The following is a 57,671-nucleotide window of genomic DNA, read 5'->3' on the forward strand; positions in this document are numbered from 1 at the left end:
CATTAAATCTGATTTTTACAAAGTTAATACATAAATAAAAAAACTACGAGAAAAATCCCGTAGTTTTCTATTTACACAATCAGATGGATAGTCCCTTATTTTTTATCCTAGCAATTTTTTTGATACTCTTTAGGGGTTACACCAAATTCTTCTTTAAAACAGGTCGCAAAATACTTAGGATTAGAAAATCCACACTCATAAGCCACCTCTGCTACTGAGATCGATCTATCTTTCAATAATTGACTACCATGTTTTAACCTTATATTTCGAATAAACTCAATTGGTGACAGGCCTGTTGCTATTTTCATTTTCCTATAAAGAGAAGACTTAGACACGGCTAAAGCATCTGCTAACTGAACAACATCAAAGTCCCCTTCTGACATATTAGATTTTATAACAGAAATTACTTTATCCAAAAATTCTTTATCGATAGAAGAAGTCTCCAGAGAATCTATATTAACTTCTACGTTGGTACGAAATTCTTCTTGCTTGTTTTTCTTATGCATTATAAAATTATTAATACGGGCCTCCAATATTTTTAATTCAAATGGTTTGGATATATATCCGTCTGCTCCCGCATTGTAGCACTCGATGCGATCTTCTGCCGTATTTTTAGCTGTCAGTAGAATTATAGGAATATGACTAGTCTCCAAATTAGATTTCAAAGTTCGACATAATTCCAAACCGTCCATCTCAGGCATCATCACATCGCTTATAATAATATCTATTTCATTATCTTTTATAATATCTAAAGCTTCCAATCCATCTTTTGCAATGAGCACATGATAATGTCTGGATAAAATTCTTTCCATCAAATACAACAGTTCCTCATTATCTTCCACCAACAGTAAATGATTATCCGCTGTTCGCAAATTTTCTACAGTCTCCGAATCTGTTAATTCTTCATTCTCCAAAATGACATCCGCCTTTACATTATTTGCCGAAAGTTCTCCTTCCATCAGTTCATACTCTTCATAACTATCTTTATCAATAGGTAAATCAACAGTAAAAGTACTCCCTTTACCCAATTCACTTTCAACTCCAATAGTACCATGATGCAACTCCACTAAATCTTTTGTTAATGATAATCCAATCCCATTAGATTCACTTTCATCCCTGTTATTCGCCGTATAAAACCTTTTGAAAATATTCTCTAAATCAGCAGGAGCAATACCTTCTCCGGTATCAATTACCTGTATCCGTAACTGACGATGCCCAAATTCGAAAAGGAGTTCCATAAGCAATTTTATATCTCCGCCATCTTTCGTATATTTACAGGCGTTGGATAATAGATTAGACACTATCTTATCTAACTTGTCTCTATCAAAATAGCCTGTCAGATGCTTATCTTTAGCCATAAATGTAAAAGTCTGATTTTTCTTCCTCATTAACGGAGCAAAATTAACTCTACATACATCATCCACAAATGATATAACATCACCTTTTGATACAGCTAATTTCATATTTCCACTTTCCACTTTACGGAAATCAAGAATCTGCTGTAATAAGCGCCGCAACTTATTTACGTTAGAACGAATCATACTTAATTGTGAGATCCGGTTATTACTCGTCATTTCCGCATCATCAATCAAGCAAGTTATAATCGTAAGTGGGGTCAATAAATCGTGTGAGATATTTGTGAAATAACGCAATTTGGTTTGAACCAGCTCTTCAGATTTCTCTTTATCAATCTGTGCTATTCTTAGTTCATGACGTAATTGCATACGTCTCTTCATTCTTCGATAAAAGAGATACAGACATAAAAGTACAAATATAACATAAGATACATAAGCCCACAAGGTCTCATAAAATGCCGGTTGCTTAAAAACCTGTACCTCTGCCACATAATTACTCCACAGCCCATTTACATCGGTCGTCTTTAAATAAAAGGTACGTTTACCCTTAGGCAATTGATTATAAAAAGCAAATTGACGATCTCCCCTGACGTATACCCAATCGTCATCAACTCCATCCATTTTATATGCATATTTAATCTTATCTGGAAATGCATAATTCAAAGAGGAAAAGTCTATCTCAATATTCTTATCTCCTGCCTCTAATGATATCGTTTGACTTCTCAAGTTGAAACGCTGATTATTTTTCTCCAAAAGACTAGAAGTACCATCTATTTTCACATCAGCCACCATCGTTTTTATTCTGCGTGGTTCGTCAGATAAATGCTCATATGGAGTAAATACCGAAATGCCTCTATTACCTCCATATAGTATTTTCCCAGAACTACTTTTAAAATAAGAATTAGGCATAAAAGAATTTACCGTTACATCACCCATGGTTGAATAGTCCATAATGCCACCATTTTTAGGATCGTATTCAACTACCCGTTTATTGGTAGAAATCCAAATATGTCCTAATTGGTCCATTATAATATTATAAATGCCTTCTTCAAGCATATCAAACATATTGGATAAATTTTCCACCTTTTTCGTTTGAGGATCATAAGTAAAAACATCTCCCTCTTGACTTCCCATCCATACCAAACCACTATCATCTACACAAATAGCTCCTATATTATCATTGATTAATCCATCTGTCTGAGCTGTCAAGTTTCTTATTTTCTTCTCTTCAAAGGTTAAACCTGGAGAAACAATAACATTATATACCCCTTGTTTTCTTGTACTAATCCATAAGGTGCCATCTTTACCTTCCTTAATGCCCGTTATATCCATAAGTGGGAAATTAGTATCCTGAAGTTGTTTTTCATCTGCCGGTTTAACCAGTATTTTTTTAGTGGTTACTACCCAAAGATTATGCTTACTATCCTCATAAAAGAAACGTGGAAATCCGGGATTTTCTACAAAATCACTTAACTTCAAGGTTCCTAAGAATTCTATCCTATCTTTATTTTTCTTCAATCTACATATTTCCGAATAATATTCAGAACCTAACCATATTTCATCAATCGATGAAACAGAAGTGATGCAACTTATATTTTTCAAGTTGTTTATATTCTTCAGAGAAGGAATATCTGTACAGAATAAAAGCTTGTTTGATTTCGGAGTAAAGATTCCTACGCCCCATCGATTCTGATCGATCCATAAATCACCATCTTTATCTTCATAGATATTTTTTATATTCGTCACAAAACCTGTTTTCTCACGAATAGAAGGAAAGGAATAATTTTGTATTAAAGGTCTATTTAAATCAATCATAGATAGCCCTTCGTTAAAAGCTGCAATCCATAAATTGCCAGACTTATCCTTCACTATCTCACTAAAAATATTATTCAATTTAGAAGATATATGAGATATATCGACACTATTTATCACACTACCCGGACGCTTTTGAAGTGCATAAAGACCTTGAGTCGATACAATCCATATATAACCATACTTATCATCCTGAGCGATACTAAAACAGCCACTTTCATCCCAATGCTCATCACTCTCTATGTTCACATGGCTATACATCAATTCTTGCTTTTCTTCCGGATAAAATAAAAAAATCCCACTGTCCCAAGTTAATATCCAATGCTGTTTTTTATCATCTTGAAAAACCTTGAAGGGGTTATTCAAAGTTCCTATCTGAGGCATTGCCATAAATATATCTTTCTTCGAATCATATCGATGCAATCCCCTTTCCCATAAAGTCACCCAAATATTCTTATCAGCATCTTCATATATAGAATTCACACTAGTCACAGGCAGAGAAGAATCATACCTTTTACAAGAAGAAAAGTCTGCAGAACAACGAAATACAGATGTTAAGGTTCCGACCCAAACCCATCCCTCACTGTCTACAATCATCGTTCTAATTTCTTGATCCTTTAAATCGCTGTGTTCAACCGGAGTTATCTGGTAAGTCCTCTTATTCAGAATATTGATTCCCTTTTTAGTACCTATAAATAGATAACCATTCCGGTTCTCTGTGATACAGGTTATTTCATTATTTGTTAAAAGGTCCGGAGTCTTTAATCCTGAACGAAAAACAAGTATCCGATAGCCATCATAACGACACAACCCGTCTTTTGTTCCTAACCACAAAAAACCTTCACGATCGCAATGTACCCGCAAAATAGTACTAGAAGGCAGATAATTATTTAAAGGAAGAGTGGTTACCGACATTTGTTGTGCAAAAGCACAGGAAAGTGTCTGAATAAAAAAAAGTATTATATAAAGTTTTATTTTATGTTTCATAGCAGCTTTGAATATATAGATGTATTTTATATGCAATATTAGAATAAACTAACAATTGCATAGGCATAAAACTCTTAAAATATACTAAATACAACTTAGAAAAAATACATATGGTCGATTTTTGAACCTTTCTGAATGATTTTTATTCTTCCACGAATAGATAATTCAATTTTAAACGCATTTGAATCATTATAGTACTCCTATTTAAATATGTTTCCGCAAATTTGCAATCAAATGATAATCGACATATATTTTGAACAAGATTTAGTCATTAAAATATTTAAAAATAGAAGTTGATTATTAACTCGACTATTAAACAATTAATTTATATAACATTTCTGTAGTATGAAAAAGAAATATGTAAAAATCATGTTCATGTCAGCAGTATTGCTAGCCGGCAATGTAGCAGATGCTAATGCAACTCTTCCCAAAGATGACCCAAAAGAGGCCGTACAAGCACCAACAGACGATCATCTTCCATTACTAATGATTAATGGAACTAATAAATCTGTATCGTTCATTGTCAGTTCTGAAGCTCTACCTGGAAAAGATATTAAAATCACTGCTCCGCATGGATTTACGGTATCACCAGTTATGATACCGGCCAATACAGGAAAACATAAAGTTACAGTGACTTTAAATAGTACCAAGACACTAACAGAAGGGAAAATCGTATTAAGAAGTGGAGATATCCGTTCTTATGTAAAAGTAAAAGGGTATGGAACAGCGCTTCCGGTGAAAGATATTGCATCTTCTCCTGTATACAAAGGAGGAAATGACATGGAATACACAAAGGCTTTTACTCCCGGAACTAAAGGATTCACGATTGAGTTCAGAGTAAAGACAGACGATTCAGAAAAATGTTTTTATCCTTATTTCGTAACAGAAAAAGGCCACGGTTTCAAAGCATATATCACTGCCAACGCTATTGGATTATATAATACCTATCAAAAAGAAATTTCTAATCCAGCCACTAGTAGTAAAGAAGGAGGAAAAGGTAAATTCTACAACAATGATGGACAAGCACATACATATCGCTTTGCTATAACGCCTGATAACCGGGCCTTTATATATAGAGATGGGATTCCCGTAGATTCCGTACGTATCATCGATTATGCACCTCAAACAAATTTCGCAAAGGGAGTGGGCGAACCAGTAGAGAATCTTTTAAAGAATCCTGATTTCGAAGGAGAATTTGATGTAAATCCTGATACAAAATTGGCGACTCGTATCGAAGGATGGGATATCGTTATCAGCGATCGATGGAACTCGGAGCAACAAATTATCCCGGAAGAAATAGATAATAATCAAGATATAAACAACCATGTTTTTGAAATCAGACCTTACAAATGGGCCACAGGCTGGAGCGACGGAATTCTAAGCCAGGTTATAGACGTTGCTCCCAACGAAACTTATACACTATCAGCCCTTCTGAAAGGTGGTATTGCAGAAAAAGAAGGCAAACTTACCGGAAAAATGATAATTGAAGAAATCCAAGATCCGGAGAAGAAAGCCATTACTGAAATAGCCAGTAAGGATTGGGAAACCTATTCAATGGATTATACCACCTCTGCCAACTGTAAGCAAATACGCGTATCTTTCACTGTAGGACGTGGAGGATGGGGAAACGATATAGGTGCCATCCGTGTAGATAATGCCAAACTAACGGGTGTATCATGTACTTATTCACCTAAATTCGGTTTTGTAGAAAATACCGCTGATGTAGAATACTTCACAATTGACGAATCTGGTGCTTATGCCCCTGCACAACCCGAAATCTTTATTAACATAAAGGACTAATAATGAAAAATATGAAGATTATTCTATATATCTGCCTTATATTCTCATTCACTCCAGCTTTTTCACAAAACACTCAAATTAATCCGGGTGTTTTGTGGAATGACATAGATGGAAATCCCATTAATGCACATGGAGGATGCGTTATTTTTGAAAATGGGACTTATTATTGGTTTGGAGAAGATCGTACCGGATTCGTTTCAAACGGAGTCAGTTGTTATCAATCCACAGACTTATATAACTGGAAACGGCTCGGCCTTTCTCTAAAAACCAGTGGAGAACCCCAAGAAGACTTGAATGACATTTCACACGGACGTCTATTCGAACGCCCCAAAGTAATCTATAACCCCAAAACCAAGAAATGGATAATGTGGAGTCACTGGGAAATTAATAATGGTGACTATAGCGCAGCACGAGTTTGTGTAGCAACCAGCGACAAGATAGAAGGTCCTTACAGATTATACAAAACTTTCCGTCCTAATAAAAACGAATCACGAGATCAAACCTTGTTCGTTGATACGGATGGCAAAGCATATCATTTCTGCTCAACGGATATGAATACTAATATGAACATATCTTTGCTCAGAGAGGATTTTCTGGAACCGACTTCTACTGAAACTAAAATACTAAAAGAGTTAAAATATGAAGCACCAGCCATTTTTAAAACAGGAGACATTTACTATGGATTATTTTCCGGCTGTACAGGATGGGACCCGAACCCAGGAAGAACAGCCTATACTACTAATATACTAGGCGAATGGACCACAGGAGCGAATTTTGCAGTTGACAAACTAAAACAGGTAACTTATAATTCACAAAGTTGCTATGTTTTTCAGGTAGAAGGCAAAGAAAAAGCATACATCTACATGGGAGATCGCTGGAACAAGAACGATCCCGGAAGTTCACACCACATTTGGTTACCTATAAGTATGCGTTCCGGCTATCCTGTTGTGAAATGGTACGATAGCTGGGATTTGAGTGTCTTTGACAATATGTACCGCTATAAAAGAGCTGAGAAGATCACTGCCGGTAACATTTATTCGTTACTGGAAAAAGTATCTGACCGTATCGTGTCTAAACCTATCAATGGTTTCAGCATAGCTGACGATAATGACGAGATTAATCTGAGCATAGAGTTTATCAGCACCGACACTCCCAATGTATACAGACTGAAAGATATTAAAACCGGAAAGTTTATAGAATCAATGTTCGGCACATTACGCCTGAACCCTGAAAAAAAGGAGGACACACAATGTTGGACATTTAATTTGCAGGAAGACGGCTATTACCAGATTCAAAATGTGAAAGACAAAAAATATATATCCGTTTCAGGATCAAATACCTTCAATGGAACAAACTTATACCTCGCAGAGAAATCAAAGAAATTAATGCAGGATTTCGCTGTATATTTTGATTCCAGTAAATATAAATATAAAGAAGCCGATATTTTTTCTGCTACTTACAGAAAGAACAACATAAAACTCATTGAGAACAAATAACTTTTCGTGATAACAAGTTCAAATGTTTGTTGTATTTGCAAAGGGAGATGTCAAAGTCTCCCTTTATTTTTTTCCCGTATTATTCGCTAGAATCAAAGAAAGTATCTATCTTTACCCAAATATTTTTTATTATTCACCATCAAATGTAAATATTATGGCAAGTAGAAGAGAACTCAAAAAGAATGTAAACTATATCGCAGGAGAATTGTTCACCGAGTGTTTAATCAACAGTATGTTTATCCCCGGCACTGACAAAGCCAAAGCCGACGAGCTGATGGCAGAAGTGCTGAAGATGCAGGATGAATTTCTAAGCCGCATCAGCCATACAGAACCGGGAAATGTGAAAGGTTTTTATAAGAAATTCCGAGCTGATTTTAATGCAAAGATTAACGAGATAATTGACGGTATCGGAAAATTGAACTAAAAGACAGAATGAAGAAAGCAATTTATGGCTTTATCTATTACCGCCTGTTAGGGTGGAAGACAAACGTTACGGTACCCAATTATGATAAATGCGTGATATGTGCCGCGCCACACACAACGAACTTTGACTTATTTATTGGAAAACTGTTTTATGGAGCATTAGGTCGTAAAACAAGTTTCATGATGAAAAAAGACTGGTTCTTTTTTCCACTTGGAATTCTCTTTAAAGCAGTAGGCGGAATTCCGGTAGACCGCAGTCGGAAAACTTCATTAGTCGACCAGATGGTCCAGCATTTCGCTAAATGCAAAAAGTTTCATCTGGCAATTACACCCGAAGGAACCCGTAAAGCGAATCCGAACTGGAAAAAAGGATTTTATTATATCGCCCTTAAAGCTCAGGTCCCTATTGTTCTGATCGGCATTGATTACAGCAAGAAGACCATAACGTCAACAAAAGCAGTTATGCCGTCGGGAGATATAAAAGAAGATATGCGCGAGATCAAACTGTATTTTAAAGATTTCAAGGGAAAACATCCTGAGAACTTTGCTCTTGGAGAACTTTAACAATAGGAATTAAGTGTTAAGTATTAAGTATTAACCGTAGTTACCGATATGGTACTTCGCATGGTATAATATTTAATATCTAACACTTAAGACCTAATACTTAATACCTCTTTTTTATGGATTCGATTCGGATTTCTATCATACAAACCGATATCGTTTGGGAAAATAAACAAGAAAATCTCCGTCTGCTCCACGAAAAGCTGCAAAGCCTCCGTGGAACAACGGAGATTGTTGTTTTACCGGAGATGTTTTCTACAGGGTTCAGCATGCAAAGCCAACTACTGGCAGAACCAAATTCCGGTGAAACCATAACCATTTTGAAACAATGGGCTTCTCGATACGGAATAGCCATCTGCGGAAGCTATATTGCAATAGATAACGGACAGTTTTACAATCGTGCCTTCTTTCTCGCACCGGAAGGGACGGAATTTTATTATGATAAACGCCATCTATTTCGCATGGGACGCGAAGCCGAGCATTTTTCTGCCGGTGACAAACGCCTCGTTATCTCCTATCATGGATGGAATATCTGCTTACTAGTCTGCTATGACCTTCGTTTTCCGGTATGGAGCCGTAATGTAAACAACGAATATGACCTATTAATATATGTAGCAAACTGGCCCATCCCCCGCCGTCTGGTTTGGGACACTCTGCTTCGTGCACGCGCGTTAGAAAATCAGTGCTATGTATGTGGTGTCAACAGAGTAGGTATTGACGGATATCAGCAGAAATACAATGGAGGCAGTGTCATCTATTCGGCTTTCGGAGAAGAAAAGGCCTCCTTACCCGATGATACAGAAGGAATAACGACTGCTACACTTACTCTGAGCAGCCTTCGGCAATTCAGAGAGAAGTTCCCGGTATGGAAAGATGCAGACGAATTTCATCTATAGCATTTGCTATCAAACAAATGTTAAAAACGATTTGAAGCTGCAACAATACCTAGAAGTTAGTAGTTAATTATATAGACTTCTTTTGTATCTTTGTCGTGAAAATACAGTCGTAAGGACTCTAATCTTACATAACTTAATTAACAACTTTATGAAAACAAATCTTAGTTCTCAAATCACTCTCCACAGGGTCTCCCCCAGATACTACAGACCGGAGAATGCATTTGAAAAGTCGGTCTTGACAAGACTCGAAAAAATTCCTACAGACATCTACGAGTCTGTAGAAGAAGGGGCTAACTACATTGCTTGCGAAATAGCACAAACCATCCGCGAAAAACAAAAAGCAGGACGTTTCTGCGTATTGGCACTACCCGGAGGAAACTCACCCAGTCATGTATATTCGGAGTTGATCCGTATGCACAAGGAAGAAGGACTCAGCTTCCGCAACGTGATCGTATTTAATATGTATGAATACTATCCGTTGTCTTCTGATGCTATCAACAGCAACTTCAACGCTTTGAAGGAAATGTTGCTGGATCATGTCGATATTGACAAACAGAATATCTTCACACCGGACGGTTCCATCGCCAAAGATACAATCTTTGAGTACTGCCGTCTGTATGAGCAACGTATCGAAAGTTTCGGGGGCATTGATATTGCGTTGCTGGGGATTGGTCGTGTAGGTAATATCGCATTCAACGAACCGGGTTCTCGTCTGAACTCTACCACTCGTCTGATTTTGCTGGATAATGCATCACGTAACGAAGCATCCAAGATTTTCGGAACGATAGAAAATACTCCGATCAGTTCTATTACAATGGGAGTATCTACTATTCTTAGCGCTAAGAAAGTATATCTGTTGGCATGGGGTGAAAACAAGGCAGCAATGATTAAAGAATGTGTGGAAGGTCCGATAACTGACACGATTCCTGCATCTTACCTGCAGACTCACAACAATGCTCATGTAGCAATCGACCTTTCGGCTTCGATGAACTTAACACGTATCCAGCGTCCATGGTTGGTAACTTCCTGCGAATGGAATGACAAACTGATCCGTAGCGCTATCGTATGGCTGTGTCAGTTGACAGGCAAACCAATTCTGAAGTTGACTAACAAGGATTATAACGAAAACGGTTTGAGCGAACTTTTGGCATTATTCGGTTCTGCATATAATGTAAATATTAAGATTTTCAATGATTTGCAGCATACGATCACCGGATGGCCGGGTGGCAAGCCAAACGCTGACGACACTTATCGTCCGGAGCGTGCCAAACCATATCCGAAACGTGTCGTAATCTTCTCCCCACACCCGGATGATGACGTAATCTCTATGGGTGGAACTCTCCGCCGTCTGGTAGAGCAGAAACATGAGGTACACGTAGCTTACGAAACTTCCGGAAATATCGCCGTGGGTGACGAAGAAGTAGTTCGTTTCATGCACTTTATCAACGGATTCAACCAAATTTTCAATAACAGTGAAGATTTGGTAATCAGCGAAAAGTATGCAGAAATACGCAAATTCCTGAAAGAAAAGAAGGACGGTGACATGGACAGCCGCGACATCCTGACCATCAAAGGGCTGATTCGTCGTGGTGAGGCTCGTACAGCTTCTTCTTACAACAATATTCCATTAGATCGGGTACACTTCCTTGACTTGCCATTCTACGAAACCGGTAAGATTCAGAAAAACCCAATCAGCGAGGCAGATGTAGAAATCGTGCGCAACTTACTCCGTGAGGTGAAACCTCATCAGATTTTCGTAGCCGGAGACTTAGCTGACCCACACGGTACACACCGTGTATGTACGGATGCTGTATTTGCCGCTGTCGATCTTGAAAAAGAAGAAGGTGCTAAATGGTTGAAAGACTGTCGTATCTGGATGTACCGTGGTGCATGGGCAGAATGGGAAATTGAAAACATCGAAATGGCCGTTCCTATCAGCCCGGAAGAGCTTCGCGCAAAACGTAACTCTATCCTGAAACACCAGTCACAGATGGAAAGTGCTCCGTTCCTGGGCAATGACGAACGTTTGTTCTGGCAACGTAGTGAAGACCGCAACCGTGGCACTGCAACGCTGTACGACCAGTTAGGACTGGCTTCGTATGAAGCAATGGAGGCCTTTGTAGAATACATACCTCTATAAGAAAGAAGATTCTTAATTAATAGAATATAAAACAATCAAAGAAGAGTGGGCAGTTCGATACTTCCCACTCTTTTTTTGTTTATTTTTGCAGGAGATTTTGCCACAATATATCATGAACTTAGAAGTATTATCAAAGGGGGAAAGTGGCAGATAAATAAAAAGCACCTTATTCATAGGATAAAAACCTAAAGAGTGGAACGATGAAAAAAATAATAGTCTTTCTTCTGTGCCTGACAATGGGCATCAACCTTCTCTTCGCTCAGGATATTGAGAGAAATATAAAAGAGCGTTTAACGGATTACTTTGCCAAATATACAGCAACAGCCAAAATCAGTACACCTAAACTGAACAGTTTCGATATTGATTATGACCGCAGGACAATTCAGATTTATGCTTCAGAAAGTTTCGCTTACCAGCCATTTCTGCCAGAAACAGTAGAAACGATCTACAATCAGATGAAGGAACTCCTCCCCGGTCCGGTGAATTATTTTCAGATCACCATTTATGCAGATGGAAAGCCTATCGAAGACTTAGTTCCCAACTTGTACAGGAGCAAGAAAAAAGATAAGGAACGTATGTCTTTGAACATAGAATACAAAGGTGCTCCATGGGTGAAAAAGATTTCCCGTCCTAACGAAATATCCCGTGGATTGCAAGACCGACACATCGCTCTTTGGCAAAGTCATGGGATTTATTACAAGAATGATAAAGGCGAATGGGGATGGCAACGCCCCCGATTGTTCTGTACAACAGAAGACATGTTCACTCAATCTTTTATTCTTCCATACGTCATTCCAATGTTGGAAAATGCAGGCGCCATTGTTTATACTCCTCGCGAACGGGATACACAAAAAAATGAAATCATCGTTGACAACGATACTCCGAATGCCTCCCTCTATCTGGAAGTAAACAGTAAAAAGGCACGTTGGGCAACTACTTCCGTGAAGGGATTCACTCAGAAAAAAGCAATTTACAAGGATGGGGAAAATCCTTTCATAGACGGTACCAGCCGATATATTCAGACAGAAAAGAAAAAAAAGAAAAACAAAGATCAGGCATTTGCCGAATGGGTACCTACCCTGCCGGCAACCGGAAAATATGCGGTTTATGTATCTTACCAGACATTACCCAATAGTGTGAGTGATGCCAAATACCTTGTTTTTCATAATGGAGGCGTCACTGAGTTTAAAGTCAACCAGCAAATAGGCGGAGGCACTTGGGTATATCTCGGAACTTTTGAGTTTGACAAAGGAAATAATGACTACGGCATGGTCGTACTCAGCAATGAAAGTAGCGAACATGGCGTAGTATGTGCAGACGCTGTACGTTTCGGAGGCGGAATGGGCAATATTTCACGCGGAGGAAAAATAAGCGGACTACCTCGTTATCTGGAAGGAGCACGGTATTCATCCCAATGGAACGGAATGCCTTATGATGTATATGCCGGACGTAAAGGAGAAAATGACTATACAGACGATATCAATACACGCTCCAATACAATCAACTATTTGTCCGGAAGCTCTGTCTATAACCCCAATCAACCGGGGCTGGGTGTACCTTTGGAAATGACTATGGCACTTCACAGTGACGCAGGATGCAGTAAGAATGATGAAATCATCGGTTCGCTCGGCATTTATACTACCGATTTTAATAATGGCAAACTAAATTCGGGAATAGACAGATATGCTTCACGCGACCTTGCAGATATCCTGCTGACCCAAATTCAGAAAGACATTCGTTTAAACTACCAATCACCATGGACACGCCGTAGTATGTGGAACCGGAACTACAGTGAAACACGACTTCCCGCTATCCCTTCCACTATTATCGAATTGCTCTCTCATCAGAACTTTGCGGATATGCAGCTCGGACATGATCCGAATTTCAAATTTACCGTAGGACGTGCCATCTACAAAGGTATCCTACAGTTTATGAATAGCCAGCATGGTAAAGATTATATAGTACAGCCCCTGCCGGTCAGCAACTTCGCTATCCATTTCGGGAAAAAGAAAAATACACTGGAGCTTACCTGGAAAGGAGAAGATGATCCTTTGGAACCGACAGCCCGTCCACGGGAATATATTGTATATACACGTATCGGTTACGGAGGCTTTGACAACGGGACTCTGGTCAGTAAGCCCTATTATAGTGTAAAAGTAGAACCAGGATTAGTCTATTCATTCAAAGTAACAGCCGTAAACCGGGGAGGAGAAAGCTTCCCTTCTGAAATTCTTTCGGCTTATAAGGCAAAACGTGAGCGTGAAAGAATATTGATTGTCAATGGATTCGACAGAATCAGTGGCCCGGCTGTCATTAATACCCCGGACAGAGCCGGATTTGATCTGGAACAAGATCCGGGAGTACCGTATTTATCAAATATCTCTTTTTGTGGGGTACAAAGCGGATTCAACCGTACACAAGCCGGCAAAGAAGGAGAAGGCAGTCTGGGACACAGTGGCAATGAACTGGAAGGAATGGAGATAGCAGGGAATACGTTTGACTATTCTTTCATTCATGGAAAAGCGATTCAGGCTGCAGGAAAATACAGTTTTGTTTCGTGCAGTGACGAAGCGGTGGAGAATGGAATCGTCACTTTGGAAGACTACCCGATTGTAGACTATATACTGGGACTTGAGAAGGAAGATCCTGCAACCAAAGCTTATTACAAAACCTTCTCTTCACCGATGCAAAGACTGATTACAAGTTACTGCCAATCAGGCGGTAATCTGTTTGTCAGCGGTGCATATGTGGGAAGTGACATGAGCGGAACACAAGGGAACCGGGAGTTTACAGAGAAAGTTCTGAAATACGGTTATCAGAATAGCCTGACAGACAAGACTTCCGGTCAGATCAACGGATTAGGCCGCAGTATTGCGATTCCCCGCCTGCCCAATGAGAACAGTTATGCTGTAACAGCACCGGATTGTATTGTTCCGGTAGCTCCCGCATTTCCTGTATTCACTTATGCACGCGGTAATCAGCCGGCAGGCATTGCATACAAAGGAGCGGACTATCGTACTTTCGTACTTGGCTTTCCTTTCGAAAGCATCCAATCGGAAACAGACCGTGCCAGCATTATGGCAGGCATACTAGGTTTCTTTACTCAGAAATAATATCCATTTCGCAAGACTGAATATATGAAATTATAATTAAAGCGAATCAGTAGTTGATTTTTGTTCATTTCCGAAAGGAAATAGAATTGGCTCCATAGTAATTGGATAGCTGTTTTGCTCTCATGCTCTAACTATTCTTCTGCATCTCTTTATTCATCGCTGTTTAAGGTGTGGTAGCAAGTGTGATGGCAAGTATGAGAGCAAGTGGTTGCTCTCACTTTATCACATAGAACAATCGATTATTTTAGAATATCATTATCTGATTTACAGGATGTTAACATCTGATGCGACAATTATTAAGGGCTGACACTTCAGCTATTAATAATTGAAAAATCAGGTAGTAATGCCTAATAATTCATGCATTATTGATTCATAAATGATTCAATGCTTTTCAAAAGACAGGTTGATTGAAACAACTGATACGGTCAAGCCAATCAAATCGTATAGTCAAGTCAATCAAACCTACCGTATCCTCAAGGAGTTTCAACCGCTTGAAACTTTTAGTTTCATACTTTGGAACAAATGGTTTCAAGCAATGAAACTTCTAGTTTCAAGGCATGAAACAAATGGTTTCAACGGTTGAAACAGCTATTGGAACTAGGGTTTATTGTATAAAATATTAAATATGAGATTTGGTTTACAAATAAGCAGTTCCTCTTCAGTCTTTTATTAAAAATAAAAATAGTTTCTAAAAAACATTGTTTCTGCTTAGTAGATATTGCTCTTAAACTGTATTATTATAAAATAAGATACAGTTCTTATTAAATTAACATCATTGCACATGAACAATATTTAACGCACAATTAAGCTATGAAACACGCTATTCCTTATTTGATATTCCTGTTCATTTTTTTGCAATCCAGCTGCAAAGAAGACAATACTTCTTCAATAGAAGAAATATATGTGGAAACCACTTTCCAATTAAAGGGAGAACTACCCGATATTCTTTTATCTTCATCAGCACCAAATAACGAAAAACGAGATTTATATGGCATAGATGTTCTTTATGCAGATATGGATGAAACACCATATGCTTATGGACTATTTGATGACTTAAGTCTGGCTAAAGTCAAATTACAAAAAGGTAAGAAATATCTCTTTCGAGTAATGGTAGTACCTAATGGAAAAGAATTATGCTATGACCATTTGTATGGAGATTATATAGATATATTCCGCCGATTAGTTGAAAATTTAGGAATTAGTGCTGGTGAAGCTTGTCCTTTAAACAATGAATTCTATTATCACAAAGAGGTTCATTTCTGGAAATTCAACAATCCTATAATATCGTATTATTACAAAATATATACAGGTTACTTATCTGACTATTTAGCAGAAACAGACAATACCGTTGACATTGACATGAAGAGTATGTTTGGGAATATAAAATTGGAAGCTAAGAGTTTGCTCCATGGGCAACTAGAGTTTCAGTTTCTAACTGATTTCGAAATTCCAATCAGCCGATCAGAAACAGATTATAATGAACCCTTGATTTATACTCTTACACCTAATAAAATGAATACAAACTTTATTTATTCACTAAGGTTTTGGGGAAATGGTAATAGAGAAATGCCTGACGACTATTCTTTCACTTCTAATTATATGGTCAGATGGATCGATGATAATGGTAAATCTACAGACTTAGGCGTTTATCCTGTCAAAGTACAAAGAGGACAAGAAACTATTATAAAATTAGATTTGTCTGAACTACTTAAGAAATAATACATTGTTAAACCATATATCTATTAAATTATGAAAATAGCTAGTATAACCGGAGAATTAAAACCAAAATCCAGATATGAATATGATTATCAGATAAAATTTGATGTTACTACAACCAAGTCAAAGTCTTTTCATCTGACTACATTACCGTCAGCTGCTTTTTTTAAAACTTACTGATGGAAGTTGAAGTAACATGATTAATAAGACATGCCCTGCGAAAACTAATTCATTTACAGTTAGACTTCAATGGACAGAAGAGAAATCCGATGTTTTATTAATGGTAAGTGATAATTCAGGTGAAGAGAGTTCTGTTTCACAGCATGTTTAATGGAGAAATAAATTTGCTACCGGGAAAATATTATTTGGTATTCAACGGAGTTAAAATGACAAACGGAGGATTGAGAAATGGACTAATCAACGTAAATATAATTGGGACGGTTCTTTAAAGACATTGTCCATTGATATTAAATAAAGATTCAAAGCCCGGATGAAAATATCCGGGCTTTTTTAATTCGTTTTTCATTTTAAATTCTATCTTTGCTCCTAGTAATAACCCTTAAAACTAAAAAACAATGTATACTATACAAGCAAACCCTAGCGGTACACGCAGCATAGAGGTGTCCAGCGAAAATCTGAAAACAATCGAAAAATATGCCTTGTTCCGTCATCTTATCGATAGTACCGGAATTGTAGACGAACCCGTATTGGATAAACTGAAACTAAATATCCGTTCCCTGATTGCCAGTCAGGAGGAAGACAGCAAAGAACTGCTGGATCTTTGCATCGATGTTATTTATCACAATAACATGAAGGCATTCGGTCTGCAGCAGCTCATCAAACTCTATCTCACCTGGCTTTCTACTCAGGATGCGGAAGAGGAGGAAGAATAATGATTACGGTAGATACCTGTGGAACAACCGCTTATAATCCTTTGATTCCTGCAATCAAAGCTATATGTGAGGCTCCTTTCGGTGAAACGCTCGAAATTATCATGAATCATGCAGATGCTTTCCAAGATTTAAAGGAATATCTTTCCGAGCAAAGCATCGGTTTTCGTGAGATTTATGACGGAGAGCAAATGACATTGCAATTTACAATCAATGAGAAGTTTTGAAAAAAGATGTAGCGTCTTTTGAAAAAACATCTAAATGATTACGGTTAAACATCCCAATGAATAAAAAAATCATTGGGATGTTTTTTATTATCCGTATCTTTGCGGCATGAAAGAATATCGATTGACCGACTGGTTACCTACCACCAAGAAAGAAGTGGAACTCCGCGGATGGAATGAGCTGGATGTCATTCTCTTCAGTGGAGATGCATACGTGGACCACCCCTCCTTCGGACCTGCCGTTATCGGGAGAATCCTCGAGGCGGAAGGCTTGAAAGTTGCTATCATCCCCCAACCCAACTGGCGTGATGACCTACGCGACTTCAAGAAACTCGGACGTCCCCGGTTATTCTTCGGAATCTCTGCCGGATGCATGGATTCGATGGTAAACAAATACACAGCCAATAAACGTCTGCGCAGCGAGGATGCATATACACCGGACGGTCGCCCGGATATGCGCCCCGAATATCCTTCTATCGTATATAGTCAGATACTGAAGAAGCTTTATCCGGATGTACCCGTTGTGCTGGGAAGTATAGAAGCCAGCATGAGACGCCTGAGTCATTATGATTATTGGCAAGACAAAGTACAAAAGAGCATATTGTGTGATAGCGGTGCCGATATGCTGATATACGGTATGGGAGAAAAACCGATTGTGGAATTGGTTCAGCAAATGAAAAATCAACTTTCCACAAAAGAATCACCATTAACCGGTAATGAGCTTAAAAAAATAGCTGCAGGCATACCACAAATAGCATATCTCAGTCGTGCATCCGAGTGGACACCCGCTGAGGATGACATCCAGCTCTATTCACATGAAGAGTGTCTGGCTGATAAAAAAAAGCAAGCCAGCAATTTTCGTCACATTGAAGAAGAATCGAATAAATATGCTGCTTCCCGTATCACTCAGGCAGTAGATAATAAAATCGTAGTGGTAAACCCGCCTTATCCTCCGATGAGTCAGGAAGAACTCGACCATGCATTTGATTTGCCTTACACCCGTCTGCCTCATCCCAAATACAAAGGCAAACGGATTCCCGCATATGATATGATTAAGTTTTCCATCAATCTTCATCGGGGATGTTTCGGAGGATGTGCATTCTGTACAATCTCTGCGCATCAGGGAAAGTTTATCGTCAGCCGCAGCAAGAAATCGATTCTGAATGAGGTGAAAGAAGTAATACAGCTACCCGATTTTAAGGGATACTTGAGCGATTTGGGCGGTCCGTCCGCTAACATGTATCAGATGAAGGGAAAAGACGAATCGATCTGTAAAAAGTGCAAGCGTCCATCCTGTATCCATCCTAAAGTATGTCCGAACCTAAACTCGGACCATCGTCCCTTGCTGGATATATACAAGGCCGTAGATGCCTTGCCCGGCATAAAAAAATCATTTATCGGTAGTGGGGTGCGTTACGATTTATTGCTGCACCAAAGCAAAGATGCTGCCATCAACCGCAGTACCAACGAATATACCCGTGAATTGATCGTCAATCATGTAAGTGGCCGATTGAAAGTCGCGCCTGAACACACCAGCGACCGAGTTTTATCCATTATGCGTAAACCATCTTTCGATCTGTTTGAAACTTTCAAAAAAATATTCGACCGTATCAACCGGGAAGAGAATCTACGTCAACAGCTCATACCGTACTTTATCTCTTCACACCCCGGCTGCAAAGAAGAAGATATGGCGGAACTGGCTGTCATCACCAAACGACTGGACTTTCATCTGGAGCAAGTACAGGACTTTACCCCTACTCCGATGACCGTAGCCACCGAAGCATGGTATACCGGATTCCATCCATATACATTAGAACCTGTATTCAGCGCCAAAACTCAACGGGAAAAACTGGCTCAACGACAATTCTTCTTCTGGTATAAACCGGAAGAACGGAAGAATATTCTGAACGAGTTGAGGCGTATCGGACGGCAGGATCTGGTAGATAAGTTGTACGGGAAGAAGAAGTAAACGAGAACTTTAAAATAGACTCCCTATTGACTTTCCCTTTTAAATTTCGTATATTTGTAGAAATGAATAAGGAATTAAAAGTATGGAATGTACAAAAATAAAGAGATAAAGATATAGTTTACATGCGTATGAGTGCATGATAAGAAATAGGAATGGGGTGAAGTCTGCAAAGATTTCGCCCCTTTTTGTTTAATTTATTCCTCTATTTTTAAAGAAAATCGCCCAATAGAGTTTATAATAAACTTGGGACCCGTTTATTATAAACTCAATCTTGATTTATGAAGTGAGTTGTACAAGAAAGAGAAATAGAAAATCCTGTATTACAGAGGTATGGTATCAAACACTAATATATTCATACAAATTATTAATATGACATACTTTTACTAATGACTTTCTAATTCTCTTTTCAGTCATGATGAATAAATCATAAGACTTTTTTTCAGAATGAAGGTGCCGAATCTAAATTTATATCTTTTGTCGAATAGTATTCGTGGCTATTTCATAGACGAAATACATAGAAAGAGCCGGTGAATATACTGCAAATTTTGTACTTCCAGTCTGGTTATAATATAATCTGAATGTACAAATATCAGTAGCAGAAATGAATGGTTCCTTTTTCAGATGTGAATGGATAGGAAAAGCGATCATTGGCATTTGTTCTGTTACTTCTACAGGAAGCAATCCGGAGTGAAATTTCTTCCACGATTGAATTTTTCCTTCTTTATCAGCAATAAATAAATAGTCGTTACCGAAAGGTATAACCCCTCCTTTGGATGTTCCTGAAATAGCATAAAACTTGTAACCATCTTTAAAAGGTATGAGAATCCAGTTTAATGGATAGTCTTTATAGCTATATATCGGATATTCTTTTTCATCCGTAAATGCACTCCGTATTTTTTCTCTGACCTTAATTAAATTCATCTCATATTCAGACAGACTTCGATAAGTCGTCACTTCTGAACAAGGTGCTGATTCATTAAGGAAAGAAACTTCGTAAGTGCATTGAGATTGATCGTCGATAACGAGGCATTTAATGGTATCTCCCTGTTGATAAGTCAGGACACCTCGTATTGTTTCCATTAGTTCCGGTTTGGCAAGAAACATATCAGTAAAGTTCCAGGCAGCAGTTTCATATCTGTATAAAGTATTACTTTCCTCTATGATAGAATCACATTTCAGTTTTAACTCTATTTCTGTATAACTACCTTGCGAATATACCGCTAACCAAGACGATAATACAACAATTAATGACAGCATGTTTTTCATATTCATTCTTTTTAGATTTTAAATAGCTTTTATTTGTTCTTTGTTCTTATCTGTGTCTTCAAATCAAAGATAAGCATTTTTGAATATAAAAAACAAACATTACTCTCATTATTTATCAATATACAATCACTTTATTCTTTCACCGGCAACGCCACAATCTCTTGCAACACACTAACCGCAGTTTCCACATTGGTCACATCCTTAATCAACATACTCCGCCTTCCGTTCTGTTCACGCAAGTCACAGCGACGAGTATATTTCATCATGTAGTCTATCATTTTACCAAACGCCTGACTTTGATAGAATGGACTATCTGCATTCGAAACAAAGAATAGCGTCATACGCCCGCCCTTCAAAAAAACTTTTTCCACTCCCAGACGTGTTGCCAACCGACGAAGGGGAACGATGCGAAGCAATTCCTGTGTTTCCGGCGGAACAGGTCCGAAACGGTCTTCCAACCGGAAACGGAAATCATCCACGTCTTTATCCAGCGTCAGCCCGTCCAGTTCGCGATAAAGCAACATACGCTCGCTGCTACCCGTCACATAAGTTGCCGGCAACAGAAGTTCAAGATCACTTTCTATCTGACATTCGTCAACGAATCCTTCTCCACTAATCTGACCTTCTCCCTTTATCTCATCCGCATACAGTTCAGCAAACTCATCGTTCCTCAGCTCATGGACTGCCTCAGCAAGTATTTTCTGGTACGTTTCATACCCCAAATCGGCGATAAAGCCACTTTGCTCCGCTCCGAGCAGGTTTCCGGCTCCACGTATATCCAAATCCTGCATAGCGATATGGATGCCACTGCCCAAATCACTAAAATTCTCGATCGCCTGCAAACGCCGTTTTCCTTCTGCTGTCAGACTGCTCAACGGAGGAGCCAGCAGATAACAGAAAGCCTTTTTATTACTACGCCCTACCCGACCACGCATCTGATGAAGGTCACTCAACCCAAAGTTCTGTGCCTGATTGATAATGATCGTATTCGCATTCGGGATATCAATGCCACTCTCTATAATTGTAGTCGCCAAAAGCACGTCATAGTCATAATTGACAAAATCAAAGATGATCTGTTCCAACTGTGCGGGCTCCATCTGTCCATGACCGATAGCAACACGGCAATCGGGAATATGACGTTCGATCATTGCTTTAAGTTCCGGTAGGTTCGCAATCCGGTTATTGACAAAGAAAACCTGCCCGTTACGGCTCATCTCAAAATTAATCGCATCTGTAATCACTTCCTCATTGAAGGTATGTACCTCCGTTTGAATCGGATAGCGATTAGGCGGAGGCGTAGAAATGACACTCAAGTCACGGGCTCCCATCAATGAGAACTGAAGTGTACGGGGAATTGGAGTAGCCGTCATAGTCAATGTATCAACATTCACCTTTAATTGCCGTAGTTTCTCCTTAACGGAAACACCGAATTTCTGCTCTTCATCAATAATCAGTAAGCCTAAATCCTTAAACTGAACATCTTTCCCCAGAATACGATGAGTTCCGATAAGAATATTGACTTCTCCTTCCCTCAGTCCTTTCAATACGGCTTTGGATTGAGCTGCCGTACGGGCACGACTCAAATATTCCACCCTACAGGGCAAATTCTTCAAACGTTCGCGGAATGTCTGGAAATGCTGATAGGCAAGAACGGTTGTCGGCACTAAAACAGCTACCTGCTTATTATCGGCTACGGCTTTGAAAGCTGCACGAATAGCTACTTCCGTCTTCCCAAAGCCAACATCTCCGCATACCAGACGATCCATCGGACGTTCACTTTCCATATCTGCCTTTACATCCATAGTTGCCTTGCTTTGATCGGGAGTGTCTTCATAAATGAAAGAGGCTTCCAGCTCACGCTGCAAAAAACTGTCGGGACTATAAGAAAAGCCTTTTTCCTGACGGCGCTGCGAATACAATTTAATAAGGTCACGGGCAATATCCTTAATTTTAGCCTTTGTACGGTCTTTCAGTTTCTCCCATGCACCCGTACCCAGTTTGTTCAATCGCGGAGCTTCCCCGTCCTTTCCTTTATATTTCGAAACTTTGTGCAAAGAATGAATGGAAACGAATACGACATCCTCATTCTGAAAGACAAGCTTCAACACTTCTTGCGTAGTATCTCCATTCGGAATGCGTACCAAACCGGAAAACCGACCGATACCATGATCTGTATGAACCACATAGTCACCCGGAGTAAACTGATTCAACTCTTTGAGAGACAGAGCTACTTTGCCCGAACGAGCCTTATCACTTTTCAAGTTATACTTATGAAAACGGTCGAACAGCTGATGATCCGTAAAAACACAAAGATGCAGCGTATGATCCACAAAACCTTCATGTATCGTACGTTCTACCGGAGTAAACTGAATCTTATCTCCCCTATCTTCAAAGATTGCCTTGATACGGTCGGTCTGTTTAGTGCTGTCACTACAGATATAAAGCGAATATCCCTGCTCCAGATAGTCTTTGAAAGAACCGGCTACCAAATCAAAGTTTTTATGAAAAATAGGCTGTACGGCGGTGCTGAAAGTAATGCTGGCATCCGGTGTACCGGTTGGCTTATTTCCAAACTCCATCCGACGAAAATCAAGGGCGCGCACTGTAAATTCACTGCCGTCTATCAGTTTACCTTCCAACGTGATACCACCATTTTCCTCAGCTTCCTGCACGGCAATAGCCTGTGGAGTCAAAGCCTCATCATGTACTACTTGAATACGCTCGCGCAACCAAAGGAAATCACGCATAGCCAAAATAGTTTCCTTTGGAATAAAATCAAGAAAAGAGGTTGTTACCTCTCCGGTCACAGCCAGATCAGGAACAATAGCTACTCCCTTCTTTTTCTCACGGGACAACTGCGACTCTACTTCAAATGTACGGATACTTTCTACTTCATCTCCGAAAAAGTCAATACGGTAAGGATATTCCGAGGCAAAAGAAAAGACATCAATAATACTGCCCCGAACAGCATATTGTCCGGGCTCGTACACATAATCTACATATTCAAAACCGTAACTATGCAATACGTCTGTGATAAAAGTCGTATCCAGCTTCTCGCCAACATTCAGTTTCAATGTTTTGTCACTCAATTCTTTGCGTGATACCACTTTTTCTGCCAACGCATCCGGATAGGTAACAATACACAAACCTTCTTCTCCTTTCTGCAAACGGCTCAGCACCTCTGTACGCAATATTTCGTTAGCTGCATCCTTTTGGCCGTATTTAATGGAACGGCGGAATGAAGAAGGAAAGAAAAGCACTTTCTCGGTTCCCAGTATTTGCGTCAGGTCATGATAGAAATATCCCGCTTCCTCCAGATCGCCAAGCACAAAGACAAATGGACACACATCCTGTTTCACCAATACGGAAGAAAATAAGGAAGCGGAAGAAGCACACAGCCCCCCGCAAAAAATAGTTTGAACAGACACATCCTTCAACAGTCGCTCCATGACTGCAGTATTAGGATGAGCGGCATATCGTTGTTGTAGCTCGGTTATCGTCATAAATATCCACATTAATTCACCACCAATTGCACGGATTCACACAAAACAGAAACTGCTTGTGTCAACCAGTGTAATAATGGTGTAAATTCCGCCACAAAAGTACTAAATAATCCTTAGTTTTATTCATAACTAAAGGAAAAGCGCTACATTTGTCTTAAAAATAGGACTTCTATGCAATTATCAGATAGCATCGTTATTATCCCGACCTATAATGAACGGGAGAATATAGAAAATATTATCCGTGCCGTTTTCGGATTAGACAAGGTATTCCATATTCTGGTAATAGAAGATGGATCTCCGGACGGCACCGCAAGCATCGTGAAAACGTTGCAACAGGAATTTCCCGAACGTCTCTTTATGATCGAACGTAAAGGAAAATTAGGACTGGGCACTGCCTACATTGCAGGATTCAAATGGGCATTGGAGCACGCCTACGAATATATCTTCGAGATGGATGCCGATTTCAGCCACAATCCGAATGATTTGCCCCGTTTGTATGCAGCTTGCGCAGAAGAAGGAGGGGATGTATCCGTCGGCTCCCGTTATGTAAGTGGTGTGAATGTGGTCAACTGGCCGATGGGCCGGGTGTTGATGTCCTATTTTGCATCCAAGTATGTCCGCTTCATTACCGGCATTCCGGTACATGATACGACTGCCGGATTTGTATGTTATCGCCGTCAGGTACTGGAAACGATAGATTTGGATCATGTCCGTTTCAAAGGATATGCTTTTCAGATCGAAATGAAATTCACAGCATATAAATGCGGATTCAAGATCATAGAAGTTCCCGTCATCTTTATTAATCGCGAACTGGGGACCTCCAAGATGAATAGCAGCATCTTCGGGGAAGCCATATTCGGAGTGATCAAGTTAAAAATAAATAGTTGGTTCCATAAATTCCCGCAAAAGAAATGAAACGTATACTGATAGAAAACGCCGTAATTGTCAACGAAGGAAGAAAAGTTCCCGGAAGTGTTGTTATTGAAGGTGAAAAGATTGCCGAAATCTTAGTTAACGGACAAACAGTTGCTATGCCTTGTGACGAAACGATTGACGCGTCCGGCTGCTATCTTCTGCCGGGAGCTATTGACGAACACGTGCATTTCCGTGATCCGGGATTGACCCATAAAGCAGATATCACTACGGAAAGTCATGCTGCGGCAGCCGGAGGAGTTACTTCGATAATGGACATGCCGAACACGAATCCACAGACCACAACTCTGGAAGCACTGGACGAAAAGCTGGCTTTATTGGCAGAAAAATCATCAGTCAATTTCTCCTGCTACTTCGGAGCGACCAACAATAACTATCCATTATTCAGCCAATTGAATAAAAGCCGGGTATGTGGTGTGAAGTTATTTATGGGTTCCAGCACAGGAAATATGCTGGTAGACCGGATGGCAAGTCTGCGAAATATCTTCGGAGGTACAGACTTACTGATTGCAGCGCATTGCGAGGATCAGGGAATCATTAAAGAAAATACGGATAAATATAAAAAAGAATATGGTGATGATGTCCCTCTGGCACTTCATCCGATCATCCGTTCGGAAGAAGCATGTTATCGTTCTTCTGCACTAGCAGTGCAACTGGCACGCGAGACCAACGCACGTCTGCATATCATGCACATCTCTACTGCCAAAGAACTGAGTTTATTTTCTAAGGCTCCTTTGGCAGAAAAGCGTATTACCGCTGAAGCCTGTGTTTCTCATTTAATCTTTACCGAAGAGGACTATCAGACTTTGGGCGCACGAATCAAATGTAATCCCGCCATCAAAACAGCAGAAGACCGGAAGGCTTTGCAGGAAGCAGTCAATAGCGGTCTGATTGACGCTATTGCAACCGACCACGCCCCACATTTACTAAGCGAGAAAGAAGGAGGAGCATTAAAGGCCATGTCCGGAATGCCAACTATACAATTCTCCTTAGTCAGCATGCTCGAATTGGTAGATAAGGGTGCTTTTAGTATCGAAAAGGTAGTAGAAAAAATGTCGCATGCCCCCGCACAAATGTATGAGATACAAAATCGTGGATTTATCCGGAAAGGGTATCAGGCAGATTTGGTTCTAGTCCGTCCCGACAGTGAGTGGACTGTTACTACAGACTGCATCCTGAGCAAATGTAAATGGAGCCCGCTGGAAGGCCATACATTCAACTGGAAAGTAGAAAAAACATTTGCGAACGGTCACCTGTTATATGATAACGGAACCATTGACGAGAATTACCGTGGACAAGAATTGTTTTTCAAACGGTAAATAACAAGTCAACGTTATATATGTAATTTCAGGCACGGATGACACGGATCAACGCGTTTTTTAATAGCCTAATTTCTTCAAACCGTGAAATCCGTGTCATCCGTGCCTAGTTTTTATTCATCACATACTTATGATATGATTTTATCTTATAAGATACATAATGTTGCCCCCTATATTAATTGGATTTACTTTTTCCATGCATGGGGATTCCAACCTCGTTTTGCAGCCATCGCCAATATTCACGGATGTGACGTTTGCCGCGCCTCATGGCTGACCACTTTCCCGGAAGAAGACCGCAGCAAAGCTTCTGAGGCTATGCAACTGTTTAAAGAGGCCAACCGGATGCTGGATTCGCTTGACAAGGATTATGAAGTAAAAACGATCTTCAAGCTCTGCAAGGCAAATTCGGACGGAGATAATCTGGTGATTGAGAAAGGGACCAATCAATCCATTATTTTCCCTTTGCTCCGCCAGCAGACACCCAAACGGGACGGCAGTCCGTTCCTTTGCCTGAGCGACTTTATCCGCCCACTCTCTTCCGGCATTCCGGACACAATAGGCGCCTTTGCCTCTTCCATTGATGCAGATATGGAAGGTCTGTATCAGCAGGACCCTTACAAGCATTTACTTGTCCAAACCCTTTCCGACCGTTTGGCAGAAGCCGCTACGGAGAAAATGCATGAGTATGTACGCAAAGAAGCATGGGGATATGCCAAAGATGAAAGCCTGTCCATGTCCGATTTATTGGTTGAAAAATACCAAGGAATTCGCCCTGCAGTAGGCTACCCATCCCTCCCCGACCAATCCATCAATTTCTTGTTGGATGAACTGCTGGATATGAAACAGATAGGAATCACGCTGACTGAAAATGGCGCCATGTACCCACATGCTTCCGTTTGCGGGCTTATGTTCGCCCATCCGGCTTCCGAATACTTTTCTGTCGGAAAGATAGGTGAAGACCAACTGGAAGATTATGCCCGTCGCCGGGGAAAAAGTATGGAGGAAATGCGAAAATTCCTGGCTGCCAATCTGCAATAAATTTCGTTTACTTGTGATTTTTCTCCTTTTCACACGACTAACTAACCAGAAAAGTAACCCATTTAATTCATGAGAGAACGAACAACAGAGGCAACTAATCCCATTGAGCAGGAGTTCTTATCGGTCATCCGCGAATATGAGCGGGTGATTTACAAGGTATGCTACTTATACACTAACCCTAACGCCCCGCTCAATGATCTTTACCAGGATGTGATACTTAACCTCTGGAAAGCCTACCCCAAGTTCAGGAAAGAATGCAAAATATCCACATGGATTTACCGTATTGCCCTGAATACGTGTATCAGCTTTTTCCGCAAAGAAAAGAATGTACCGGAAATCGTTACTCTCACCTACGAAACTGACTGGGTAATAGAAGAACATGATCCGATCCACGAAATGCTGAGGCAACTTTATCAAATGATTAATCAGCTGGGACAACTCGACAAATCAATCATTCTGCTTTATCTTGAAGACAAAAGTTATGAAGACATTGCAGAAATCACCGGACTAACGGTAACAAATGTAGCTACCAAACTGAGCCGTATCAAAGACAAACTAAAAAAAATGAAAAAGGAGTAATCATATATGGAACTGGAAGAACTGAAAAAATCATGGAATGCCTTGGATGAGCACTTAAAAGACAAAGAGCTGATCAAAGAGGAAGAACTTGGCAAACTGATAGGACATGCAGACAAAAGTATCCATGCCATTGCCCGGCTGAATATCAAACTGATTTTGATTTCTTTACCGGTTTTGGTCTTATTCCTGCTGGAAGTCCTGTTGCATGGCAGACTGAACCCAATCTATATTATCATCATTCTGTCGTGGATTCCCGCACTCTACTGGGACATCATTACTACACGTTTTCTACAACAAACGAAAGTAGATGAGATGCCGCTGATAGAAGTGATCAGCCGTGTCAACCGCATTCACCGATGGATGATCCGGGAACGTTTAATCGCAACAGCTTTCCTCCTTATATTGGCAGTACTTTCATTTATCTATTGGCAGATATGGCAATATGGAATAGGAATAATACTGTTTTTTATTTTGCTATGGGGAGCTGGTCTTGGTCTGATCTTATGGATTTATCGCAAGAAATTCCTAAATCGTATTCAGGAAATCAAGAAGAATCTGGACGAACTTAAAATCATTGACAATTAAATGACTCATCAAAGCTCTTCGCCTGCTTTAATTAAGAATTTTTGATCCGTGCTGTTATGTTACAACGCTTATTTATATTTTTACTGATTTTCCTTATTTTACCGGACATTTATCTGTATCTCAGATTTATCGTCCATCTTACAGCGAGACGATGGTTGAAAATCCTCTATTGGCTGCCTACTTTCCTGCTATCCACAGGATTGCTTTACCTGGTTTATTTCTCCAACAATGCCTTTGCCGAACGCCATACACAGGATATCGGATGGTTTTCCATCTTTTTCTTCCTGTTCACAGCTCCCAAATTACTGCTTTTTCTCTGTACGGTCATCGGAATCCCTTTTCATAAATGGTTGCGCTGGCCGCGAACTCCTTTTATATGTACCGGACTGACACTGGCCGTAGTTTCTATCGTAATGATTATCTACGGGTCTTTTATCGGGCGTACGCAGTTTGACGTCAAAGAAGTAACCTACTCCTCGTCTAAACTCCCATCATCTTTCGATGGTTACCGCATCGTTCAATTGTCAGACATCCATATCGGAAGCTGGCAGGGAAATGCCTCGGCTATCCAGAATTTAGTAAATCTGGTCAACGAACAACACCCTGATCTTATTGTCTTTACCGGAGATCTGGTTAATCATCGTGCAATCGAACTCAATGATTTTCAACATATACTGGCTGGTCTGAAAGCAAAAGACGGGGTATACTCCATTTTGGGGAATCATGATTACGGTCCTTATTTCCGCTGGAAAAATAAACAAGAGCAAGATGATAACCTGAGTGACCTTCAACAAAGACAAGCCGCTATGGGCTGGAAATTATTGAATAATTCTCATACCATTCTGATTCAAGGTAACGACAGTATCGCCCTTATCGGGGTTGAAAACGAAGGAGAGCCTCCTTTCTCACAATATGCTGACCTGCCCAAAGCGATGCAAGGTACTGAAGGAATGTTTCAGATACTTTTAAGTCATAATCCTACCCACTGGAGACGGGAGGTACTTCCGGAATCAGACATAGACTTAATGCTGGCAGGGCATACCCACGCCATGCAGTTAAAGTTAGGGAATTATTCTCCTTCTTCCTATATCTATCCCGAATGGAGCGGGATGTACCTGGAAGGAACACGTGGATTATACGTAAATGTAGGCATCGGTTATGTCGGATTACCATTCCGCTTCGGTGCATGGCCGGAAATAACAGTGCTTACCCTACGACGGTAAGCACGCTTTTTCCATTGATTTTCTTATGTACCTGTACCTGAACAGAAATACGTTCACTCATCTCCTGTACATGAGAGATAACTCCGATTTTTCGCCCTTGCATCTGTAATTGTTCCAAAGCTTCCATAGCTGTTCGCAGACTATCAGCATCCAACGATCCAAATCCTTCGTCAATAAACAAAGATTCTACTTTCAGGTTATTGCTGGAAAGTGATGATAACCCCAGTGCAAGCGCCAGTGAAATCAGAAAAGATTCGCCGCCCGAAAGCGAGTATACCGTACGTATCTCATCGCACATATCACAATCAATCACCTGAAGCGCCAGCGTATCGGGAACTTGCTGCAATTTATATCGCTTGGACAAGTAAGACAAATGTTTGTTGGCATGAAGCAATAGCAGATTCAAAGTGTAACTTTGAGCTATTACTTTAAATTTTGTACCGTCGGCACTCCCTATCAATTTATTCAATTTAGCCCAACGTCCGGCAACCTCCTGTTTTTCGGTTAGTTCCTTAGTTATCTGATCAACGATGGTTTTATTCTTTGTCTGCTGTAACAAACGAGCCTCTACAGTCGACAGAGCACGTTCCGTATTCAAATTATCTTCCTGCTGTTTGGCTATGGTCTGAGGAAGCAGATCCGGATATTCGATATTTTTCTGTTGTTCTCGTAGTTCTTCTATAGTAACAGCCAACTGCTTCATCTCTCCCTGCAAGCCGGAAAGACGGTTTTTCACTCCTTCCACTTGTTTGCGGGCCGTTTCCAAAGCGTCATTCAACTCTTTTTCTTTTCGGGCTACAGCAACCTCAGCTTCATCCGCACTCTTTCCTTTTAATAATAAAGAACGTTCCTGACGAAGTGTATCCAACGCTTTAGCAATCACATCAAATCTTTGTTGTTCACCAGCAACCGCTTTCTGTAAAATAGTTAATTGCTCCTTAACAGCTGCTACCTTTTGCGCAGCCAAACGGCACTGAGCGACATTTTCACGCAAGGCATCACAATGTGCACGTAACTTTTTTATTTTCTCATCACTTTGCTGCCATTCCGCATACAGGTTCCGATAGGCTAAAATACGCTCTGCCAACTCATTCAACCGGCTCCGTATCTGCTCTTCATTTCCTACAGAATCTTCCTCTTGCTGCAAAGCAGACAATTGTTCTTTTATCTGTGCCTCCGTTGTCTTTTGATGAGTCAAATCACGTTGCAAGGTGATATTGCGATTATTTATCTGCTGATAAGCGGACAATGCTGTATTATATTCCTGTTCCATCCTCCGATAAAGAGTATCTACTATTTCTTGTTCCCGATGATAAGGATGCATCGTACTTCCACAAACCGGACAAGCCTCACCTTCCTGCAACTGCTGACGCAATGCTTTCACATCCTTCCCTACTGCCATACGAGCACTCTCATAAAGTCGATGGAGAGCTTTAACGACAGAATCCTGTTCTGCCAATTGCCGCGTACAAACAACCACCTCCTTTTCCAGTTTCTCTATCTCCTGCTTTGCCTTCAATTGTCCTTCGGTCAATTGCTTCATATTTTGTAGCCGCACCAGTTCCTTCTGGATTTTACTTTGCTCATCTACCAAAGAAGGATAACTAAAAGAATTCAACCGGATAAGGCGTTCTTCATTCGCCTTTGTCCATGTTTCCAATCTCTCTTTTTCCTCGTTGAGGATTAATTCAATCTGTTCCGGTTGAAGTGCCTCCACATCCGTACGATTCAGCAAATGGTTCAGAGAGTGATAGGATATCTGCAACTGCCCCATAGCAGATGTCAATTTCTTCTCCTGATCTGCCACCTGCTGACGGGCAGCCTGCAAAATCTGCTGAGACTGCATATATCCTGCCTGTTGCGATTGTATTTGCACGTCCAACTGACGTGCCTTTTTCAAATCCGGCTGTATCGCTTCCCATTGTGCTCTAAAATGAAGCAATCCCTCTTCCTGAACAACCAAAGCATTCTGCAAATTCTTTTGATTGACCAGTTCTCCCTGCTCTTCCTGCTGTTTTTTCATCCAGAGAGTTTCCTGCATCTTTAATGAACGGACAACATTCAATTGTGCATTCAGCTCTGCCAGTAACTTAATTCCTGCAGCACGTTTCTCAGTCAGCAGTTCTTTCTCTTTCTGCAAACTAAGAAATTCGTCCTCCGGCAACAATTCAATCACGCTCATTTTATTGTGTATCATCGCTACCTCTTCTTGTACAGCCTTATTTCGGGCAAAAATTTCCTGAGAAATACGAGAATAAACACCTGTTCCTGTCAGCTTTTCCAATAATTCCGCTTTCGCCGCTCCCCTGGACTTCAAGAAAGTAGCAAAATCATTTTGCGCCAACAATACGGTACGAGTAAATTGTTCGTATGTCAAACCGACCAAATCCACCAACTGCGCCAACAGTTCTTTCTTCGTCCCCTGAAATTCTTTTTCCGTATCTAAATCTTTCACCTCTAACACTTGAGGTTGTAAAGAACCACTCGCCTTATTTCTTGTCCTTCTGACCGACCACCGGGAACGATATCTATGTCCGTCAACTCCTTGAAAATCTACTTCCGCATACCCATCACTTGTTCCACGGCGAAGCAGATTCCTTACATCCGCCTGATTTATCTGATTATCTCCCACATCTGCCAGATTGATACTCTCTACCGAGGTCGCAAAACGGGGAGCTTTATCATATAATGCAAGACACAGAGCATCCAGCAGAGTCGACTTGCCAGCTCCTGTAGCCCCGGAAATTGCGAATATACCAGCCGAACATAACGGTTCCACTGTAAAATCAATTTCAACACTGCCTTCTATCGAAGTCAGATTCTTTAATCTTATAGCGATAATTTTCATTCTCCTTCCTCCTCTTCTTTACGAGTTGCAGAAATATATGCTTCCTGAAACAAGTCTGTCAACTCAGCAGACATCTCCGTCTGGTAAACCTTCTCAAAAGCAGATTGCGCGATCTGTAACGGAGACATTTCCTGCAATCCCCTTTTCCAGTCATCAACTTCTTTTTCTACCCTTCCTTCCTGACGATAGGCAGAAATAATTCGTGCCAAACGATATTTTTTACCTACCAATGCATCTTCTATCTCCTGACGAAGCATCGGTTCCGGTTCTTCAAGCAACACCTTGATTTCCAAATACGGTGCTTCTCCCTCCACCTCGGGTAAATCTCTTAACATTTCTATTATTTTTTCCGGTGAGGCAGGGTCTCCGACCGGTACACTGACAAGAGAAATCAGTTGTGGACACTCTATTCTTCTGATATCAACAGCACAACCTTCATCTAAAGTCACCATTACCACACCATGATGATAATGCTTTTCAGCAAAAGACATAGGAATCGGGCTTCCGGCATATCTTACGTTCTCCCTGCCGGATACTCGTTGCGCTTTATGAATATGCCCCAAAGCCGTATACGCAATCTTCTCTGAAAAAGTATCAGGTGATACACACTCCAGACCACCAATTACAGTCCGCTCACTATAATCTTTTTCTGCAATTTCTGATCCGGTAGCCTGCAAATGTCCAATAGCAAGAATAGCCTGATTCGTTTTCCGGCGTGCCCATAATCTTTGCAGAAGTTGCGTATAAAGTTCGCGAACCCCTTCCATATAGGGATTGCCTTCTGTCTCAACTACCGGATAATCTCCCTGACGTAAAAAAGGAACAGCCATACAAAGTACTTCTACTTCCCCTTCCCGGTTTTTCAGCTCTACCGCCAAATGATCATAATCAATCTCTCCCTCGTTCAATTTACGCACTACCCCTCTGACTTCCGTCCGCATAGCTTGCAGCAAAGGCAGGGGAGCCTCCAAACGTGCAGCAGAATCATGATTACCGGCAACAATCACAATTTGCAGTCCCGGGTTTTCTGCAGTCACCCGATAAATAAATTCATAGTACATGCGCTGGGACGCGGCTGAAGGATTGGAGACATCGAACACATCTCCAGCTATAATCAATGCGTCAATCTCATTTTTCCGGATTTCTCTCAATAGCCAATCAAGAAAGGCTTCATGTTCTTTGGTACGGTCATAACCAAAAAATGTCTGTCCTAAATGCCAATCAGCGGTATGTAGTATACGTATCATATCATTATCTCTATATAACAGCAGACAAAAATAGCACAAACGCAAAGATTATGTTGTATCTTACTGCTTTTTTTACCAATAATCATGTATCTTTGCATATATATAAAAAATAAATTCCTAATGAAGATACTATATTATATTTATCAAATTTGCATTGCTTTACCTATCCTATTGGTATTGACTATTCTAACAGCAATTGTGACCATTATAGGCTCTTTACTTGGAGGAGCTCATTTTTGGGGATATTATCCAGGCAAAATATGGTCGCAGCTAATCTGTCTGTTCCTGTTGATTCCTGTCAAGGTTCACGGTCGTGAGAAATTACACGGAAAAACCTCTTATATCTTTGTGCCGAATCATCAAGGTTCATTCGATATTTTCCTTATTTACGGATTCATCGGAAGAAACTTCAAATGGATGATGAAGAAAAGCCTGCGTAAGCTACCATTTGTGGGTAAGGCATGTGAAAGCGCAGGACATATTTTTGTAGACCGTTCTGGTCCGAAAAAAGTACTGGAGACCATTCGGCAAGCAAAAGATTCTCTGAAAGACGGAGTGTCTTTGGTGGTCTTTCCCGAAGGGGCACGTACCTTCACTGGACATATGGGATATTTTAAAAAAGGAGCGTTTCAATTGGCAGATGACCTACAGCTAGCAGTTGTTCCCGTAACGATTGATGGTTCTTTTGAAATCCTTCCACGTACAGGCAAATGGATACATCGCCATCGTATGATTCTGACTATTCATGATCCTATTCCTCCTAAAGGGAAAGGTATGGAAAATATAAAAGCTACTATGGCAGAAGCTTATGCTGCTGTCGAGAGTGCACTTCCTGAAAAGTATAAAGGAATGATCAAAAATGAAGATCAGGATCGATAAGAACGAAATACGGGGATACTCACGTACCCCCGTATACCTAACCAGTCTTTATGCATTAATCTATTAAATCAAAAAGTCTATATATTATGTAGAAATCTTATTGTCTGGTTAGACATCATCTGCAATTCTTGGAATGTCAAAGTAAATCCTCTCTTTATTTCCTCTTCTAATCGTTCTAAAGAGAAGTACTCTTCTTTTATCCCATTGATTTTGCCTTTAAAATAATTACTGCATTGTTCGTGCAATGTATCCGGAGTAACCAAGCCTCCAAATCCATATTCCCCCACTACAATAACCGGTTTTCGTTGCAATATCCCTTCATGGGCCATCCCCCTTGCTCCGATGATAAGACCAGCTTTATTAACAGCTTCACTTATCTCTTCATCAGAAGAGATATATCTCACCTGATACTCTTGTATCGTATCTAATAGAATACTCACTCTCAATTTTGCACGGGGACAATCTATCCCTACTGCAATACAAGAATTATATTCTATAAGTTGCTGTTTGTCACCTCCCCAAGTGCCAATAGCAACTATATGATGACTTTTCATGATTATATAATAGCTAAGGTTTAGTTCCTTGTTATTCTATCACCAGTTCTCCGTATACGTATCCGCCTCCGGCTACTTTAAATTCTAGTTTATAAATGCCCGGAGCCCATCCTTCTATAGAGAAGGAAGTTGTCTGTCCAGGAGTTGTTACCTGACATACTTCCTGTACTTGTTCATCCACTAATATTTTCACTTCACCAAGAGAAGCAGTGAAAACAATTTCTACAAGATTATTATCTGTAGAAATAGATGCATCAATAGGAATCACAGGAAGAGAACGACTAGTTGTAGTTGGAACTTCACCTTTTAACACGATAGGTAATTTTCTCTCTACCCGATCTGTACTCTCAATAGCGATCATATTCCCTGCAATAAATAATGCAGCCAGAAAAGATAAAATAAAACGTACTTTCATAACTATATTGCTTTTTTGTTTCGCCAAAAGTACAGCATGTATTCGAAAAAACAAAAAAAACGACCCAGACAAATTACGAGGGATAAGTAATGGATATTCCACTATATATCAACATGTTATCAATTTCAGAATTAACATTTACCCGGACAATTCATTTTTTATTTCTTAGAATTCTTTTAAAAAAGCATCTAAATCATCCTGTGTAGAAATACCTAATCGACCTTTCAACCTACTTTTTGCTCGAGTTACAGAATCAGAAGTCGTGTGAAAAATACAACTCAGCTCTTCATGAGTCAAACCAAATTTAAGAAAACAACAAATCTCAAGATCATGTTTAGTAAGAGTTGGGGCTCTATCCAACAGACGACTAACATAATTCCAGTAAATTAGATCAAATAAGCTAAATAATTTCTGTCGCTCTTCATTTGAGAGTTTTCCTCTTAACGTTCCCTCTTTTATAGCCAATAAAAGCCGAAATGCATGAATAAATGGACCTGAAGATATACCAACATTCAATTCACCTCCCCGTTCTTTAAGGTGTTCTGACAAAATTTTATTCTGCATAGTCAAGAGAACAATCTTTCCATTAAGCTCTCCTACTTTAGTACGATTTTCTTCTAACATCAGATTCTCCTTTACCACCTGATCTTTTGAAATTTGAATATCCTCAATCTCCTGTCGATATCGTTCTATTTCTTCCTCATTATCTCTAATCTGCAACTCTATTTCAGCTATTTTCTTCTTATTATTTCTATTTTTATAATAATAATAGCACATACAGGCAACGACAGATAAAAAGGCAATCGTACCCCATAAAATAAAATTCGTATATCGTACTTTCATTTGCAAGTTATCATTCTGAAGTTTTTCATTCTCATATTTCTTCTGTAAACTTGCTATTAACTCGCGGGAATTAAGCTCCTCCATAGAATTAGTTATGGAATCAGCTAATTCATGATAAACTATTGCTTCTTCAAAATTATCAATATCTTTCTCCAAGAAATACAAACAGTCATATGCACTAATCTGTGTATATGCCTTGGAAGAATTAGCACTCATTTTTAAATATTTTCTAGCATTTTCAGTCTGCCCCATTTGCATATATAAATATCCTAAAGATAAACATTCCATATATTTCTTTTCTTCATCTGTTTCTTTTTCATAAGCAGCTAAAAAATAGCGCTCCGCTTCGGGCAAGTTCTGCATGGAACGATATAAAATTCCTAATTCATGCAATATTGTAATTTCAGATAAATAATTCTTCTGTACTGCTATTTCTAAGGCATTATTATAATATAGGGAACAGCTATCCCATTCAGACTTAAACAAATAAACTCTAGCAATATTTAGACTAGCACTGATAACCGAAAGAGAATCCTTCAACTGTTTATATGTAGTAAGTGCCTCTCTAAAATTCGTCAAAGCATCATCATACAAGTCTTGCTTCCGATTAATCATACCTATCTCTTCCGCAATGAGAGCCAACATTTTAAGATTCTGATTTCTCTCATAAATATCTTTTGCAGCAAGAAAAGACTTTAAAGCTTCCTCCTCCTTATCCAATTCCAGCATGACTCTTCCATGATAAAATAGAGTCTTTGCATACATTATAGGTTTATTCTGAGTTATGGCATAATAATTCAAAGCTATAGTAATCAAGGAATCCGAACTGAATTTCATATAATTCTTATCCATTGTCTGCGTCATCAAAAGAGCATAAGTGGCTTGCGACTCACCCCGCAGTTTTTCAGGATCAGGAATACCTTTCAAGATGTTTAGAGCACTGTCCGGACAGAGATCCATGCACTTTTCCACTTTTGAGAAAGTCATTTGAAGTACATCCGAATCTCTATGACAGGAAACTGCCAGAATAGATATAAAAAAGAAAAAAGCAATACGAATAGAAAGGGGCGTTTTCATCTTATCTTGAGTTTTATGCAAAAATACGCAAAAAACTCAAGAATTATTTCTTTGAACCTACATTTTGTTGCATTCGTTGATGTTCCTCTATCAACTGCATGTTTTCTTTAGCCTTCGTCAGAAACTCTCTCACCATCTTATTACTCTTAAAAGAATAGGGAGCATCCTTTATGATATCGTCTATTTGCGGAGTCATTATAGGATATGGCAAAGAACTACAAAGCATTATAAACACATTGGGACCTAATACGTTTTCATAATTATCTGAAATGAAAGTCTTAACATACTGATTCATAGCTTTCATCAACGAATCTCCTTCTGCAAGCAACTGCTCGTGAACTTCTTCCAAATCAGCACCATCCATCACCATACGTGTTTCTTTTCTTTCCAGTTCACCGATACTTTCCTCCATTGCATTCTTCTTTGCAATAAAATCATACAACGCTGTATTCAAAGGGGTTCCGACTGCTTTAAGATCGGTATTGCTAATAGTAATAACAATCTTACCGCTTTCCAACACAATCGGCATAACACTCTCGTCATCCATATAAAGTGTTGTCATCTGTACAGAGTCTATCTTTCCCTTCATTGAAAATGATCCATGTACTACTTCAGCCGAATCCAGTTTCGCCCATTCTCCATCCTTCATAGTCTTCAGGTATAACATTTTTCCATCAAGACCATTCACAGAAGATGTTCCTTCTATCTTATACTTATTAGTACACGAAGCCAAGAAGGGTAGCAAAAGCACAAAAGGCAAAATCTTATTCACGTTCATTGTTTCATTAAATTCTGGATGCAAAGGTACAACTGATTCGGACTTAAAAGAAACATTTTATCAATATTTAAAACTTGTAAGACTCTTTTCTTTAATAATCCTTATAAACAGAGGTAGGAGATCATTTTTTTCATTTAGTTTATCTAAATTTGCAGTCATGAAAGCAACAACTTATGCACCTTTTGCCAAACCGCTTTATGTCATGGTAAAGCCCGTAGGAGCCGTATGTAATCTCGCATGCGAATACTGCTATTATTTGGAAAAGGCGAATCTATACAAAGAAAATCCAAAACATGTAATGAGCGATGAACTGCTGGAAAAGTTCATCGACGAGTATATCAACTCACAAACCATGCCACAAGTGCTTTTCACCTGGCACGGTGGAGAAACACTGATGCGTCCCCTTTCCTTTTATAAAAAGGCAATGGAACTGCAAAAGAAATATGCCCGTGGACGTACTATTGACAACTGTATTCAAACTAACGGAACCATGCTCACAGATGAGTGGTGTGAGTTCTTTCATGAAAACAACTGGTTGGTAGGGGTTTCCATTGACGGGCCACAGGAGTTTCATGATGAGTATCGTAAAAATAAGATGGGAAAGCCTTCTTTCGTCAAAGTAATGCAAGGCATCAATCTTTTGAAAAAACATGGAGTAGAATGGAATGCAATGGCGGTTGTGAACGACTTTAACGCCGACTATCCATTAGACTTTTATAATTTCTTCAAGGAAATAGATTGCCATTATATTCAATTCGCTCCTATCGTCGAACGTATCGTTTCACACCAGGACGGACGTCATCTAGCCTCTCTGGCAGAAGATAAAGAAGGAGCATTAGCCGATTTTTCGGTAAGCCCGGAGCAATGGGGTAACTTTCTCTGTACCATTTTTGATGAATGGGTAAAAGAGGATGTGGGCAATTACTTCATACAGATATTCGACTCTACACTGGCAAACTGGATGGGAGAACAACCGGGTGTATGTACGATGGCGAAACATTGCGGACATGCCGGAGTCATGGAGTTCAACGGGGATGTGTACTCTTGTGACCATTTTGTATTCCCGGAATATAAATTAGGAAATATCTACAGCCAGACTCTGGTGGAGATGATGCACAGCGAACGACAGCATAATTTCGGAACGATGAAATATCAATCGCTCCCGACTCAATGCAAGGAATGCGATTTTCTATTTGCATGCAATGGAGAATGCCCGAAAAACCGTTTCAGCCGAACAGCAGATGGAGAAACCGGTCTGAACTATCTATGCAAAGGATATTATCAATACTTTCAGCACGTAGCTCCATATATGGACTTCATGAAAAATGAATTGATGAACCAGCGGCCTCCTGCCAATATTATGAAAGCCTTGAAAGATGGAAGTTTAAAAATATAATATTAACATCATAATTTATAATTGTTATCATAAAGTAATGAACAGACTAAGACTTTATTTATTAGCGCTGACAGCGCTGCTTGTATGTTCCGCAAAAGCGGATGAAGGTATGTGGTTATTGCAACTAATGCAACAGCAACATTCCATCGATATGATGAAAAAACAAGGATTGAAACTGGAAGCTCAGGATTTATATAATCCCAATGGGGTCTCTTTAAAAGATGCAGTCGGCATATTTGGAGGAGGATGTACCGGAGAAATCATCTCACCGGAAGGCTTGATTCTGACCAATCACCATTGCGGCTATGCTTCTATCCAACAGCACAGTAGCGTGGAACACGATTATCTGACAGACGGGTTCTGGGCAACTTCCAGAGATCAGGAACTTCCTACTCCGGGACTAAAATTCACATTTATCGAACGTATCGAAGATATAACAGATATTGTGAATGCTAAAATCGCTGCAAAAGAGATTACAGAATCTCAATCATTCACCGGTGGTTTTCTCGAAAGTCTGGCAAAAGAATTATATGAAAGAAGTGACCTGAAAGACAAAAAAGGCATTGTACCACAAGCCCTTCCTTTCTACGCAGGAAATAAATTCTACTTGTTCTACAAGAAGATATACCCAGATGTACGTATGGTTGCCGCCCCTCCTTCTTCTGTTGGTAAGTTTGGTGGTGAAACCGATAACTGGATGTGGCCCCGCCATACAGGGGACTTCTCAATGTTCCGTATCTATGCAGATGCCAATGGGGAACCGGCTGAATACAATGCAAGCAACACTCCTCTGAAAACTAAAAAGCATCTGGCAATCTCCATCAAAGGTTTGAAAGAAGGAGACTACGCAATGATTATGGGATTCCCCGGAAGAACCAGCCGTTATCTGACCGTATCTGAAGTAAAAGAACGTATGGAATCAACAAATGAGCCACGTATTCGTATTCGTGGTGCACGTCTGGCTGTATTGAAAGAAGTAATGAACGCCAGCGACAAAATCCGTATTCAATATGCAAACAAATACGCAGGTTCCAGCAACTACTGGAAAAATTCCATCGGAATGAACAAAGCAATCATCGACAACAATGTCTTAGGTACCAAAGCTGAACAGGAAGCCAAATTTGCAGAATTTGCGAAAGCACAAAACAATGCCGAATATGCTGGTGTTGTGAAAAAGATCGATGATCTGGTTGCCCAGACAGCTCCTCTTAATTATCAACTGACTTGTCTGACTGAAGTCTTTTTCGGTGCGATCGAATATGGAAGCACAATGTTGACCAAAACACGGGAAGCATTGGAAGAAAAGAATGATTCTCTGATCAAAGTTCGTCTGGAGGCTCTGAAAGAAAGCTATAAAAACATTCATAATAAAGACTATGATCACGAAGTAGACCGTAAAGTTGCCAAAGTATTATTGCCTCTCTATGCCGAAATGATTCCGGGTGACCAACGACCTGCTATCTACAAAGTGATTGAACAGAAGTATAAAGGAGACTATGACAAGTTTGTAGACGACATGTACGATAAATCGATTTTTGCTAATCAGACTAACTTTGAGAAGTTCCTTAAAAAGCCAACAGTAAAAGCAATTGATGAAGATCTTGCATTACAATACGCCCAATCGAAGTATGATCAATACAGCAATCTTCTCGGTCAATTAAAAGAGCTCGACAAAGAACTTACTTTGCTGCACAAAACCTACATTCGCGGTTTAGGGGAAATGAAACTGCCTGTCCCTTCTTATCCGGACGCTAATTTCACCATTCGTCTGACTTATGGTAATGTAAAACCATACGATCCAAAAGATGGGGTACACTATAACTATTACACAACGACAAAGGGTATTCTTGAAAAAGAGAATCCTGAAGACCGTGAATTTGTCGTACCGGCCAAATTGAAAGAATTAATCGAAAAGAAAGATTACGGTCGTTATGCATTACCCAATGGTGATATGCCTGTTTGTTTCCTGTCAACCAATGATATTACCGGTGGTAACTCCGGTAGCCCCGTACTGAACGAGAATGGAGAACTGATCGGCTGCGCATTCGACGGAAACTGGGAATCATTGAGTGGCGACATCAATTTCGACAATAACTTACAACGCTGTATCAATCTTGATATCCGCTACGTTCTATTCATCCTTGAAAAACTAGGAAACTGTGGCCATCTGATTAATGAAATGACTATCGTAGAATAAATGAGAAAACAAATCATATTTGCTATTTTTTCACTGGCAACTCTTAGCATCCACGCCGACGAAGGCATGTGGGTGCTAACTGACTTGAAAGCGCAAAATGCAGTTGCCATGCGGGAACTCGGACTTGAGATTCCTATTGAGGAAGTATATAATGCCAATAGCATTTCTCTGAAAGATGCCGTCGTACACTTCGGTGGTGGATGCACCGGAGAAGTCATTTCTTCCGAAGGTCTGGTACTCACTAACCATCATTGCGGTTATGGAGCCATTCAGCAGCATAGTAACGTAGAGCATGATTATCTGACAGAAGGATTCTGGGCGATGAACCGTGACGCGGAACTTCCCACACCGGGCCTAACCGTTACTTTCATAGATCGTATCCTCGACGTGACCAGCTATGTAAATGATCAACTGAAAAAGGATGAAGATCCGAACGGAACAAATTATCTGTCGCCTGCCTACCTGAATAAAGTAGCAGAACGATTTGCCAAAGACGAAAACATAGAAGTCACCCCTGCTACAAAACTGGAACTCAAAGCCTTTTACGGAGGAAATAAATATTATATGTTTATAAAAACCGTATATAGCGATATTCGCATGGTAGGTGCTCCTCCCTCTTCTATCGGTAAATTTGGAGCTGACACCGATAACTGGATGTGGCCCCGGCATACTGGAGACTTCTCGCTCTTCCGTATCTACGCAGATAAAAATGGAAAACCTGCAGCATATTCAAAAGACAATGTTCCTTTGCAGGTAAAGAAACATTTGAAAATCAGTATTGCCGGAGTACAAGAAGGTGATTTCACCTTTGTCATGGGATTCCCGGGACGTAACTGGAGATACATGATTTCCGATGAAGTCGAAGAAAGAATGCAGACCACTAACTTCATGCGCCAACATGTACGTGGAGCCCGTCAAAAAGTCTTAATGGAACAGATGCTTAAAGATCCCGCCATACGGATTCATTACGCAAGTAAGTATGCATCTTCAGCCAACTACTGGAAAAATGCGATTGGCATGAACGAAGGATTGGTACGTCTCAAAGTGTTGGATACCAAACGTAAACAACAAGAAGAACTTTTGGCTCGTGGCCGTGAAAAAGGCGATGATTCTTATCAGAAAGCCTTTGACGAGATACGTTCTATCGTAGCTCATCGCCGTGATGCACTGTATCATCAGCAAGCCTTAAATGAAGCACTTGTCACAGCACTTGATTTTATGCGTCTTCCCTCTACTACAGAGATGGTCACTGCTCTCAAGTCAAAAGACAAAGAACAAATAAAAGTTGCTACTCAAAATCTGAAACAAGCCGGTGAAAAATACTTCGCATCAGTCCCTTTTCCGGAAGTAGAACGAATGGTTGCCAAAGCTATGCTACAAACGTATGCCAACTATATTCCGGCGGAACAACGAATCAATATCTTCGAGATTATAAATTCACGTTTCAAAGGAAACATTGATGCTTTTGTAGATGCTTGTTTCGAGTATTCAATCTTTGGTAATCCCAAAAACTTTGATAAGTTTATCAAAAAGCCAAGCTTGTATAAGATCGGACATGATTGGATGATATTATTCAAATATTCCATAACGGACGGAATTTTGAAAACAGCAATTGCCATGAAAGAAGCCAATCAAAATTATGACGCAGCTCATAAAGTATGGGTAAAAGGAATGATGGATATGAGACAGGAAAAAGGAACACCGATCTATCCGGATGCGAATTCAACCTTACGGCTCACTTACGGGCAGGTACTATCATACGAACCTGCTGATGGAGTAATTTATGACGCACATACTACCCTCAAAGGAGTGATGGAGAAAGAAGATCCGGGAAATTGGGAATTTGTAGTCCCCCAGAAGTTGAAGGAACTCTATAAAGCCAAAGATTATGGACGCTATGGTAAAGATGGTGAAATGCCCGTATGCTTTATCGTCAATACCGATAACACAGGAGGAAATTCCGGTAGCCCTGTATTCAATGGCAAAGGACAACTGGTAGGAACTGCTTTCGACCGCAATTATGAAGGTCTGACCGGTGACATAGCTTTCCGCCCTTCATCGCAGCGCGCAGCCTGTGTAGATATCCGCTATATCTTATTTATCATCGATAAATATGCAGGAGCTTCTCACATTATTGATGAACTGAGCATTGAATAAATGAAGAACTAAAAATGAAGAATGAAGAAATTTCAAGCAGCATAGCGCAGCTGATTCTTCATTCTTCATTTTTAGTTCTTCATTAAATAAACTCTTCCACCATATACATCTCATCAATCATTTCATTCATTGTTTCCTGCAAATTCAGTACAGCCTCTTCAGGAGATTCTCCATAAGCATTGCATTGCATGTTTACAGTCAACCAGGCATAGTAACCGCCGTCTGACGCACGTTCAAGCACATAATCTGTCTTATTCAATTTCATATCGGTAAATAATTAGTAAATGTTGGTATTGAATTTACTGCTGATTGTGATGCAGCAAGTTTTTCCAGTTCGATAATAATGCGACGTTCACTACTACGTACCCAACGAACAAAATTACGATTCGGAGAGTACGAACCGGCAAAACGAAGCAGAGATTTCAAATTGAAAGAATCACTGACTATACCTGCTCCTGCTTTCATTGCGTCATATGCGTTGCAATCCTGTTCGATATGTGCTGGAACCATTAGTACAGGTTTACCCAGATACATCGCTTCACAAATTGATTCAAATCCGGCAGTAGTGGCATAAGCACGGCACCCGGCCATCCCATTTAGAAATTTCAGATCATCTATCTGATGATAACTCAGCGTTTCATCAATCCGGGTCACCTCCTCCGCATCCGCCTTATCCCAGAAAAACTTCAAAGGTACTTCCGGATACATTGCATGAAACTGCTCCACACTATCGGAAAAACCAGCATTCACCATATATCCATGGATGTAGTTTCCTTCTTCTGCCTGGATTGCCGTCACTTCCTGACGAATCAAGGGAGGAACCGCTACAATATGTTGTTCATCATCCTGGTCCATTTCTTTGAAAGAGAGAGCCAGTTTCTTCGAGGATCTCAAAGCTGTCATCCTGGTAAAGAAACGCAGCATCCATAATTGAATGGAACTTTTATCCGGGAAGTCAAAATCCTGATGTAAAAACAAGTATTGATGTCCAATGCAAACATACGGAATGGAGGGACGAAAGAGTGCATAGGTAAGTCCCGTCAGAAGCTCGTAGAAGTTGATCACTACTTCCGCCCCCGTCTCCTTAATCCGCTGATTAATATAGCACATACTACGAAAATATTCCGGAAAACGTAGTAAATTATAAGCAAAACTTTTCTTTAGATCAGCCCGTTTGTTATCTGCTGTAGGCTGAAAATTCGGACTGATAAAGCGTTTGACCGGTGCATGAATGTTCCGGTTGAAGAATCCGGGCAGCGTACGTGATGAACTCTTGCCAACTAATACCTCCACCACTTCATGTCCATTGCGCAACAACATTTCTTCAAGAGTGATAGCTTGCGTCAAATGTCCCCTACCTTCACCTTGTACAATAAATAAAAATTTCATGAGGCTATTGTTATTAGTTTATTTCTTATTCATTTGTTTTTTGTTACGCAAAGTTCCTTTTTCCAGATTACATTAAGATGACTCTGCAATTACTATTTTATGAACAAAAACCGCATTTTCACGTTATATTATTAAAATAGAAATTATATTTGCAGTCTTCAAAGACTGATATTTAAATTTAAGAAAGGAAAGATTATGGAAAAGTTTGAAGATTTAATACAGTCACCGGTACCAGTTTTAGTTGATTTTTTTGCAGAATGGTGTGGCCCCTGTAAAGCGATGAAACCAGTTTTAGAAGAACTGAAAACAATGGTAGGTGATAAAGCCCGTATAGTAAAGATAGACGTTGACCAACATGAGGATTTGGCCACTAAATATCGTATACAGGCAGTTCCGACTTTTATTTTGTTCAAAAATGGAGAACCCGTGTGGAGACATTCCGGAGTTATTCACAGCAGCGAATTAAAAGGAGTCATCGAACAAAATTATGCATAAAAAAGAAAACAGCGAATGAAGAAAGTATTAGCAATGGTAGCTTTTGTCATGTTGAGCGTTATCGTATACGCTTTCAATGACAAACCAGATACCAATCAAGGCAAACAAGAAGTAACAGGTAACGGTGAAGTTGTCGTCATGAACAAGGAAATGTTTCTGAAAGACGTCTTCGATTATGAGAAATCCAAAGAATGGAAATACAAAGGTGATAAACCCGCCATTATAGATTTATATGCTGATTGGTGTGGTCCCTGTCGTCAAACAGCCCCGATCATGAAAGAATTGGCAAAGGAATATGCAGGGAAGATCACAATCTACAAAGTAAATGTAGATAAACAGAAAGAATTAGCTGCCCTGTTTAACGCAACAAGTATTCCTTTGTTTGTATTCATTCCTATGAAAGGAGATCCACAGCTTTTCCGAGGAGCCGCAGACAAAGCGACTTATAAGAAAGCGATCGATGAATTTCTACTGAAATAAAGAAAAAAGATGGTGACGCTATCCGGTCGGGATAGCGTCACTATTTTTAGATACCAGATAAGTGTCATTTATAGTATCCTACGGGGTGATTCATCAAAGGAATCTGACTCTCTTTCAGTTTCAAAACTTTCTTCAATTGAGCAGCATCCATTGATGCACGCGGAACGGTAGCCAATTTAGCAGCTGAACAAAATATAGAAATATTCTGCGAAACAATGCCTGCATCTACAGCTCCCATCAATTGAGTCTGTGCTTTCCGGGCATCACCCAAACGAGAAACATCACTAATTAATACCAAAGATACCGGAGCCACTTTCACAAAAGCCTGCCCTCCTGCCACTGCTCCACGATGATCACCTTCAGCAACCAAATTCAGCTGATGATTCTTTGCGTCATACAGATAGCTACCTTCCTGCAAGATCACATATACATCCACATCCTGCTTATTCATAGCTGACGGGGCAGTCCGCTTTCCTGAGTCCGGACGATTGATGCCGTTAGCAGCCCATAACAAATCCGACAAGTCAGCAAGACTCAATGCCTTCGAAGCATATTCCCGAGCGGAGTGACGTTCGGACAATGCCTTCATGACAGTACCTGCACGATTCAAATTCGGCTTTGGCAATTTAATTACTTTATCAGCAGCAAAAGCAGTAGCCGACAATACTAGACAAATTAAAAATAGTTGTACTTTTCTCATAACTGTGGTATTTAAATGTTGATAGGCAAATATAAACAAAAAAGGTCTGCATTCACTTTAGAATACAGACCTTTTAAAAGTTATTTATAAGGCTTTATTATTTCTTATCTCCGAAATAACGGTTGTAAAGTCCTTCAAAACCTTTACCGTGACGAGCTTCGTCCTTGCACATTTCGTGTACAGTATCGTGGATAGCATCCAGATTCAAAGCCTTAGCACGAGTTGCGATACGTTTCTTATCTTCACATGCACCTTGCTCAGCATCTTTACGTTTTTGCAGGTTAGTTTTTGTATCCCAAACACAGTCACCCAGCAATTCTGCAAATTTAGCTGCGTGTTCTGCTTCTTCCCAAGCATAACGTTTAAAAGCTTCAGCAACTTCAGGATAACCTTCGCGGTCTGCCTGACGGCTCATAGCCAAATACATACCTACTTCAGTACATTCACCCATGAAGTGATTGTTCAGATCCTTGATCATTTCTTCGTCACAACCTTTTGCAACACCGATAACGTGTTCGTCAGCAAAAGACAATGCACCACCTTCTACTTCAACAACTTCTACGAACTTGCTTGCAGGAGCTTTACACAATGGACACTTCTCAGGAGCTGCGTCACCTTCATAAACGTAACCGCATACAGTACATCTAAATTTTTTCATTTTCTTCTCAATTTTAAATTAATTAGTCAATACGTGTTTCTTTATCTTTTCTCAAGCAATTCTTACATATACCTTTATAATAATAATGAACTTCCGTTACTTGATGACCATCCATTTCCAAACTTTCAACTTTCTTCACCGCCTCCGGACATTTTAAGTCGTAAATATGTCCGCAACGTCTGCATAGAAAATGAGAATGAACAGAAGTATCTGCATCAAAATTTGTATTTTTCTCGTCAATCGTAAGCATCAGAGCAGCCCCCTGTTCCGAAAACAATTTCAAAGTATTGTAAACCGTTGTCTTCGAAAGCGTCGGCATGGAAGGAGATAACGCTGTATAGATATCATCAGCCGATGGATGAATCGGATGATTCATTAAATATTCCATAATCGCTATGCGCTGCATAGAAGGCTTTATATTATGCTCTAACAATCGTTCATATGGTTTCATAAGTTCTCCTTCTTTTTCAAAGTTGTATTCATTACAATTATAAATCTGATGCAAATATAGAAAGTCCCAATATCATTTCCAAATAAATTCAATACTTTTTTGCAGATATATATTACAAAATTCATTCAAACAATAAAGGCCATCTTTCGAAAGATGACCTTTATACATTAATATATTCCTGCTTCCACCTTAATCTTTATCTGCCTTAGCTTCTTCTATTATTGATTCAGGAACTTTCTCACAACGAGCATATTTACTCACATCGTTGTCATCGTCTTTTGCAGTCCAAATCATAGAACCGGATTCCAACAAATCGGTGACAATATAATCGTGATTCCAGTCCCCATTACCAAAATCATATTCTCCACTGATAACATATCCCAAATAAGGATCATTTTCAAGACTGAAACTACCAGTAATATAGCGTGCATACATGCTATCGAACTTTTGGTACATCTCAAAGGTTAGCTCCCTACGATTAAACGTTATATAGCAATATGTACCTTCTGTCATAGGCTGTCCATTCCATTCAGCAAGTTGCCAAGTTCCATTCAAGTTGGCAGCAGTGACCGGTAATGTAGGAATCTCTGCCTTCTCATCGTCATCACAAGACACACAACAAAGCACGAATGCGAATAGAGCCATTAAATTAAGAATATTCTTCATGTCTTCTTTTTATTTTTATCATTACTTAATATAGTTTACTTTAATATTCAATGTTCGGTCAGTCTGTTGACCATCCACTCCTTCTATTATAATAGGAAAGGTAAACGAACCAACCTTTTCTGCAGGAATCAAAGAGGTATCTATCGTGACCACTATGTCAGCTTCACTACCCGGGCTGATAACTTCCGGTTCCGTGCGAAAAGCAGCAAATGCAGGAAGGCCGAGGGCCGTCAAATGCAATGATTGATCTCCGCTGTTACCACACAGGACTCGTTCCGAAGCATGTTTTCCAAACGCTATCTCCCTAAATTCAATCCGGTTCTGCTTCAGCCTCAGTTTCCCCATCACGTAGGGATAACGTCCCCATTCATCCGCTCCGGGCAACACATTACCTGTCAAAGTGAGGCGTGCCACAGGCATTTTGTCCGAAAGAGACAAATAAACGAAAGCATTCGTATCTATCGTCCCGGGATGGTTTTTCGGATTGTAAGTCAGTGCAATAACGCCCGATTCACCAGGAAGTATTTCTCCGGTGTGAACATCTGCCACTGTACATCCACAGGTTGTTCTTACATGAGTCAGATTGATCGTTTTATCACTTACGTTAGTATATGTGAAATGATAAATCTTTGGAGCATCATCCTCAGTCATTGTCCCAATATTCAGCACAGTCTTGTCAAAACGCAGGATTTGTTCCCCCTGCTTCATCAACGGCGGATTTATCAGCGTATCAGTTTTCTCCTGTAGCATGGAACGGACATCCCGGGCTTCAACCACCCGGAATGATCCGACGACCACACAGAATAAAAACAACCGTATCCAAGTAATTGGTTTCATCGAATATCAAAGTTACATCCAACCGTTATCATTGGCCTTCTTACGAACAGTGACGGTTATGGTCTGTTCGCTTCCGTTGCTTACCTTCACTACAATACGAGCCGCACCAGTTTTTACACCGGACACCTTCATCAGCGTACCGCTTACAGTTACTGTAGCAATAGCAGGATCACTTGATGTACAAGTATAGGTTAATGTTTCACCATTTACAAAGTAGTAGGCAAGATCGAGAGTCGATGTTGCACTTTCTGCCACATATATATTCGGCACTACCATGTCTGATCCACTGCCTTCTATATTATTCAGTAACATTCCGGCATCAACCAGTCCGGCCCCCATTTTACCTATGTATTTCGACAACTCCACTCTTGTGGGAGAAGCTCCGGCAGACAGATGATTACGATAATACGTTTTCACTTTACCATTACCATACCAGCTATCCAGCGATTTTGTAGATGCCTTCAACAGTTCAATAAATTCACTTGCTTTAAAGTGACGGCGTTGTTTAACAGCATACGACAATCCCAATGCCGCAACTCCTGACACATGTGGACAAGCCATGGACGTACCATCCATAAATCCATAAGCAGCAGTACCGTTTTGTATCCACGTAGAAAGAATTGAACCGGAATATATACCATCTGTCCAGCTTTCCGGATCATTTTTTCCTACCGGATTATAATATTCCGTATCGCCACCGGGAGCAGAAATAGTCACTTCTTTCCCATAATCGGTATAAGAAGCCGGAGTAAAATCGGCTGCTACCGCACTTACCGATACACATTTGGAATAAGCACCTGGAAAGGCAGGCATTCCTGCATATTCGTTGCCAGAAGCAAAAATAACCAGCCCTCCGTCAATTACCCCATTGGGAGAACCGGCATTATTAATAAAATAGTCCAATGCTTCTTTTTCCAACGGATAAAGACTCTCCCACTCTTCTTCTGACCCCGGGCCAGGAGTATATCCTTCAATTATACTAGCCAGGGAAGAATTGTACCCCCAGCTACATTGTAGAATTACAGCACCATTATCAGCCGCATACTTGATGGCTCTAGCCTCAGCATCCAACGTAACCCCTGCATCACCTGAAAACACCTGACATGACATCAGCTTCACACCAGAGTTTTCAGAACCATCACCACCGGCTATTCCACAAACACCTATACCGTTACCATTCATAGCGGCAATAGTTCCGGCAACGTGTGTTCCATGTCCCGTATCACTTGCTTCCGTCCATGAAATAATTCCTGTATTACTTACGAAATTATAGCCGTACTTATCATCCTTATATCCGTTACCATCAGCATCAGTATCGGCATAAAGTTCTTCTCCTTCATTCACCCAAATATTACCTGCCAAGTCTGGATGAGTATTCATGACACCTTCATCCAGCACAGCAACAATAATAGACGGATCGCCTGTACACTTTTTCCAAGCCTCCATACAACCGACATCACATCCTATTTCCGAACCGTTTCCCAATTCATTTTGATAATCAAAAAGATTACTTCCACTATTGGCATAATGCCATTGAGTAGCAAGCCCCGGATCTGAAAAAGAATTTCCTGCCATTACAACACGCGAAGCTACTTTCTGTTGTAAAGCACTCTCGCTAATATAGCTCCGGTAATTTTGTTTTTTATAAGCACGTTGAATGTGCCCATTCCCCTGTACTTTTGATATTTCACCCAGTTTACCAAGACGATTAGCAGCCTCCCGTAAATCTGTGTTTTCATCAAACTTTACACGATACCACAAATGCAGACCGGCAGCACGAGTGCGCTCCTCATTCTTTGCATCTACCGGAAATATACGTTCAAAATGATATGTTCCCAGAATATCCAGTACCTCATCAGTAGATGGAATCCCGGAACGAGTCATAGCTCCACCACTTCTGGTTGCAACTTTGAGAGTCCGGTCGAGGATTTCGCTCATTGCAGGATCGAATTTAATCAGCAATTCACCGGAAGTGACATCAGTCGGAAGCTGAACCTCCGTCCCCCCTATAGGGGTAGACGGTTGTTCAGTAAGTTCTTGTTCCGAACACGCAGCCAGCATCAAGGCAAACAGTGCTGTATATAAGAATTTTTTCTTCATTGTTCCTTTTTAAAATTATTCTTGTTAATGATATTCGTTTCACGCTATCTTAATTTGTAGTCTCCGATAATACAAATTTTCTGTAATACAATGGATAGGCCACACCGTCGACTTTTTGATCTGTACCCGGATCTTTCTTTCCATAATAATAAGAATAATCATAGTTCACGAGGTCTACATTATTAAATCCAACTGTCTTTCCTGCTGTATTTTTACCCCCTTCTTGCTGATTAAAAACCAAACTTATCGGATTCCAATATGCAAAATAAGGATGGAATAAAATCCAGTTCGGTATTTCACCAGTCAGGAAGTTCAGATTAAGACGAACTTCACGGGCAAATGGTAATACACGTGGAATATCCTGTCCTCTCACTGGAGATTGCTCCAGATATGTAACCGGATTGTCAGTCGTTAACAACCATTGGCAAGTATCACTTGATATCTTATCAAGGAAAACAGACGGAGTAGCAGCTAATTCTTCTTCACTAAAGAAATCATCATTCTGATAAGATACAGGTTTTCCTGCAGCCATCAATGCAGCTGTAACCTCTGCATCCGTTGGAAGTTCTCCTTCAATGAAATTATAAGCCAATTCCAACGAAATCAATTTATCCCATGTCAGCAATTTCAAGAATGCTGTCCTTTGTTCTTGACCTTGAGAAATGTCCACATGCAAGCCAATATTTCTACCGTTATATTGATTGTTTCCATCAACCAAACTCAAATCTCTCAATGTTTCCGTAGCACGACATCCGGTTAATGATAAGTATCTCAGATTCGGGAAATTATCTTCGTTCACAATATTTGTAACCACCGATAACGTCGGGAAGTTGTTACTTGTCAGATCCAGATTTTCCAACTTCTTGCCTAATTTAATAAAGCTCTCCGGAAGGGTATTTATACCAACAGAGAATATCGTTAGATTTTTCAAGTATTCTAATCCACAGATTTCCTCTCCCAAAGAAATAGTACGTAGCTGCCTATTACCATTACTCTGAACCGAGAATGACTCCAGATATTTCAAATGACGAATTTCTCTTGGCAATGATTCACCATCCTGCAAATCAATCATAGCGTAACTAACAGAACGTACACGTCCAATAGCTTCAGCAGGAAGCTCACCACTCTTTATTTCTTTATCTGTTGATTCCCAAAGCGTCACAAAATCCCAGTTCAGCATGCTTTCACTAGTATCAAAAGACATCATAGACTGAAGTTTGCTATTGATAGTGATAATTGCCAATGAGTCCCCCGCACGATTATCTTCAATTTTCATAGCCTTTTCTTGCGTTACAGTCAACACTACCGCATCTATTTTATTGCCATTATCATCTACCAGTTTGTCTTCAGAATTAACTGGAACCAAATTTATTTTTGCCACACGGGTATAAGGAGCTACGTTCATCCCCCAACGAAAATCCACTTTTATAGTACGTGGGCGTGCTCCCCTATCGAAGTCCATCTCCAAATCTTTATCTTTCGGCAATGTCAACCAATCACTACGCTCACCCTTTACCTCCTCTTTTTCCTCATCACTCATGTTCGCTTCTTCAGCAAAAAAATAATCCACACTGCCGATTTTGAATGCAATATTAGTAGAGATAATGGCCTCGAAATGACGCTTATTATAAGTATCTGAACTAAGGATTTTCACCTCCGGTTCCCTCACCAAGATTTGCTTGCCAAAACCGAACTGTGTAACCGTGACCAATTTGGATTCCCGTCCATCTGCAGAAAAACGTATCTGCGCAGTACGTGCTGTATTCATCAGGGTAGAATCTATAGCAAGATCACATACCGCTGAACCGATACCATTTGCCGGAGAAATGGCAATCCAAGGCTCCGATGCACGTGTCACCCATTGAGTATTGGACGAAACAGCAATCTTCTCCGTTCCTCCTTCGGCACCAATAGTAATTTCTTCTTTATCTACCGTAATACCATCGATTCCCGGTTCATCGTCATCTTTGCACGAGGTTACAAACCCCGCACAAAGCACCAGTCCTAATGTTATTTTTATAATATATTTCATTAATAGAATCTTTTATAATTATCGTTCAATACCCAAAGCATCACAACCACGAATATCCTGCGTAGTGTCATAGATCAGCACATACATGCCTGCCTCAATATAAGGACATACGCTAGTCACGTCAATAGATATATTCGGATTATCTCCGATATCCAATATATAAAGTTGCGGTGTCAACTTTTCATCTACTTTACGGATGTCATTCGAGCCTATTTGTAACTGGATCAAACTCGGACAAGTAGTAATGCCTGTCGGCCATTCACGCAAAATACGATTTCCTTCCGCATCACGTTGGTGACGAATCCCAAAAGCTTTCAATTGACTACTATTCAACGGTTGTGTCGGGAACTTGGAGAAGCAATTGTAACTAACGTCCATATTACTTAAATAAGGCAAAGTCGTTGCCCGGAAATCATCGGACAGACTTGTCAATTTATTGAACCGTAAGTCGATAATAGTCAGCAGATACGTATTCTTATAGTTTCCATTTTTCGGTTTAAGCGAGTTTTCCGGAATCGATGTCATTAGGTTGTTACTCAAGTCAATAGTTGAAATAGGAGAACCAGACGCAAACAATTCTGTAGGGAACTTCTTTATTTTATTGTATGACAAAGTTACCGTACTGGCATTAATTCCTTTATATTGGTCCATCGAGCATTTTATGTTACTACCTTCCGAACCTATTTCATTATATGAGAAATCTACAGATCCCATAACATATACCGAATTCGCATTGAAAATATTCGGAATATATTTCAACTTATTATGAGAAAAGCCTAAGCCTTCAACCTGATCTGTAAATGCACAAAACTCATCCGGAATCTCCTCAATCTGATTATAACTCAACATTAAGTCAGACAATTTAACATCTGTGCCGAAAGCTTCCAGGTGATTTACATTATTATGCACACAATCAAGCAAACCAAGTTTTACCATCTTTCGTAAAGACTCAGATTCCGGGAATTTTTCCAGATTATTATAGCCTAAATAAAGAATCTGAACCTTAGGGCCTGTATCCTCATCATCAGCTAATCTCTTCCAGTCAGCAGTCAATTGATCAGCACTAATCCCCTTATTACAAGCAACATTCAATAATTGCAGCTCCGGCAAATCATATACAAATTCAGGAATCTGTGTCAACTTCGGACAATTATACAACTCTACATCTGTCAGATCTTTCAGATTGCTCCAACTCAACTCTTCATCTGCATACTGTTTAGCATATTCTGAAGTAGCATCTTCCCAATCGGTCGCAATATTATCGTAAGTAATAGGCGAATTAGCCAAATAAAGGTTCTGTAACTTAGTCAATCGTTGAACAGCCTTTGAAATAAATGTGATACGATTAGTAAGGCCACCAATTTGTGTATCCTTCAATGTTATACGGTTATCTTTCTTTATCGGTTGCAATTTCGGATGGCGATTTATGCCATCTTGAAGTAGCTCTGACATGTTCAGACGAGGATCGTAATCAAGGAACATTCTTTTGTAATGCATACGTATTCTCTGCTTCTGTTCTTCAGTCATATCCGGAGCCAACTTATCTTCACCGAATAGTCTTCCACTCAACGTCTCACCATGAGTACCGAAGGCAAGTGTTTTCAATTCTGTCAGTTGCCCAATCGCATCAGGCACTCTACCTTTGGCACCAAATCCTGCAAGTGAAAGTCCTGTAACACGTCCATTAGCATCCAAGTCAACACCTGGCTGGTCTCCCCACATGTCTAATTCTTTGTTAAAGTTCCAGTTCGAAGGGTGAACAGTGTTATCCACTATACCACTATTGTATTTCCAATTCTTGCCATCTAATGCTTCCCAGATAGCTTTCAAAGCCTTATAGTCTTTTATATACTCTGCGGTTTCTTTCAATTGAATAGGAACATTGGCATCTTCGGTCAATTTATTATCTTCTACGATAAAGGGTTCTCCTCTTACAGACTGCGTTTCCAATTCCGGTTTTGTGCTACCACTCTGTGAATAAGTAGTATATGCCACTACCTGATAAGTACCGGCAGGAAGCCATACAGCAGAGTCACATGTTGCTACACCTATATCCATATACTTATCATTGACATTATCAGGATTCTGATTTTCTTTAGAATCTTCTTCGTAAGTGACTTTCATGCCCTTGAGTCCCGTAGTTACACGAGTGAAAGTATTCATCACTGTAACGTCAATAAAACGAATATTGCTGAACAGATATTCACCGGCAGCACGTGTACTTAGTCCTTCTTTGGTCAATTTAAAAGTAACAGTTCCACGTGATACGGCATCTACAGTCAGCGTTTGTTCTTGAAGCCCGCCACTGACAACAGTAAATTCATTATCTTCTCCAGCAGGTCCGGCTAGTAAAACTTTGTCGAGTTTGTCATACAGATAATAACCGATAATCTTATAAGTACCGGCCAGTAACTGCAATTTATCACTACGCAGACCATATTCCGCATTGTTCGCATTGTATGCGTTCAAAGGCAAAGTCTGTGAAACGGTTGTACCGTTATGCGTCATCACAACCATTATCTTCTGTGCACTGGACAATGATTCCAGTTTATCTGTCACACTACGGGTAACTGTCCCTTTATCAAAAGAGGTACTCTTGTAGAGTTTAAACTGCACATAGCCATATTGACTTTGCAGTGCCTCATCATCATCGGAACATCCTGTCGCTACCACTATTGTCAGTAAACTGATAATAAGAGGTAGGAAGAATATTGAATATAATTTATGTAAATTCATTTACTTGACTATCTAAATTAATTAATAGGCAGGAGTAATCACCAAAGCTTTCTTAAAGAGCATATCAGTGCCTTTAAAAACAACAATTAAATCTTCCTCAAAAGAATTAGGCAATGTGATTCCAAAATACATTCCGTCCCCATCCATTGACACTTCTGTATTTACAGTTACATTTTCATCTCTAGTATTAATGACATAGGCTGTACCACTCCATTCGCTTTCTGATAATAGTGGATAAATCGAGAAATATTCCCCTGCATTAGCAGATATTGAATAAACATCATCAATGTAATAGTTTCCTTTGAGTAATTCCAGAATAGACTGGTCGGTCGTTTTACTAGGTGTAACATCTTCCCATCCGCCTTTTTTTATTTTAAAACTTTTATCTTCAGTCTCTTCTTTCACTTCTTTCTGTATAAAAGCAATTAAAAGATTTCTCTGTTCATATTTGTAGGCTATTTCTCCATTTTCAACGATAGTTTCTTCCAAATTATCTTTGATATCTTCATATTCAGCACGTGAGAATGCAAGAACATAGCCAGTTCTAGACTCAGGTTCTCCCCAAGATGTATTAGGACTATATTCATCAATCATAAGATTTATCTTACCTTTCTCACCATCACATTGCATCCATAACATAGAGGCATCTATTTCCGAAATATTTTTATTACCTCCCATATCTTCCCATCCTTCCATATAAACAAGCACATAATCGTCATTCAAAGTTTTGATGGTAAACGGCATTCTTTTTTGAATAGTTGCATCACCTGTACTACCTCCTGTACTTTTTTGAGTAAACGTCTTTCCGTCCATTGATACAATCCAATTAGTCGCATAACTTGTTGGAGTTTGGATATCAATTTTTTCAGGAGTCATACCATTATAAAAAACAGGAAAAGAATAGAACG

General features: G+C 39.9%; 43 protein-coding genes (1 of these 43 running past the window's edge). 23 read left to right on the plus strand and 20 right to left on the minus strand.

Translation table 11 applies throughout. From position 1 onward, the window contains the following. Positions 1–107 precede the first annotated feature (107 nt). A complete protein-coding gene (locus BLW31_RS06760; protein ID WP_010537538.1) occupies positions 108–4,154 on the minus strand; it encodes a hybrid sensor histidine kinase/response regulator transcription factor in 4,047 nt (1,348 codons plus the stop codon). A 345-nt stretch (positions 4,155–4,499) separates the two neighbouring features. On the opposite strand from BLW31_RS06760, the gene BLW31_RS06765 reads away from it, so the two are divergent. From BLW31_RS06765 to BLW31_RS06820, 11 genes are all read left to right on the plus strand, one after another. Beyond that, positions 4,500–5,954, plus strand: coding sequence for a carbohydrate binding domain-containing protein (locus BLW31_RS06765; protein ID WP_010537537.1), 1,455 nt, complete (start codon positions 4,500–4,502; stop codon positions 5,952–5,954). An 11-nt stretch (positions 5,955–5,965) separates the two neighbouring features. Continuing rightward, on the plus strand, positions 5,966–7,450 hold the full coding sequence (locus BLW31_RS06770) for a family 43 glycosylhydrolase (protein WP_022301735.1): 1,485 nt from the start codon (positions 5,966–5,968) through the stop codon (positions 7,448–7,450). A 154-nt stretch (positions 7,451–7,604) separates the two neighbouring features. After that, positions 7,605–7,874, plus strand: coding sequence for a hypothetical protein (locus tag BLW31_RS06775; RefSeq protein WP_029425478.1), 270 nt, complete (start codon positions 7,605–7,607; stop codon positions 7,872–7,874). An 8-nt stretch (positions 7,875–7,882) separates the two neighbouring features. Next, on the plus strand, positions 7,883–8,437 hold the full coding sequence (locus BLW31_RS06780; protein WP_010537534.1) for a 1-acyl-sn-glycerol-3-phosphate acyltransferase: 555 nt from the start codon (positions 7,883–7,885) through the stop codon (positions 8,435–8,437). 116 nt (positions 8,438–8,553) lie between these two features. Continuing rightward, complete coding sequence (locus BLW31_RS06785) at positions 8,554–9,330, plus strand: amidohydrolase (protein WP_010537533.1); 777 nt, start codon at positions 8,554–8,556, stop codon at positions 9,328–9,330. A gap of 148 nt (positions 9,331–9,478) precedes the next feature. Further along, the gene (locus BLW31_RS06790; RefSeq protein WP_010537532.1) at positions 9,479–11,470 is read left to right on the plus strand and encodes a glucosamine-6-phosphate deaminase; all 1,992 of its coding nucleotides are present in this window, start codon (positions 9,479–9,481) and stop codon (positions 11,468–11,470) included. Between the two features lie 200 nt (positions 11,471–11,670). Further along, positions 11,671–14,583 carry a golvesin C-terminal-like domain-containing protein gene (locus BLW31_RS06795; RefSeq protein WP_010537531.1) on the plus strand — a complete coding sequence of 971 codons (2,913 nt, stop codon included), beginning with the start codon at positions 11,671–11,673 and terminating at the stop codon, positions 14,581–14,583. Positions 14,584–15,393: 810 nt separating this feature from the next. Next, positions 15,394–16,302, plus strand: coding sequence for a hypothetical protein (locus tag BLW31_RS06805; protein WP_010537529.1), 909 nt, complete (start codon positions 15,394–15,396; stop codon positions 16,300–16,302). 572 nt (positions 16,303–16,874) lie between these two features. Further along, positions 16,875–17,192 carry a DUF8442 family protein gene (locus tag BLW31_RS06810; protein WP_008760554.1) on the plus strand — a complete coding sequence of 106 codons (318 nt, stop codon included), beginning with the start codon at positions 16,875–16,877 and terminating at the stop codon, positions 17,190–17,192. After that, a complete protein-coding gene (locus tag BLW31_RS06815; RefSeq protein WP_010537528.1) occupies positions 17,192–17,416 on the plus strand; it encodes a sulfurtransferase TusA family protein in 225 nt (74 codons plus the stop codon). The genes BLW31_RS06810 and BLW31_RS06815 overlap by 1 nt, the downstream gene beginning before the upstream one ends. Before the next feature lie 106 nt (positions 17,417–17,522). Then, entirely contained in the window at positions 17,523–19,382 is a 1,860-nt protein-coding gene (locus BLW31_RS06820; RefSeq protein ID WP_010537527.1) for a YgiQ family radical SAM protein, read from the plus strand. A gap of 465 nt (positions 19,383–19,847) precedes the next feature. Here the strand turns inward: BLW31_RS06820 and BLW31_RS06825 are convergent, their stop codons facing one another. Beyond that, the gene (locus BLW31_RS06825; protein ID WP_233424545.1) at positions 19,848–20,648 is read right to left on the minus strand and encodes a hypothetical protein; all 801 of its coding nucleotides are present in this window, start codon (positions 20,646–20,648) and stop codon (positions 19,848–19,850) included. A gap of 131 nt (positions 20,649–20,779) precedes the next feature. Further along, positions 20,780–24,151 carry a transcription-repair coupling factor gene (gene mfd, locus BLW31_RS06830; protein WP_010537525.1) on the minus strand — a complete coding sequence of 1,124 codons (3,372 nt, stop codon included), beginning with the start codon at positions 24,149–24,151 and terminating at the stop codon, positions 20,780–20,782. Positions 24,152–24,322: 171 nt separating this feature from the next. On the opposite strand from mfd, the gene BLW31_RS06835 reads away from it, so the two are divergent. The 6 genes from BLW31_RS06835 (at position 24,323) to BLW31_RS06860 (ending at position 29,828) form a co-directional block, all read left to right on the plus strand. Beyond that, complete coding sequence (locus BLW31_RS06835; RefSeq protein WP_010537524.1) at positions 24,323–25,066, plus strand: polyprenol monophosphomannose synthase; 744 nt, start codon at positions 24,323–24,325, stop codon at positions 25,064–25,066. Continuing rightward, positions 25,063–26,403 (plus strand): dihydroorotase, encoded by a 1,341-nt coding sequence (locus BLW31_RS06840; protein WP_010537523.1) that lies wholly within the window; start codon positions 25,063–25,065, stop codon positions 26,401–26,403. The genes BLW31_RS06835 and BLW31_RS06840 overlap by 4 nt, the downstream gene beginning before the upstream one ends. Before the next feature lie 135 nt (positions 26,404–26,538). Further along, complete coding sequence (locus BLW31_RS06845) at positions 26,539–27,441, plus strand: vitamin B12 dependent-methionine synthase activation domain-containing protein (RefSeq protein ID WP_010537522.1); 903 nt, start codon at positions 26,539–26,541, stop codon at positions 27,439–27,441. A 69-nt stretch (positions 27,442–27,510) separates the two neighbouring features. Beyond that, a complete protein-coding gene (locus BLW31_RS06850; RefSeq protein ID WP_010537521.1) occupies positions 27,511–28,020 on the plus strand; it encodes an RNA polymerase sigma factor in 510 nt (169 codons plus the stop codon). Between the two features lie 6 nt (positions 28,021–28,026). Next, positions 28,027–28,605: a membrane protein gene (locus tag BLW31_RS06855; RefSeq protein ID WP_010537520.1), complete on the plus strand. Its 579-nt coding sequence runs from the start codon at positions 28,027–28,029 to the stop codon at positions 28,603–28,605. A 56-nt stretch (positions 28,606–28,661) separates the two neighbouring features. Continuing rightward, positions 28,662–29,828, plus strand: a complete 1,167-nt coding sequence (locus BLW31_RS06860; protein WP_010537519.1) for a metallophosphoesterase — start codon at positions 28,662–28,664, stop codon at positions 29,826–29,828. Here BLW31_RS06860 and BLW31_RS06865 read toward each other — a convergent pair. Together BLW31_RS06865 and BLW31_RS06870 are read right to left on the minus strand one after the other, a co-directional pair. Next, positions 29,812–32,676 (minus strand): AAA family ATPase, encoded by a 2,865-nt coding sequence (locus BLW31_RS06865; RefSeq protein ID WP_010537518.1) that lies wholly within the window; start codon positions 32,674–32,676, stop codon positions 29,812–29,814. The two genes, BLW31_RS06860 and BLW31_RS06865, sit on opposite strands and share 17 nt — an antisense overlap. Next, on the minus strand, positions 32,673–33,923 hold the full coding sequence (locus BLW31_RS06870; protein ID WP_010537517.1) for an exonuclease SbcCD subunit D: 1,251 nt from the start codon (positions 33,921–33,923) through the stop codon (positions 32,673–32,675). Before BLW31_RS06870 ends, BLW31_RS06865 begins: the two co-directional genes overlap by 4 nt. A gap of 120 nt (positions 33,924–34,043) precedes the next feature. Here BLW31_RS06870 and BLW31_RS06875 point away from each other — a divergent pair, with 120 nt between their 5' ends. Beyond that, positions 34,044–34,802: a lysophospholipid acyltransferase family protein gene (locus tag BLW31_RS06875; protein ID WP_010537516.1), complete on the plus strand. Its 759-nt coding sequence runs from the start codon at positions 34,044–34,046 to the stop codon at positions 34,800–34,802. A gap of 77 nt (positions 34,803–34,879) precedes the next feature. On the opposite strand, the gene BLW31_RS06880 is transcribed toward BLW31_RS06875, so the two are convergent. The 4 genes from BLW31_RS06880 to BLW31_RS06895 form a co-directional block, all read right to left on the minus strand. Beyond that, on the minus strand, positions 34,880–35,356 hold the full coding sequence (locus BLW31_RS06880; RefSeq protein ID WP_010537515.1) for a hypothetical protein: 477 nt from the start codon (positions 35,354–35,356) through the stop codon (positions 34,880–34,882). Between the two features lie 31 nt (positions 35,357–35,387). Continuing rightward, positions 35,388–35,771 (minus strand): DUF3244 domain-containing protein, encoded by a 384-nt coding sequence (locus BLW31_RS06885; protein ID WP_010537514.1) that lies wholly within the window; start codon positions 35,769–35,771, stop codon positions 35,388–35,390. A gap of 165 nt (positions 35,772–35,936) precedes the next feature. Then, the gene (locus BLW31_RS06890; RefSeq protein WP_010537513.1) at positions 35,937–37,691 is read right to left on the minus strand and encodes a tetratricopeptide repeat protein; all 1,755 of its coding nucleotides are present in this window, start codon (positions 37,689–37,691) and stop codon (positions 35,937–35,939) included. Between the two features lie 43 nt (positions 37,692–37,734). Beyond that, positions 37,735–38,469 (minus strand): DUF4369 domain-containing protein, encoded by a 735-nt coding sequence (locus tag BLW31_RS06895; RefSeq protein ID WP_010537512.1) that lies wholly within the window; start codon positions 38,467–38,469, stop codon positions 37,735–37,737. Between the two features lie 157 nt (positions 38,470–38,626). Between BLW31_RS06895 and BLW31_RS06900 the strand changes: the two genes are divergently transcribed. From BLW31_RS06900 to BLW31_RS06910, 3 genes are read left to right on the plus strand one after another with little or no spacing between them, the layout of a single operon-like run. Then, the gene (locus tag BLW31_RS06900) at positions 38,627–39,865 is read left to right on the plus strand and encodes an anaerobic sulfatase-maturation protein (protein ID WP_010537511.1); all 1,239 of its coding nucleotides are present in this window, start codon (positions 38,627–38,629) and stop codon (positions 39,863–39,865) included. A gap of 37 nt (positions 39,866–39,902) precedes the next feature. Then, positions 39,903–42,062: a S46 family peptidase gene (locus BLW31_RS06905; protein WP_029425476.1), complete on the plus strand. Its 2,160-nt coding sequence runs from the start codon at positions 39,903–39,905 to the stop codon at positions 42,060–42,062. Then, positions 42,063–44,219, plus strand: coding sequence for a S46 family peptidase (locus BLW31_RS06910; RefSeq protein ID WP_010537509.1), 2,157 nt, complete (start codon positions 42,063–42,065; stop codon positions 44,217–44,219). 82 nt (positions 44,220–44,301) lie between these two features. On the opposite strand, the gene BLW31_RS06915 is transcribed toward BLW31_RS06910, so the two are convergent. After that, positions 44,302–44,484 carry a type II toxin-antitoxin system HicB family antitoxin gene (locus BLW31_RS06915; RefSeq protein ID WP_008760535.1) on the minus strand — a complete coding sequence of 61 codons (183 nt, stop codon included), beginning with the start codon at positions 44,482–44,484 and terminating at the stop codon, positions 44,302–44,304. Then, positions 44,481–45,608, minus strand: coding sequence for a glycosyltransferase family protein (locus tag BLW31_RS06920; protein WP_010537508.1), 1,128 nt, complete (start codon positions 45,606–45,608; stop codon positions 44,481–44,483). Before BLW31_RS06920 ends, BLW31_RS06915 begins: the two co-directional genes overlap by 4 nt. Positions 45,609–45,803: 195 nt before the next feature. Between BLW31_RS06920 and trxA the strand changes: the two genes are divergently transcribed. Continuing rightward, positions 45,804–46,103 carry a thioredoxin gene (gene trxA / locus BLW31_RS06925; RefSeq protein ID WP_010537507.1) on the plus strand — a complete coding sequence of 100 codons (300 nt, stop codon included), beginning with the start codon at positions 45,804–45,806 and terminating at the stop codon, positions 46,101–46,103. A 15-nt stretch (positions 46,104–46,118) separates the two neighbouring features. Then, the gene (locus BLW31_RS06930; RefSeq protein WP_010537506.1) at positions 46,119–46,583 is read left to right on the plus strand and encodes a thioredoxin family protein; all 465 of its coding nucleotides are present in this window, start codon (positions 46,119–46,121) and stop codon (positions 46,581–46,583) included. A gap of 64 nt (positions 46,584–46,647) precedes the next feature. On the opposite strand, the gene BLW31_RS06935 is transcribed toward BLW31_RS06930, so the two are convergent. From BLW31_RS06935 to BLW31_RS06975, 9 genes are all read right to left on the minus strand, one after another. Beyond that, complete coding sequence (locus BLW31_RS06935) at positions 46,648–47,283, minus strand: SagB/ThcOx family dehydrogenase (protein ID WP_022301751.1); 636 nt, start codon at positions 47,281–47,283, stop codon at positions 46,648–46,650. A gap of 97 nt (positions 47,284–47,380) precedes the next feature. Then, on the minus strand, positions 47,381–47,941 hold the full coding sequence (locus BLW31_RS06940) for an NADH peroxidase (protein ID WP_010537504.1): 561 nt from the start codon (positions 47,939–47,941) through the stop codon (positions 47,381–47,383). A 22-nt stretch (positions 47,942–47,963) separates the two neighbouring features. Then, entirely contained in the window at positions 47,964–48,392 is a 429-nt protein-coding gene (locus BLW31_RS06945) for a Fur family transcriptional regulator (RefSeq protein WP_010537503.1), read from the minus strand. Positions 48,393–48,581: 189 nt separating this feature from the next. Next, positions 48,582–49,058 (minus strand): lipocalin-like domain-containing protein, encoded by a 477-nt coding sequence (locus BLW31_RS06950; protein WP_010537502.1) that lies wholly within the window; start codon positions 49,056–49,058, stop codon positions 48,582–48,584. A gap of 21 nt (positions 49,059–49,079) precedes the next feature. After that, the gene (locus tag BLW31_RS06955) at positions 49,080–49,895 is read right to left on the minus strand and encodes a DUF1573 domain-containing protein (RefSeq protein ID WP_022301752.1); all 816 of its coding nucleotides are present in this window, start codon (positions 49,893–49,895) and stop codon (positions 49,080–49,082) included. A 12-nt stretch (positions 49,896–49,907) separates the two neighbouring features. Continuing rightward, positions 49,908–51,995, minus strand: a complete 2,088-nt coding sequence (locus BLW31_RS06960) for a S8 family serine peptidase (RefSeq protein ID WP_010537500.1) — start codon at positions 51,993–51,995, stop codon at positions 49,908–49,910. A 49-nt stretch (positions 51,996–52,044) separates the two neighbouring features. Next, a complete protein-coding gene (locus BLW31_RS06965) occupies positions 52,045–54,027 on the minus strand; it encodes a BACON domain-containing protein (protein ID WP_010537499.1) in 1,983 nt (660 codons plus the stop codon). A gap of 18 nt (positions 54,028–54,045) precedes the next feature. Then, positions 54,046–56,763, minus strand: a complete 2,718-nt coding sequence (locus tag BLW31_RS06970) for a DUF4458 domain-containing protein (protein WP_010537498.1) — start codon at positions 56,761–56,763, stop codon at positions 54,046–54,048. 21 nt (positions 56,764–56,784) lie between these two features. Next, positions 56,785–57,671, minus strand: partial view of a DUF5003 domain-containing protein gene (locus BLW31_RS06975; RefSeq protein ID WP_010537497.1) — the 3' portion only. It continues 694 nt past the right edge of the window; the window shows 887 of its 1,581 coding nt (coding positions 695–1,581); the start codon falls outside the window, past its right edge — the gene reads right to left on this strand; it ends in the stop codon at positions 56,785–56,787.

Origin of the sequence: Bacteroides faecis MAJ27, from assembly GCF_900106755.1 — a bacterium.
Lineage (GTDB): Bacteria > Bacteroidota > Bacteroidia > Bacteroidales > Bacteroidaceae > Bacteroides > Bacteroides faecis.

Coding starts and splice junctions, on each gene's coding strand:
- BLW31_RS06810 (WP_008760554.1), top strand. CDS start 16,875: ATGTATACTATACAAGCAAACCCTAGCGGTACACGCAGCATAGAGGTG.
- BLW31_RS06815 (WP_010537528.1), top strand. CDS start 17,192: ATGATTACGGTAGATACCTGTGGAACAACCGCTTATAATCCTTTGATT.
- BLW31_RS06890 (WP_010537513.1), bottom strand. CDS start 37,691: ATGAAAACGCCCCTTTCTATTCGTATTGCTTTTTTCTTTTTTATATCT.
- BLW31_RS06775 (WP_029425478.1), top strand. CDS start 7,605: ATGGCAAGTAGAAGAGAACTCAAAAAGAATGTAAACTATATCGCAGGA.
- BLW31_RS06760 (WP_010537538.1), bottom strand. CDS start 4,154: ATGAAACATAAAATAAAACTTTATATAATACTTTTTTTTATTCAGACA.
- BLW31_RS06790 (WP_010537532.1), top strand. CDS start 9,479: ATGAAAACAAATCTTAGTTCTCAAATCACTCTCCACAGGGTCTCCCCC.
- BLW31_RS06885 (WP_010537514.1), bottom strand. CDS start 35,771: ATGAAAGTACGTTTTATTTTATCTTTTCTGGCTGCATTATTTATTGCA.
- BLW31_RS06965 (WP_010537499.1), bottom strand. CDS start 54,027: ATGAAATATATTATAAAAATAACATTAGGACTGGTGCTTTGTGCGGGG.
- BLW31_RS06850 (WP_010537521.1), top strand. CDS start 27,511: ATGAGAGAACGAACAACAGAGGCAACTAATCCCATTGAGCAGGAGTTC.
- mfd (WP_010537525.1), bottom strand. CDS start 24,151: ATGACGATAACCGAGCTACAACAACGATATGCCGCTCATCCTAATACT.
- BLW31_RS06870 (WP_010537517.1), bottom strand. CDS start 33,923: ATGATACGTATACTACATACCGCTGATTGGCATTTAGGACAGACATTT.
- BLW31_RS06780 (WP_010537534.1), top strand. CDS start 7,883: ATGAAGAAAGCAATTTATGGCTTTATCTATTACCGCCTGTTAGGGTGG.
- BLW31_RS06900 (WP_010537511.1), top strand. CDS start 38,627: ATGAAAGCAACAACTTATGCACCTTTTGCCAAACCGCTTTATGTCATG.
- BLW31_RS06905 (WP_029425476.1), top strand. CDS start 39,903: ATGAACAGACTAAGACTTTATTTATTAGCGCTGACAGCGCTGCTTGTA.
- BLW31_RS06950 (WP_010537502.1), bottom strand. CDS start 49,058: ATGAAGAATATTCTTAATTTAATGGCTCTATTCGCATTCGTGCTTTGT.
- BLW31_RS06860 (WP_010537519.1), top strand. CDS start 28,662: ATGTTACAACGCTTATTTATATTTTTACTGATTTTCCTTATTTTACCG.
- BLW31_RS06770 (WP_022301735.1), top strand. CDS start 5,966: ATGAAGATTATTCTATATATCTGCCTTATATTCTCATTCACTCCAGCT.
- trxA (WP_010537507.1), top strand. CDS start 45,804: ATGGAAAAGTTTGAAGATTTAATACAGTCACCGGTACCAGTTTTAGTT.
- BLW31_RS06785 (WP_010537533.1), top strand. CDS start 8,554: ATGGATTCGATTCGGATTTCTATCATACAAACCGATATCGTTTGGGAA.
- BLW31_RS06945 (WP_010537503.1), bottom strand. CDS start 48,392: ATGAAACCATATGAACGATTGTTAGAGCATAATATAAAGCCTTCTATG.
- BLW31_RS06820 (WP_010537527.1), top strand. CDS start 17,523: ATGAAAGAATATCGATTGACCGACTGGTTACCTACCACCAAGAAAGAA.
- BLW31_RS06970 (WP_010537498.1), bottom strand. CDS start 56,763: ATGAATTTACATAAATTATATTCAATATTCTTCCTACCTCTTATTATC.
- BLW31_RS06835 (WP_010537524.1), top strand. CDS start 24,323: ATGCAATTATCAGATAGCATCGTTATTATCCCGACCTATAATGAACGG.
- BLW31_RS06825 (WP_233424545.1), bottom strand. CDS start 20,648: ATGAAAAACATGCTGTCATTAATTGTTGTATTATCGTCTTGGTTAGCG.
- BLW31_RS06795 (WP_010537531.1), top strand. CDS start 11,671: ATGAAAAAAATAATAGTCTTTCTTCTGTGCCTGACAATGGGCATCAAC.
- BLW31_RS06955 (WP_022301752.1), bottom strand. CDS start 49,895: ATGAAACCAATTACTTGGATACGGTTGTTTTTATTCTGTGTGGTCGTC.
- BLW31_RS06920 (WP_010537508.1), bottom strand. CDS start 45,608: ATGAAATTTTTATTTATTGTACAAGGTGAAGGTAGGGGACATTTGACG.
- BLW31_RS06915 (WP_008760535.1), bottom strand. CDS start 44,484: ATGAAATTGAATAAGACAGATTATGTGCTTGAACGTGCGTCAGACGGC.
- BLW31_RS06840 (WP_010537523.1), top strand. CDS start 25,063: ATGAAACGTATACTGATAGAAAACGCCGTAATTGTCAACGAAGGAAGA.
- BLW31_RS06765 (WP_010537537.1), top strand. CDS start 4,500: ATGAAAAAGAAATATGTAAAAATCATGTTCATGTCAGCAGTATTGCTA.
- BLW31_RS06960 (WP_010537500.1), bottom strand. CDS start 51,995: ATGAAGAAAAAATTCTTATATACAGCACTGTTTGCCTTGATGCTGGCT.
- BLW31_RS06805 (WP_010537529.1), top strand. CDS start 15,394: ATGAAACACGCTATTCCTTATTTGATATTCCTGTTCATTTTTTTGCAA.
- BLW31_RS06845 (WP_010537522.1), top strand. CDS start 26,539: ATGATTTTATCTTATAAGATACATAATGTTGCCCCCTATATTAATTGG.
- BLW31_RS06865 (WP_010537518.1), bottom strand. CDS start 32,676: ATGAAAATTATCGCTATAAGATTAAAGAATCTGACTTCGATAGAAGGC.
- BLW31_RS06880 (WP_010537515.1), bottom strand. CDS start 35,356: ATGAAAAGTCATCATATAGTTGCTATTGGCACTTGGGGAGGTGACAAA.
- BLW31_RS06895 (WP_010537512.1), bottom strand. CDS start 38,469: ATGAACGTGAATAAGATTTTGCCTTTTGTGCTTTTGCTACCCTTCTTG.
- BLW31_RS06910 (WP_010537509.1), top strand. CDS start 42,063: ATGAGAAAACAAATCATATTTGCTATTTTTTCACTGGCAACTCTTAGC.
- BLW31_RS06930 (WP_010537506.1), top strand. CDS start 46,119: ATGAAGAAAGTATTAGCAATGGTAGCTTTTGTCATGTTGAGCGTTATC.
- BLW31_RS06855 (WP_010537520.1), top strand. CDS start 28,027: ATGGAACTGGAAGAACTGAAAAAATCATGGAATGCCTTGGATGAGCAC.
- BLW31_RS06875 (WP_010537516.1), top strand. CDS start 34,044: ATGAAGATACTATATTATATTTATCAAATTTGCATTGCTTTACCTATC.
- BLW31_RS06940 (WP_010537504.1), bottom strand. CDS start 47,941: ATGAAAAAATTTAGATGTACTGTATGCGGTTACGTTTATGAAGGTGAC.
- BLW31_RS06935 (WP_022301751.1), bottom strand. CDS start 47,283: ATGAGAAAAGTACAACTATTTTTAATTTGTCTAGTATTGTCGGCTACT.